47 protein-coding genes and 2 pseudogenes are annotated in these 54,072 nt (G+C 73.0%); 26 read left to right on the forward strand and 23 right to left on the reverse strand.

From position 1 onward, the window contains the following. Positions 1–479, forward strand: a pseudogene (locus FRCN3DRAFT_RS55635) (hypothetical protein); the annotation flags it as partial. A gap of 22 nt (positions 480–501) precedes the next feature. Here the strand turns inward: FRCN3DRAFT_RS55635 and FRCN3DRAFT_RS0238705 are convergent. Further along, positions 502–2,316 carry an AMP-dependent synthetase/ligase gene (locus FRCN3DRAFT_RS0238705; protein WP_007516311.1) on the reverse strand — a complete coding sequence of 605 codons (1,815 nt, stop codon included), beginning with the start codon at positions 2,314–2,316 and terminating at the stop codon, positions 502–504. 342 nt (positions 2,317–2,658) lie between these two features. Between FRCN3DRAFT_RS0238705 and FRCN3DRAFT_RS0238710 the strand changes: the two genes are divergently transcribed. From FRCN3DRAFT_RS0238710 to FRCN3DRAFT_RS0238730, 5 genes are all read left to right on the forward strand, one after another. Beyond that, positions 2,659–3,426, forward strand: a complete 768-nt coding sequence (locus FRCN3DRAFT_RS0238710) for a metallophosphoesterase family protein (RefSeq protein ID WP_007516310.1) — start codon at positions 2,659–2,661, stop codon at positions 3,424–3,426. 351 nt (positions 3,427–3,777) lie between these two features. Then, entirely contained in the window at positions 3,778–4,278 is a 501-nt protein-coding gene (locus FRCN3DRAFT_RS48405) for an SRPBCC family protein (RefSeq protein ID WP_007516309.1), read from the forward strand. A gap of 7 nt (positions 4,279–4,285) precedes the next feature. Beyond that, positions 4,286–5,500, forward strand: a complete 1,215-nt coding sequence (locus FRCN3DRAFT_RS0238720; RefSeq protein ID WP_007516308.1) for an ArsA family ATPase — start codon at positions 4,286–4,288, stop codon at positions 5,498–5,500. Next, complete coding sequence (locus FRCN3DRAFT_RS48410) at positions 5,497–6,093, forward strand: hypothetical protein (RefSeq protein WP_232794390.1); 597 nt, start codon at positions 5,497–5,499, stop codon at positions 6,091–6,093. Before FRCN3DRAFT_RS0238720 ends, FRCN3DRAFT_RS48410 begins: the two co-directional genes overlap by 4 nt. Next, the gene (locus FRCN3DRAFT_RS0238730; protein ID WP_007516306.1) at positions 6,086–7,198 is read left to right on the forward strand and encodes an ROK family glucokinase; all 1,113 of its coding nucleotides are present in this window, start codon (positions 6,086–6,088) and stop codon (positions 7,196–7,198) included. Before FRCN3DRAFT_RS48410 ends, FRCN3DRAFT_RS0238730 begins: the two co-directional genes overlap by 8 nt. A gap of 15 nt (positions 7,199–7,213) precedes the next feature. Here FRCN3DRAFT_RS0238730 and FRCN3DRAFT_RS0238735 read toward each other — a convergent pair whose 3' ends face one another. The 3 genes from FRCN3DRAFT_RS0238735 to FRCN3DRAFT_RS0238745 form a co-directional block, all read right to left on the reverse strand. After that, positions 7,214–8,359 (reverse strand): glycosyltransferase family 4 protein, encoded by a 1,146-nt coding sequence (locus tag FRCN3DRAFT_RS0238735; protein ID WP_007516305.1) that lies wholly within the window; start codon positions 8,357–8,359, stop codon positions 7,214–7,216. A gap of 55 nt (positions 8,360–8,414) precedes the next feature. Further along, positions 8,415–8,738, reverse strand: coding sequence for a hypothetical protein (locus FRCN3DRAFT_RS0238740; RefSeq protein ID WP_232794391.1), 324 nt, complete (start codon positions 8,736–8,738; stop codon positions 8,415–8,417). Between the two features lie 130 nt (positions 8,739–8,868). Next, positions 8,869–10,179, reverse strand: a complete 1,311-nt coding sequence (locus FRCN3DRAFT_RS0238745) for an NYN domain-containing protein (protein WP_007516303.1) — start codon at positions 10,177–10,179, stop codon at positions 8,869–8,871. A gap of 427 nt (positions 10,180–10,606) precedes the next feature. On the opposite strand from FRCN3DRAFT_RS0238745, the gene FRCN3DRAFT_RS57300 reads away from it, so the two are divergent. After that, on the forward strand, positions 10,607–11,932 hold the full coding sequence (locus FRCN3DRAFT_RS57300) for a DUF4352 domain-containing protein (RefSeq protein WP_007516302.1): 1,326 nt from the start codon (positions 10,607–10,609) through the stop codon (positions 11,930–11,932). 127 nt (positions 11,933–12,059) lie between these two features. On the opposite strand, the gene FRCN3DRAFT_RS0238755 is transcribed toward FRCN3DRAFT_RS57300, so the two are convergent. Beyond that, positions 12,060–12,455, reverse strand: a complete 396-nt coding sequence (locus FRCN3DRAFT_RS0238755; RefSeq protein ID WP_007516301.1) for an HIT family protein — start codon at positions 12,453–12,455, stop codon at positions 12,060–12,062. 131 nt (positions 12,456–12,586) lie between these two features. Between FRCN3DRAFT_RS0238755 and FRCN3DRAFT_RS0238760 the strand changes: the two genes are divergently transcribed. Continuing rightward, positions 12,587–13,000: a VOC family protein gene (locus FRCN3DRAFT_RS0238760; protein WP_007516299.1), complete on the forward strand. Its 414-nt coding sequence runs from the start codon at positions 12,587–12,589 to the stop codon at positions 12,998–13,000. Between the two features lie 41 nt (positions 13,001–13,041). Here the strand turns inward: FRCN3DRAFT_RS0238760 and FRCN3DRAFT_RS0238765 are convergent, their stop codons facing one another. After that, positions 13,042–14,085, reverse strand: coding sequence for a DUF3592 domain-containing protein (locus tag FRCN3DRAFT_RS0238765; RefSeq protein ID WP_007516298.1), 1,044 nt, complete (start codon positions 14,083–14,085; stop codon positions 13,042–13,044). 215 nt (positions 14,086–14,300) lie between these two features. Here FRCN3DRAFT_RS0238765 and FRCN3DRAFT_RS0238770 point away from each other — a divergent pair, with 215 nt between their 5' ends. Next, positions 14,301–16,088, forward strand: a complete 1,788-nt coding sequence (locus tag FRCN3DRAFT_RS0238770) for a DEDD exonuclease domain-containing protein (protein ID WP_007516297.1) — start codon at positions 14,301–14,303, stop codon at positions 16,086–16,088. A 284-nt stretch (positions 16,089–16,372) separates the two neighbouring features. Further along, positions 16,373–17,440 (forward strand): type IV toxin-antitoxin system AbiEi family antitoxin domain-containing protein, encoded by a 1,068-nt coding sequence (locus FRCN3DRAFT_RS48415; protein ID WP_157845329.1) that lies wholly within the window; start codon positions 16,373–16,375, stop codon positions 17,438–17,440. 327 nt (positions 17,441–17,767) lie between these two features. Here the strand turns inward: FRCN3DRAFT_RS48415 and qcrB are convergent, their stop codons facing one another. The 7 genes from qcrB to FRCN3DRAFT_RS0238810 all read right to left on the reverse strand — a co-directional run bounded on the left by qcrB (position 17,768) and on the right by FRCN3DRAFT_RS0238810 (position 25,160). Then, positions 17,768–19,399 carry a cytochrome bc1 complex cytochrome b subunit gene (gene qcrB / locus FRCN3DRAFT_RS0238780; protein ID WP_007516295.1) on the reverse strand — a complete coding sequence of 544 codons (1,632 nt, stop codon included), beginning with the start codon at positions 19,397–19,399 and terminating at the stop codon, positions 17,768–17,770. Beyond that, positions 19,396–20,559 (reverse strand): cytochrome bc1 complex Rieske iron-sulfur subunit, encoded by a 1,164-nt coding sequence (gene qcrA / locus FRCN3DRAFT_RS0238785; protein ID WP_007516294.1) that lies wholly within the window; start codon positions 20,557–20,559, stop codon positions 19,396–19,398. Before qcrA ends, qcrB begins: the two co-directional genes overlap by 4 nt. Further along, positions 20,556–21,698 (reverse strand): cytochrome bc1 complex diheme cytochrome c subunit, encoded by a 1,143-nt coding sequence (qcrC, locus tag FRCN3DRAFT_RS48420; RefSeq protein WP_335341696.1) that lies wholly within the window; start codon positions 21,696–21,698, stop codon positions 20,556–20,558. The genes qcrA and qcrC overlap by 4 nt, the downstream gene beginning before the upstream one ends. A gap of 5 nt (positions 21,699–21,703) precedes the next feature. Beyond that, positions 21,704–22,342 (reverse strand): aa3-type cytochrome oxidase subunit III, encoded by a 639-nt coding sequence (gene ctaE, locus FRCN3DRAFT_RS0238795; RefSeq protein ID WP_027141331.1) that lies wholly within the window; start codon positions 22,340–22,342, stop codon positions 21,704–21,706. A 957-nt stretch (positions 22,343–23,299) separates the two neighbouring features. After that, a complete protein-coding gene (locus tag FRCN3DRAFT_RS0238800; RefSeq protein ID WP_007516290.1) occupies positions 23,300–23,890 on the reverse strand; it encodes a DUF3501 family protein in 591 nt (196 codons plus the stop codon). 328 nt (positions 23,891–24,218) lie between these two features. Further along, the gene (locus tag FRCN3DRAFT_RS0238805) at positions 24,219–24,653 is read right to left on the reverse strand and encodes a rubrerythrin family protein (protein ID WP_007516289.1); all 435 of its coding nucleotides are present in this window, start codon (positions 24,651–24,653) and stop codon (positions 24,219–24,221) included. Positions 24,654–24,719: 66 nt separating this feature from the next. After that, entirely contained in the window at positions 24,720–25,160 is a 441-nt protein-coding gene (locus FRCN3DRAFT_RS0238810) for a Fur family transcriptional regulator (protein WP_007516288.1), read from the reverse strand. A 416-nt stretch (positions 25,161–25,576) separates the two neighbouring features. Between FRCN3DRAFT_RS0238810 and FRCN3DRAFT_RS0238815 the strand changes: the two genes are divergently transcribed. The 3 genes from FRCN3DRAFT_RS0238815 to FRCN3DRAFT_RS0238825 are packed head-to-tail and all read left to right on the forward strand — an operon-like array spanning position 25,577 to position 27,571. Next, positions 25,577–26,014 carry a response regulator gene (locus FRCN3DRAFT_RS0238815; protein ID WP_007516287.1) on the forward strand — a complete coding sequence of 146 codons (438 nt, stop codon included), beginning with the start codon at positions 25,577–25,579 and terminating at the stop codon, positions 26,012–26,014. Continuing rightward, positions 26,011–27,129, forward strand: a complete 1,119-nt coding sequence (trpD, locus tag FRCN3DRAFT_RS0238820; protein ID WP_007516286.1) for an anthranilate phosphoribosyltransferase — start codon at positions 26,011–26,013, stop codon at positions 27,127–27,129. Before FRCN3DRAFT_RS0238815 ends, trpD begins: the two co-directional genes overlap by 4 nt. 46 nt (positions 27,130–27,175) lie before the next feature. Beyond that, entirely contained in the window at positions 27,176–27,571 is a 396-nt protein-coding gene (locus FRCN3DRAFT_RS0238825) for a type II toxin-antitoxin system PemK/MazF family toxin (RefSeq protein ID WP_007516285.1), read from the forward strand. Between the two features lie 170 nt (positions 27,572–27,741). Here the strand turns inward: FRCN3DRAFT_RS0238825 and FRCN3DRAFT_RS0238830 are convergent, their stop codons facing one another. Genes FRCN3DRAFT_RS0238830 through ctaC form a run of 3 tightly spaced genes read right to left on the reverse strand, consistent with a single transcriptional unit; the run spans position 27,742 to position 30,905 of the window. Then, positions 27,742–28,143 (reverse strand): cytochrome c oxidase subunit 4, encoded by a 402-nt coding sequence (locus tag FRCN3DRAFT_RS0238830; RefSeq protein ID WP_007516284.1) that lies wholly within the window; start codon positions 28,141–28,143, stop codon positions 27,742–27,744. A 12-nt stretch (positions 28,144–28,155) separates the two neighbouring features. Then, positions 28,156–29,853 carry an aa3-type cytochrome oxidase subunit I gene (ctaD, locus tag FRCN3DRAFT_RS0238835; RefSeq protein WP_007516283.1) on the reverse strand — a complete coding sequence of 566 codons (1,698 nt, stop codon included), beginning with the start codon at positions 29,851–29,853 and terminating at the stop codon, positions 28,156–28,158. Then, on the reverse strand, positions 29,850–30,905 hold the full coding sequence (gene ctaC, locus FRCN3DRAFT_RS48425; RefSeq protein ID WP_007516282.1) for an aa3-type cytochrome oxidase subunit II: 1,056 nt from the start codon (positions 30,903–30,905) through the stop codon (positions 29,850–29,852). The genes ctaD and ctaC overlap by 4 nt, the downstream gene beginning before the upstream one ends. A gap of 485 nt (positions 30,906–31,390) precedes the next feature. Between ctaC and FRCN3DRAFT_RS0238845 the strand changes: the two genes are divergently transcribed. Both FRCN3DRAFT_RS0238845 and FRCN3DRAFT_RS0238850 read left to right on the forward strand, forming a co-directional pair. Next, positions 31,391–32,536, forward strand: coding sequence for a cysteine desulfurase family protein (locus FRCN3DRAFT_RS0238845; protein WP_007516281.1), 1,146 nt, complete (start codon positions 31,391–31,393; stop codon positions 32,534–32,536). Positions 32,537–32,609: 73 nt separating this feature from the next. Then, entirely contained in the window at positions 32,610–32,870 is a 261-nt protein-coding gene (locus FRCN3DRAFT_RS0238850; protein WP_007516280.1) for a sulfurtransferase TusA family protein, read from the forward strand. 114 nt (positions 32,871–32,984) lie between these two features. Here FRCN3DRAFT_RS0238850 and FRCN3DRAFT_RS0238855 read toward each other — a convergent pair whose 3' ends face one another. Further along, positions 32,985–33,968 carry a carbohydrate kinase family protein gene (locus FRCN3DRAFT_RS0238855; protein WP_007516279.1) on the reverse strand — a complete coding sequence of 328 codons (984 nt, stop codon included), beginning with the start codon at positions 33,966–33,968 and terminating at the stop codon, positions 32,985–32,987. Positions 33,969–34,494: 526 nt separating this feature from the next. After that, entirely contained in the window at positions 34,495–34,860 is a 366-nt protein-coding gene (erpA, locus tag FRCN3DRAFT_RS0238860) for an iron-sulfur cluster insertion protein ErpA (protein ID WP_007516278.1), read from the reverse strand. 727 nt (positions 34,861–35,587) lie between these two features. Here erpA and nadA point away from each other — a divergent pair. The 3 genes from nadA to FRCN3DRAFT_RS0238875 all read left to right on the forward strand — a co-directional run bounded on the left by nadA (position 35,588) and on the right by FRCN3DRAFT_RS0238875 (position 38,453). Continuing rightward, the gene (nadA, locus tag FRCN3DRAFT_RS0238865) at positions 35,588–36,778 is read left to right on the forward strand and encodes a quinolinate synthase NadA (protein WP_007516277.1); all 1,191 of its coding nucleotides are present in this window, start codon (positions 35,588–35,590) and stop codon (positions 36,776–36,778) included. Between the two features lie 5 nt (positions 36,779–36,783). Beyond that, complete coding sequence (locus FRCN3DRAFT_RS0238870; protein ID WP_051467646.1) at positions 36,784–37,401, forward strand: DUF3043 domain-containing protein; 618 nt, start codon at positions 36,784–36,786, stop codon at positions 37,399–37,401. An 89-nt stretch (positions 37,402–37,490) separates the two neighbouring features. Then, positions 37,491–38,453, forward strand: a complete 963-nt coding sequence (locus FRCN3DRAFT_RS0238875) for an aldo/keto reductase family protein (protein WP_007516275.1) — start codon at positions 37,491–37,493, stop codon at positions 38,451–38,453. A gap of 123 nt (positions 38,454–38,576) precedes the next feature. On the opposite strand, the gene FRCN3DRAFT_RS0238880 is transcribed toward FRCN3DRAFT_RS0238875, so the two are convergent. From FRCN3DRAFT_RS0238880 to FRCN3DRAFT_RS0238890, 3 genes are all read right to left on the reverse strand, one after another. Next, positions 38,577–39,200 carry a TetR/AcrR family transcriptional regulator gene (locus FRCN3DRAFT_RS0238880; protein WP_007516274.1) on the reverse strand — a complete coding sequence of 208 codons (624 nt, stop codon included), beginning with the start codon at positions 39,198–39,200 and terminating at the stop codon, positions 38,577–38,579. 32 nt (positions 39,201–39,232) lie between these two features. Next, complete coding sequence (locus FRCN3DRAFT_RS0238885) at positions 39,233–39,781, reverse strand: nitroreductase/quinone reductase family protein (RefSeq protein ID WP_007516273.1); 549 nt, start codon at positions 39,779–39,781, stop codon at positions 39,233–39,235. A 156-nt stretch (positions 39,782–39,937) separates the two neighbouring features. Continuing rightward, the gene (locus FRCN3DRAFT_RS0238890; protein WP_007516272.1) at positions 39,938–40,150 is read right to left on the reverse strand and encodes a hypothetical protein; all 213 of its coding nucleotides are present in this window, start codon (positions 40,148–40,150) and stop codon (positions 39,938–39,940) included. A gap of 335 nt (positions 40,151–40,485) precedes the next feature. On the opposite strand from FRCN3DRAFT_RS0238890, the gene FRCN3DRAFT_RS55640 reads away from it, so the two are divergent. From FRCN3DRAFT_RS55640 to FRCN3DRAFT_RS0238905, 3 genes are all read left to right on the forward strand, one after another. Further along, the gene (locus tag FRCN3DRAFT_RS55640) at positions 40,486–40,638 is read left to right on the forward strand and encodes a hypothetical protein (protein ID WP_007516271.1); all 153 of its coding nucleotides are present in this window, start codon (positions 40,486–40,488) and stop codon (positions 40,636–40,638) included. 48 nt (positions 40,639–40,686) lie between these two features. Then, complete coding sequence (locus tag FRCN3DRAFT_RS48430) at positions 40,687–41,583, forward strand: MBL fold metallo-hydrolase (RefSeq protein WP_007516270.1); 897 nt, start codon at positions 40,687–40,689, stop codon at positions 41,581–41,583. A 158-nt stretch (positions 41,584–41,741) separates the two neighbouring features. Then, positions 41,742–41,987, forward strand: a complete 246-nt coding sequence (locus FRCN3DRAFT_RS0238905; RefSeq protein WP_007516269.1) for a hypothetical protein — start codon at positions 41,742–41,744, stop codon at positions 41,985–41,987. Positions 41,988–42,005: 18 nt separating this feature from the next. On the opposite strand, the gene FRCN3DRAFT_RS0238910 is transcribed toward FRCN3DRAFT_RS0238905, so the two are convergent. Beyond that, complete coding sequence (locus FRCN3DRAFT_RS0238910) at positions 42,006–46,712, reverse strand: NB-ARC domain-containing protein (protein WP_007516268.1); 4,707 nt, start codon at positions 46,710–46,712, stop codon at positions 42,006–42,008. Between the two features lie 159 nt (positions 46,713–46,871). Here FRCN3DRAFT_RS0238910 and FRCN3DRAFT_RS0238915 point away from each other — a divergent pair, with 159 nt between their 5' ends. After that, positions 46,872–48,092, forward strand: a complete 1,221-nt coding sequence (locus FRCN3DRAFT_RS0238915) for a nicotinate-nucleotide--dimethylbenzimidazole phosphoribosyltransferase (RefSeq protein ID WP_007516266.1) — start codon at positions 46,872–46,874, stop codon at positions 48,090–48,092. Positions 48,093–48,102: 10 nt separating this feature from the next. Beyond that, positions 48,103–49,014 carry an adenosylcobinamide-GDP ribazoletransferase gene (locus FRCN3DRAFT_RS0238920; protein ID WP_007516265.1) on the forward strand — a complete coding sequence of 304 codons (912 nt, stop codon included), beginning with the start codon at positions 48,103–48,105 and terminating at the stop codon, positions 49,012–49,014. A 54-nt stretch (positions 49,015–49,068) separates the two neighbouring features. Here the strand turns inward: FRCN3DRAFT_RS0238920 and FRCN3DRAFT_RS0238925 are convergent, their stop codons facing one another. Continuing rightward, positions 49,069–50,613, reverse strand: a complete 1,545-nt coding sequence (locus FRCN3DRAFT_RS0238925) for a leucyl aminopeptidase (protein ID WP_007516264.1) — start codon at positions 50,611–50,613, stop codon at positions 49,069–49,071. 67 nt (positions 50,614–50,680) lie between these two features. On the opposite strand from FRCN3DRAFT_RS0238925, the gene gcvT reads away from it, so the two are divergent. The 3 genes and pseudogenes from gcvT to FRCN3DRAFT_RS50855 all read left to right on the forward strand — a co-directional run. After that, positions 50,681–51,823 carry a glycine cleavage system aminomethyltransferase GcvT gene (gcvT, locus tag FRCN3DRAFT_RS0238930; RefSeq protein ID WP_007516263.1) on the forward strand — a complete coding sequence of 381 codons (1,143 nt, stop codon included), beginning with the start codon at positions 50,681–50,683 and terminating at the stop codon, positions 51,821–51,823. A 296-nt stretch (positions 51,824–52,119) separates the two neighbouring features. After that, positions 52,120–53,508: a dihydrolipoyl dehydrogenase gene (lpdA, locus tag FRCN3DRAFT_RS0238935; protein WP_007516262.1), complete on the forward strand. Its 1,389-nt coding sequence runs from the start codon at positions 52,120–52,122 to the stop codon at positions 53,506–53,508. 286 nt (positions 53,509–53,794) lie between these two features. Then, a pseudogene (locus tag FRCN3DRAFT_RS50855) lies at positions 53,795–54,072 on the forward strand (biotin/lipoyl-containing protein); the annotation flags it as partial.

Genomic DNA, 54,072 nt, shown 5'->3' on the forward strand with positions numbered 1-54,072 from the left:
CGCCCGCCGCCTCGGGGACGCCGGTCACCGCCCCCACGGCCGGCGGCGAGGCCAAGTCGTCGCGCTACGACGGCCCGCTGCTGTGGGCGCTGCCGCTGCTGGGCGCCGCGGGCATGGCTGTGGTGCTCGCCCTTCCGTTCCTGAAACTTCGCCGGTTGCGTGCCGGTTCCCGCGCCAGCGCGGTGGCCGGCCACGCCGACACGGACGACGACGGTCACGGCGATGACGGCTACGGCTTGGCCGACGTTGGCGACCCGGGCGCGGCGGGTGGCGGCGCCCTGGACCAGCTGTACTCCGGCTCCAGGTATGACTCCGGCTCCGGGCATGACTCCAGCTCCGCGTACGACCCCGACACCGCTTATGCCGGGCAGGGCGACGATCCGACGCGCGCCGGGCTGGAGACCGACGGCACGGCGGATGACTCGCCGTCCAAGCGGCCCGGCGCGGCCGGAGGCAAACACCGAGCCACCCGCCGGTAGCGCCCCGCCGGCCGCGCCCGGGCTACTTCTCGGCCGCGCCGCCGTAGAGGTCGGTGACCGTGTCGGCGAACCTGTCCATGACGGCGGAGCGGCGGACCTTCAGGCTCGGGGTCAGCTCGCCGCTCTCGACGGTGAAGTCCGCCGGCAGCACCACGAACTTCTTGATCCCCTCGGCGTGCGAAACGGACCTGTTGGCCGCGTCGACCGCGCCCTGCAGGTCGGCGAGCAGCTCCTGGTCGTGGACGAGCTCGGCTGGCGGCGTGCTCGCCGGGCGGCCGTGCGCGGTGAGCCAGGGCTCGAGCGCCTCCTCGTCGAGGGTGAGCAGGGCGGCGACGAACGGGCGCCGGTCTCCGATCACCATCGCCTGGCTGATCAGCGGGTGCGTCTGCATCAGCTGCTCCAGCGGCGCCGGGGCGACGTTCTTGCCGCCGGCGGTGACCAGGATCTCCTTCTTCCGGCCGGTGATCCGCAGGAAGCCCTCGTCATCCAGGGTGCCCAGGTCGCCGGTGTGGAAGAAGCCGTCGGCGTCCAGTGCCTCCTTGGTGGCGGTCTCGTTGGCGTGGTAGCCGCTGAACAGCACCGGGCCGCGGACGAGGATTTCGCCGTCGTCGGCGATGCGCACCGTCACCCCGCCGAACGGCTGGCCGACCGTGCCCATCTTCACGTGGCCCGGCCGGTTGGCGGACAGCGCCGGCGCCGTCTCGGTCAGGCCGTAGCCCTCCAGGACGACCACGCCGATGCCGCGGAAGAAGTGGCCGAGCCGTTCGGACAGCGGCGCGCTGCCGCTGACGGCGTAGCGGACGCGCCCGCCGAGGACCGCCCGCAGCCGGGTGTAGACGAGCCGATCGAACAGCCTGTGCCGCAGGCGCAGCCCGAGGCCGGGGCCGCCCTGGGTCTCGAGCGCCTGGCTGTAGGCGATCGCGGCCTTCTCGGCGGCGTCGAAGATGGGTCCCCGGCCACTCTTGTGCGCGGTCTGGCGCGCCCGCGAGTGAACCTTCTCGAAGATCCGCGGGGCGGCGAGCAGGTAGCTCGGCCGGCACTTGGCGAGGTCCTCGACCAAGGTGGAGACATCCGACGAGTAGGCCAGCGGGAAGCCGACCTGGACCGCCACGTTCTGGACCAGCCGGGCGAAGGCGTGCGCCAGCGGGAGGAACAGCAGCGTCGACGGGTCGCTCTGCCTGTTGAACAGCTCCGGCAGGTGCGCCTCGGCCGCCTTGGCGTCGAACAGCAGCGCTCCGTGGCTGAGCTCGCAGCCCTTCGGCCGGCCGGTGGTGCCCGACGTGTAGATGATCGTCGCCACGCTGCCGGCGCGCACGCCGGCGCGCGCGGCCGCCAGCTCCTGCGAGGTCACCGCCGCGCCGTCGGCGCGCAGGGTCTCCAGCGCGCCGGCCTCGATGACGAGGACCTCGCGCAGCGCGGGCGTCCGTTCGCGGACCTCGGCGACCAGCGCGGCGAGCCGCGGCGTCTCGACGACCGCGAGCGTCACCTCGGCGTCGGTGAGGATCCACTCGATCTGGTCCGCGCTGGAGGTCTCGTAGACCGGTACCGTCACCGCGCCGGCCATCCAGATCGCGTAGTCGAGGACGGTCCACTCGTACCGGGTCCGGCTCATCAGCGCGACCCGGTCGCCCGGGCCCACCCCGTGGGCGACGAGACCGCCGGCGGTCGCCATGACCCGGTCGAAGAAGTCCCGGTAGGTCATGTCGACGAACTCGCCGTCGATCTTGTGCCGGATCACCACCTGGTCGGGGCGGTCGCGGGCGAGCTCGAAGACACCGTCGGTGAGGGTCGCGTCGTCGGGCAGGGTGACCAGGGCTGGTGAGGTGAACTCGGGCACCGGAAGGGCTCCTCGGTTTCGCGGGGCCGGTTGCCTCGGCCACGTCGGCACGCGCACGGGACAGGTCGCGCGGGTGGGGGTCGTGGATGGGCGGGATCGCGGGGCAGGGCATGGTCCTGGGGCAGGCGGTCCTGGTGGGCGGGTCAAGGTCAGACGTTAGTCCGCGAGTGAGGGTGACGGCGAACCTCGCGGCGGGTGCCGCCGGCTGTTTCAGCCGTCTGAAACCGGCTCGAAACGGTGGCGTTCCGGGAATGGAGGCACCTCGGTTACTCCCCAGTAGGATGGCGCGTACCTCGTCCGCGAGGCATCCGTTTGCGGCGGACGGGGCTCTAAGCTTCGGATATGCGGGTCCATGTGGTGAGCGACGTGCACGGACGGGCCGACGCGCTCCCGGCCGCCGCGGAGGGCGCCGACGCGTTCGTCTGCCTTGGCGACCTGGTCCTGTTCATCGACTACCACGACCACAGCCGCGGGATCATGGGCGACCTGTTCGGCGCCGCGGCCGTCGGCCGGATGATCAAGCTGCGCACCGAGATGCGGTTCGACGAGGCCAGGGAGTGGTCGCGCGGGCTGTGGGCCAGCCTCGAGGGCGACCGCGCCACCATCATGGAGGCGGCGATCCGCCGTCAGTACGCGCAGCTGTTCGCGGCGTTCCCGACGCCCACCTACCTCACCTACGGCAACGTCGACCTGCCGCACCTCTACCCGGAGTACCTGCGCGACGGAGTCACCCTGCTCGACGGCCAGACCGTCGACATCGGCGGGCTGCGGTTCGGTTTCATCGGCGGCGGGCTGCGGACCCCGATGAACACGCCCTACGAGATCGACGACGAGACGTTCGCCGCGAAGGTGGCGGCGGTCGGCGAGGTCGACGTGCTGTGCTGTCACATCCCACCGCACGTGCCCGAGCTCGTGTACGACGTCGAGGCCGGCCGGTTCGAGCGGGGCAGCGAGGCGGTGTTGGAGGCCATCCAGGCCACGCAGCCGAAGTACGCGCTGTTCGGCCACGTCCACCAACCACTTGTCGACTCTTTGTATATTGGCTCGACGCGCTGCGTGAACGTTGGGCATTTCAACGCCCGTGGCACGCCCTTCGTACTCGAGTGGTAGGCCAAAGGAGATGCGATCATGCACTTCTCGCATCTCCGGCGGCCTACCACGGGATCGTAGTGGCAGGCCAAAGGAGGTGCGATCATGGACCTCTCGCATCTCCGGCGGCTGGAGGGACGGGTCGGCTGGTGAGGTCCCGGCGTCGGTCGGGTAGCCTCAGGCCCTTCAAGGGCCCGGCTACCCAGCATGCGATCATGTATTTAGTCGCATGCTAGGCGACCTCCCCAGGGACATCGCGGAATAGATGCAATCATTCAACCGGTCGCGGCACGGTGACCCTGGCCGATGTGTTGGGGACGTCGTTGCCGGGGGCCGGGTCAGCCCCGGGCGGATCTGGAGGTACTGACAGCGATGGCCGATCACGCACGCGCCTCGATCGTCATCAACGCCAAGCCGGCGACCGTGATGGCCACCATCGCCGACATCGCGAACTACCCCACGTGGGTCGGTCAGATGGAGCAGACCGAGGTTCTCGAGGTCGGCCCGGAGGGCCGGCCGAGCCGGGCCCGCTTCCGGGTGAACGCCGGCATCGCCAAGGACGAGTTCGTCACCGACTACTCCTGGTTCGGCGACGAGAAGGTCACCTGGACGCTCGTCGAGGGCCAGGCGATGTCCGCCCAGGACGGCAGCTACACGCTGCGCGACCTCGGCGAGAGCCGGACCGAAGTGACCTACGACCTCACCGTCGAGCTGAAGATCAAGATTCCGGGCCTGCTGCGTCGCAAGGTCCAGGGCGGCATCGTCGACGCCGCTCTCAAGGACCTCAAGCGGCACGTCGAGGCCTCGCCCGCCCTCGGCGCCGGTGCCTACCCCGAGAAGTTCTCGAACCTCGAGAAGAACGTCGAGAGCTGAGGCTCGTGTGCGGTGTGTGCTGTTCACCGGTAAGGGCGGCGGCGGGACCACGACGGTAGCCGCGGCGAGCGCGACGCTCGCCGCCCAGCGCGGCCACCGGACGCTCCTGGTGTCGTTCAACCCGGTCGGGGGGCTCGGGGCCACGCTCGACCACCCGGTGTCCGGCGGGCCGGTCGAGCTCGAACCGGGGCTGTTCGGGCTGCAGGTCGACCTGCAGGACTCGTTCGGGCGGCGGCTGGACGCCGTCCGGCCGCTGCTGGACGCCGCGTGGACGCACGCCGACCTCGACCCGGTCGAGACCGAGGAGCTCGCCGGGCTCACCGGCGTCGGCGAGACGCTGGCCCTGCTCGAGCTGCGCGACCAGCTCACCAGCGACCGCTACGACCTGGTCGTCGTCGACGCGGGCCCGGCGGCCGACGCGCTGCGGCTGCTGTCGTTCCCGGAGACGCTGTCCTGGTACTGCCGCCGGCTGCTCCCCCCGGACGGGCGGTTCGTCCGCTGGGTACGCCCGTCGCTGGCCCGCTCTGCACGGCTGGCCGCCCGGATGGGCCACCTGGCCGAGCCGGTCTACGACGTGTTGATCCGGCTGCGCGCGACCGCGGCCGACCTGCGCGAGGTGCTCACCGACCCGGCACGGACCAGCGTGCGGCTCGTGCTCACCCCGGAGACGGCCTCTGTGGCGGTCACCCGGCGGGTGTTCACCGCGCTCTCGCTGCATGGCCTGCCGGTGGACGCGCTGGTGGCGAACCGGGTGATCGGCCCGTCCGGCGGCGACGTCTGGCGTGCCGGCTGGGCGGCGGCGCACCGTGAGCAGCTCGGCGAGATCGAGGCCGCGTTCGCGCCGCTTCCCGTGCTGCGCGCCGCGTACCGGGGCGGCGAGCCGGTGGGGCTGGAGGAGCTGGCCGCGTTCGGCGCGGCCGCCTACGGGTCGCTCGACCCGGCGGGCGTGCTCGGCGCCCGGGCGGGCGCGGACAGCGAGGCGCCGCTGGTGGAGCGGACCGAGGACGGCTACTCGCTGTCTTTCGGCGTGCCGTTCGCGGACCGGGGCGAGGTGGACCTGGCGCGGCTCGGCGACGATCTGGTGGTGACGGTCGGCCCGCACCGGCGGCTGCTCGCCCTGCCCGCCGCGCTGCGCCGCTGCGACGTCCGCGCCGCCTGGCTGCGGGACAACCGCCTGGTCGTCTCGTTCGTGCCGGACCCGGACCAGTGGGTGCGGGCGTGAGCGCAGGAGCAGGCGAGCGGAGTGGTCGTCCGAGGGACGAGGACGGCCGCGGAGGGAGTGCGGCGACGGAGGGAACTCGCGACAGAGCGCACGGCTCCTCACAGGTTCCGCCGGAGCCGGGCTCGCTCGCGCAGGAGGCCGCGCTGCTGGCCGTCGCGGTCCGCGAATGGCTGACGGCGCACGGCGGCGACGCGTACCCGCCGGCGGACGTCCGGGACCCGTTCGCCCCGAAGGACGCCCCCGGACCCGACCCCGACCCCGACCCGGGCCCGGGTCGGGGGGCGCACGCCGGCCCGCCCTGGACGGTGGGACCCGGCGAGACCCTGTGCACCGGCTGCCCGTTGTGCAGGCTGCTCTCCAGCGTCGCCGGCAGCCACGCCGAGGTTCTCGGGCACCTGCTGGCGGCGGCGAGCTCGCTCACCGCCGCGGCCCGCGCCGCGTGGCCACCCGCCGGCGCCCCCGGCCAGGGCACGGGTGACCAGCGCGACGAGCGCGGTGGCCCGGCGGCCTGGCAGGCTTTCCCACGACAGACCGCGACGCAGCAGACCCGGTCGGCCCGCGACCGGGTGCAGAGGATCGACATCGGTGAGTAGCACGCCCGCGCCCGGCACCGCCGGGACGTCCATCTCGTCCAACGGGCCCTATGCGCCATCGGGCCCGGGTAGGTCCGGCCTGCCCGAAGCCGAGCCGGGCGGACCGCCCACGCTGCCCGCGCCGGCCGGCCCCGTGTCAGGCCTGGCGATCGGCGTCGACGTCGGCGGGACGAAGGTGGCCGCGGGCGTCGTCGACGGCCGCGGGCGGATCGTCGGCTCGGTGCGCCGCCCGACGCCGGGACACGAGCCGGCGCTGGTCGCGGACACGATCGCCGAGGTCGTCGGCGAGCTGCGCGCCCGCCACGCCGTCGGCCTGGAGGCGCCGATCGGCATCGGCGCCGCCGGCTGGCTCGACCGTGACGGCGCGCGGGTGATGTTCGCGCCGAACCTCGCCTGGCGCGACGAGCCGCTGCGGGACATCATCTCCGACCGGCTCGGCCGCCCGGTCATCGTCGACAACGACGCGAACACGATGGCGTGGGCCGAGTACCGCTTCGGCGCCGGGCGCGGCTGCGCCGAGCTGGTCTGCGTCACGGTGGGTACCGGGATCGGCAGCGGGCTGGTGCTGGACGGCAAGGTGCGTCACGGCGCGTTCGGCGTCGGCGCGGAGTACGGCCACATGCAGGTGGTGCCGGCCGGGCTGCCGTGCGGCTGTGGCAGCCAGGGGTGCTGGGAGCAGTACGCGAGCGGTCGGGCACTGGTCCGCAACGCGCGGGAGATCATCGGCGGCTCGCCGGAGGCCGGCCGCCGGCTGCTCGAGCTGGCCGGGGGCGACCTGGACCGGCTGACCGGCCCGGACGTCACGACCGCGGCCCGCGAGGGCGACCCGGCGGCCGTCAAGTGCTTCGAGGAGGTCGGGTACTGGCTCGGCCAGGGAATGGCCAGCCTCACCGCCGTGCTCGACCCGGCGCGGTTCGTCATCGGCGGCGGCGTCTCCGACGCCGGTGAGCTCCTGCTCGGCCCGGCCAGGGCTCAGTTCCGCGCCGCCCTCCCCGGCCGCGGCCACCGCCCGGAGGCCGAGATCGTCCTCGCGCACCTCGGCCCCGACGCCGGCTTCGTGGGCGCGGCCGACCTGGCGCGCACGGTCAAGCTCGGCCGCGCCTGAACGATGCCCGCCCCGCTACCGCCCCTGGCGGGGGGCGGGGCTGGGGCTCAGGAACTCGACGAGATTCTTGGTGAGCAGGTCCCAGCGCCAGGTGAGCTCGACCCAGGCACGACCGGCGGCACCCATGGATCGGCCCCGGTCCGGGTCGTCCAGGAGCTCCGCGACGGCCGAGGCGACGTCGGTCAGGCTGCGGCCGTCGACCACGAGACCGGTCCGGCCGTCGAGTACGGCGTCGGGCGCTCCACCGCTGTCACCGGCGACGACCGGGAGCCCGGCGGCGGACGCCTCGAGGTAGACGATCCCCAGGCCCTCGACCTCCAGGCCGCCCAGCCGGGAACGGCACGGCATCGCGAAGATGTCCCCGGCGGCGTAGTGCGCGGGCAGTTCCTCCCACGGGACCGACCCGGTGAAGACGACATGGCGTTCGACGTCGTGCTCCCGGGCGAGCCGGCCAAGGTCGGCGCGGTAGGGGCCGCCGCCGACGATCAGCAGGGCGGTGTCGGGGTAACGGCGCCGCCAGCTCGGCAGGGCGCGGATCAGCATGTCCTGCCCCTTGCGCGGGACGAGGCGGCTCACGCAGACGACCACCCGCCGGCCGGTGAGCCCATGCCGGGCGCGGATCTCGTCGCGGCCGGCGCCGGGGCGGAACAGCTCGGCGTCGACGCCGCTGGGCAGCCGCTCCAGGCGCGGGCGAGGACCGAAGGCCGGGCCGATCCTGCGCCGGGTGTAGTCGCCGAGGTAGGTGATGACGTCGGTGGCCGCGCCGATCTGGCGCAGCGTCTGGCGGGCGCCGGGCAGCGCGGCCCAGCCGACCTCGTGGCCATGGGTGCTCGCGACCACCCGCTCGATCCCGGCCGTCGCGCGCAGCCGGGCGCCGAGCAGCCCGAGCGGCGCCGCCGCGCCGAACCAGAGCGCGTCGCACCGCTCGGCGCGGGCGATCTCGCGGGCGCGGCGCAGCACCGACCGGGTCGGCAGCATCAGCGACGTCGGGTGCCGCACGACGGGGAAGTCCTGGGCCGCGTCGAACTCGGTCGCGCCCTTCCACGCGGGCGCGTAGACGACGACGTCACCGGCGGGCAGCCTGCTCGCGAAGTTGTGCACGTAGGCCTGGATGCCGCCGGCACGCGGTGGGAAGTCGTTGGTCACCACGAGCACCCGCATGCGCCCATGGTCCCCCACCGGCTCTCCCAGTGCAGGCCCCTCCCCCCGCCGGCGGTCACCCGACGCGGCGGGAGCGGCGCCCGGGGCCGTCGGCGTCGGGGCGGCGCGCGGGCCGGGAGCGCTGCCGGGGGCCGACCGCGAACGGTTCGGCCAACGGGATCATCTGCTGCCCCGGGGGCGAAGCCGGAACCTCCTCCGGCGCCGCGGCGCCGTCGGCCGGCACGACGTCCAACGGCGTCACCAGCCGCAGCCGCGGCAACAGGCCCGCGTCGGCGAGCAGGGCGAGCGCTCGGCGCTCGTCCTCGTCCCATTCGACGACCGGCGGCGGCGTCACGAGCACCGACAGCACACAGTCCCCACACGCGTTCCCACGCGCCACGCACGAATCACAGTCGATCAGCATCGCGCTCACCTCTGTCGTTCACACTGTGTCATCGCGAGACGGTAGACGCGTGGTCCGACAGTTTTTCGGGACCGGGGTGTGACGACGGCGTGACGAGGGTGTTCGGTCAGCGCTCCAGCCGGGCGAGGAGCGCGGCGGACGGGACGGAACGGGCACCGGCGGCGGCGCAGGTCTCGGCGACCTCGCGGTCCGAGGTCACGACGACGACCGGGCGGCCGGGGGGCTCGGCGCGGACCAGCCGGACGATCTCCTCGTCGGCGAGCTCGCCCTGCCGGCTGAACAGCACCCGGACACCACGCGGCACCGTCACCCCGACGGGACGGCTGGCGACCGCCGTGGCGTCGAAGACCACGGTGACCTCGGCGTCCGGTGCCCGGCCGGCGAGCGGGCCGAGCCCGGACAGCAGCCGCACCCGCTGGGCCTGCAGCGGCAGCGCGCCATAGCCGCGCTTGGTGACGTTGTAGCCGTCGACGATCAGATGGATGCCCGGGATCGTGAGCACCTCGTCGATGGCCGTCGGGTCGTCCTCAGGACGCCCACGGGCGCCGACCGCGGAGAACGGGTCGCGGGCCTGCCCGTCCACGGTGGCGCACAGGTCGGCCGGGCGCGCCACCGTGGTGGGCAGCCCGAGCTCGCGGCGGACGCCGTTGGCCGCGCCCATCAGCGTGTCCAGCAGCACGCGCAGGCGGGCGTCGTCGAGGCTGCGCGCGTCGCGCCCTTCCCGGCGCGCGCCGGCGAGCGCCGCCTCCAGCTCGCCGACCCTGGCCCGCAGCCGGCGGGTCTCGCCCTCCGCGGCCCGAGCCAGGACGCGGGCCCCGTCCCGGTCCGCCACCGCGGCGGCGACCTCCTCCTGCGCGGCCTGCTCGGCGCGCCGGACCCGCTCGGCCGAGCCGCGCATCCGCCGGCGCAGGTCATCCACCTCCAGGCGGATGGTGGCCAGCTGGTCGTGCAGCTTCTCCCGCTCGGCGCGGCCGCTCTCCTGGACCGCGGCGAGCGCCTCGGTGAGCCGGTCGACCTCGCGGGCGGCCTCGTCGGCCTTCGCCGACATCGCGGCCTGCACGGACGACGTCGCGGCGACGGTGAGCAGGTCCTCCCAGCCTGGGGGGCGTAGCACGAAGGCGACCGCGGCGACCTCGGCCGGCGGCGCCGCGGCCGGTGGGCCCTCGGTCGCCGTCACGGCGTCGGCGAGGCCCGGATGGGTTCGCCGGACCCATTCCGCCACCCGGCCCCGGAAGATCGCGTCGTGCTCGACCGCCGCCGCGAGTGGCACCGCGCCCTGCTTGGTCCGCCGCGCGGGCGTGAACCGGCGCACGGCGACCAGGCTTGCCGGCACCTCGGCATCCTCGAGGCCGGCGAGTGTGTCAGCGGCGAAGGCGACGACCTGGGTCCGTACCTCCGCCGGCAGCGGCTTGCTCACCCGGCGTCCGGGAGAGGCAGGTCGACGGGCACGGTACGGACTCCCTGTCGCAGGAACGAGTGGCAGCACTCCAGCGTAGTCCCGCGCCATAGCCATCACCATCCGCCACGAACCGTCACCATCTGTCACGGATTCGCGGAGCGCCCCGGCCCGGGCGCAGGCGGGCTCGAGCCTCCGCCGGGACCGGGGACTCTTGGCCCGCGAGCGCTCCAACCCGGCCGACATCCACACCGAAAAGCCAACGCGACAGCAATCTCGTCGATGGACCGACAACGCCAGTCGACAGATGTCCCGATTCGGTTGACTCAACAAGCACAAAGAGGTTCGACAAGGGCATTTCTCTTGGGTATGACCGACTTCTGTAATGTCGCGCTATCCATCTGCATGCTCCGTTTTTGGCAGCGGGGTGTACGCCGAGAGGAACACTGTGAGCGACCAGAACCCTCCGACCCCGCCAGACGGCGGGGGCGGGCACGGGCAGGGCGGCGGCGGGTGGCCGCCGCACACCCCAGCGCCGGACTGGCATGCGGCCCCGACCGCCAAGGCGGACGGCTCGGCCTGGTCATCGGCCGCCGGCCAGACCCCGCAGCCCACGCCGCCAGGCACCCCGCCACCTGGCGGGCAGGGCTGGCCGGGCACGCCGGCGCCGGGCGGGCAGTGGCCAGGTCCCGGTGACTACCCACAGACGGGCTACCCGCAGGGCACCCCCGCGCCCGGCGGCTACCCCCCACCCGGAACCCCGCCGCCCGGCGGCTACCCCCAGCCCGGCACTCCAGCACCGGGTGGCTACCCCGCGCAGGGCACCCCGGCGCCCGGGTACGCCCCGCCCGGCACGCCCGCGCCAGGCGGCTATCCGCAGACGACGCCCTACCCGCAGGGCGACGCCTACCCGCCCGCCGGTGGCTACCCTTCCTCGCAGCCTGGGTACCAGCAGCCTGGCTACCAGCAGCCGGACTACGCCCAGCCCGGCGGCTACCAGCAGCCCGGCTACCAGGACACGGGTTACCAGCAGCAGGGCGGCTACCCCCCGCCCGGCACCCCCGCCGGTTGGTCCGGCCAACCAGGTCAGCCAGGGCAACCCGGTCAGCCAGGCAGGCCCTCCAGGCGCAACGGTGTCATCCTCGTCTCCGCGCTCGCGGCGGTCGTGGCGATCGTCCTCGGTGTCGTCATCGCGCTCGCGGTGAGTGGCGGCGACAAGGACGACACCCCTCCGGTCACCGCGCCGTCGGTGCCCACGCTGGGGACCGGCCCCGCGCCGACGGGCAGCGCCCCGGCGGTCGCGCCGACGACACGCCCCGCCGGACCGGCCGGCTGCACGCCGATCAACGCGCCGGGCACCGCGCCTGAGGCAGGTATCGCCGACATCGGCCAGACGGTGACGGTGATGGGCGACGGCGACAGCTCCGTCTCCACCTACACCGCGCGGATCACGCTGAACAGCCTCTGCCGCACCACTTCGCCGATAACGAGCTACGGCGACCCGCCGGAGAACGGGCTGTTCATCATCGCCAACTTCACCGTCCAGGTGGTGAGCGGCACGGTGAACGTGTACCCGCTGCACTTCTTCGGGGTCTCCCCCGACGGCTCCCGATACGACGCGACCTACGACGAGGTCGGAGCCCGTCTGGACGCCGACGACCTGGCGTCCGGCCAGAAGGTGACCGGCAACATCGTCTTCGACGTGCCGGACGGCGACCACCTGCTGTACTGGGAGCCGCTGTTCGCCACCTCCCGGGCGAACTTCCGCTACTGAGCCCGGTAGGCCCCGTCGGCTGGCCCGACCGACGGGGTCTCCCTGGCCGCGGCCGGTCCGTGCGGGGCCGGCCGAACCGGGGCCGCAGCACCATCCGGAAGCCCACGGACCCGCAGGGGCCGCAGGGTCAGGCGACGGCGGCCCTGATGCGCTCGGCGACCTCGTCGAGGTGCTCCGGCGCCGGGTGCGGGTCGGCGAGGCCGAAGTCGAGCTGCTTCTCGCTCTCGATCGGGATCAGGTGCACGTGCACGTGCGGCACCTCCAGCCCGGCGATGATCGCCGCGACCCGGCGCGGCTGGAACGCGGCCTGGATCGCCCGGCCGACCTTCGACGCCGCGCTCCACAGCTCGCGCTGCGACTCGTCCGGAAGATTGATCCAGTGGTCGATCTCCAGCCGCGGCACGACGAGCGTGTGGCCCGGCCGGATCGGAGAGATCGTCAGGAACGCGACCGTGTGCTCGTCCTCGTAGACGAACCGACCCGGCAGCTCTCCGTTGATGATCCGGGTGAAGATTGTCGGCATGGCCAGGACCCTACCGACCCAGGTGGCCCAGGGGATCTAGCGGGACGCGGCCCGCCGCGGAGCCCGCCGGTCGGTTCAGATCAGTGACCGTTTCACAACACGCCGACCACCGATGAGCCAAGGCACCCGCAATGCGGCATCATGCGCGAGTGGCCGGGTTTGAGACGCACGGGCTGAGGGTAGCGCGGGTCGGGGTCGACTGCGTGGATGTCGACCGAATGATCCGCTTTTGGTCTAGAGCGCTGGGATATGAGGTAACCCTCCGCGGCGGCGACATCGCGGAGCTGCGCCATCCTGCGAGCGCGGGGCCGAAACTGCTGCTGCGCCAGGTCCGCAAGCTCGGCCCGGCGCGCAACCGCCTCCAGCTCGACCTCTATGCCGTCGACGCCGAGCGCGTCGCCAGCTGGCTCGCCACCCTGGGCGCCCGGCGCGTCCGCCGCCTGGAGGCCGCCGGCGAGGCCGGCTACCTCCTGGCCGACCCCGAGGGCAACGAGTTCCGCGTCATCACCGCCGGCCCCGCCGCCTTCACCCGCCCCTTCGCGTAGGCACCGCGGCCGCGGCCGGCCGGTCGGCGCGTGCCGACGTCCTATGGCCAGGGCGGCGCACCACCGTGACCGGCCCAGACGTTGACGGGCAGAGCGGCCCCCGCGACTCCGAAGGCCAGCGCACCGGCCGCCACCGCTCCGATGGAATAGCCAGCCGCGACGGCAATCATCGTTGCGAATGTGGCGCACACGGCGGCACCGACGAAAGCGAAGAAGGCCGGTCGATTCCACCGGGCCGACCAGGTACGCGCCGTCGCCGGCTCAAGTACGAAGGACTCGGGCAATCGGGAACGTATCGACCCTATGGGCACGAGACGGGTGCCGTCGGCCAGTTGGACCACCACGGGCCCGATCAGCCAGCCAGACCTCGCCAGGTCACCGAATATGATCACAGAGGAGCCAGGCGGCAGGCTGGCGGCTGCCGGATGCCACATCACCCGCTGCCAGCTGACCGCCCATTCGGTCATTCCGTAGTGGTTGGCGGCCGGCCCGACCAGCTGGATCCAGAGCTCCGCCCCAGCGGGAATGAAGAACCGATGGAACTCGACGCGAGTGAAGGACGACCAGTCAAGGTTCTGCTGCCCTACGTACGCGGCCGCGGTCATGGGTCTCGCGGACTGACGAGACACGAAGCGGAACTGCGCGCCGATCACGGCCCACCATCCGAGAACCGGAACCAGGCCAGCGAGAGCAAGGAACCGGAGATGACCGTTCGCGGTGGTGATCTCCCCCGGTAACGCGGGATAGGCGCGCGTGTTCGGTCTCCGCGGGTCGTACAGGACAGGGAAGCGGTCACCCGAGCGGTGCTCGGCACGCGTCTCGAAGTTCTGTACGTGCGTGTCGCCGGCGGCATCGGACCAGCGGACCTGGACGGACGACCCGCTCTTGCCATGATGAGCACTGATGACGGTTCCCTCGGCGAGGGTTGCCGCGCGGGCACGCTGGTCCCGCTCCTCGTGGTACCACCAGGTCATCAGGCAGAAGACGATCGTGACGGCGTAGAGCGCGCTGGCGAGTCCCACGAGCGCGGCGATCGTCTCGGGGTGCTCACGGTCGGCCTGGGAGGGCGTGAAGGTGTCTCGCATCCGTGCCTCCCGGCGCTGGACGTCGCGATCCGACCGCCGACCAGGCTTCCCGGCACACCACGAATCAAGGTAGTCACTCTGACGATCCCGGACAACGGACAAAATGCCGGGCGACGCGGGATCACAACGGCGCGCGACCCGGCCGGTGCCGGCCTGGAGTGTCGGGCCTGGTCACCGGTTCGTGGAGTGTCGGACCTCGTCACTAGGTTCGTGGTGTGTCACCTGAGCCTTCGGCGCCGGCCCCGGCCGGCGGGCGGCAGGGCAGCTTCGACGAGCTGGGCCGGCCGCTGCGGGACGTCACGTTCGTCGTGTTCGACCTGGAGACGACCGGCACCGGGCCGGCCGAGTCCGAGATCACCGAGTTCGGCGCGGTGAAGGTCCGCGGCGGCGAGGTCGTGGCCGAGTTCGCCACCCTGGTACGCACGTCCGACGGGGTGCCGCCGCTGATCACCGTACTGACCGGGATCACCGACGCGATGCTCGCGACCGCGCCGGCGCTGGCGGAGGTGCTGCCGGCGTTCCTGGAGTTCAGCCGCGACGCCGTGCTCGTCGCGCACAACGCGCCCTTCGACCTGAGCTTCCTCAAGGCGGCCTGCGAACGCGTCGGCTATCCCGTCCCCGCCTGGGAGCACCTGGACACCGCCCGGCTGGCCCGGCGGATCGTGACCCGCGACGAGAGCCCCAACAACAAGCTGTCGTCGCTTGCCCAGCTGTTCGGGGCCCGCACCGAGCCGTGCCACCGCGCGCTCTCAGACGCCCGCGCCACCGTGGACGTCCTGCATGGCCTGTTCGAGCGGCTCGGCAACCTGGGCGTGACGACGCTGGAGGACGTCCACGAGTACAGCGCCCGGGTGTCCCCCGCACAGCGGCGCAAGCGCACCCTCGCCGACGATCTGCCCACCGGCCCCGGGGTCTACCTGTTCCGCGACGGCTCCGGTCGGGTGCTCTACGTCGGCAAGTCCGCGTCGGTGCGGGCCCGCGTGCGCAACTACTTCACCGCGAGCGAGACGCGCACCCGGATGGCCGAGATGGTCGCGGCCGCCGAGCGGGTGGACGCGATCGAGTGCGCGCACGCGCTCGAGGCGGAGGTGCGCGAGCTGCGCCTGATCGCCCAGCACAAGCCGCCCTACAACCGCCGGTCCCGGTTCCCGGAGCGGGTGGTGTTCCTCCGGCTCACCGACGAGCCGTTCCCCCGCCTCTCCCAGGTCCGCGCGGTCCGGGACGACGGCGGCACCTACCTCGGCCCGTTCGGCGCCGCGGCCGGCGCGGAGCTCGCCGCCGACGGGCTGCTGGAGGCGGTGGCGCTGCGCCGCTGCGGCGGGCGGCTCTCGCCGCGGCGAACGAGCCCGGCCTGCGCGCTGGCGGAGCTGGGCAAGTGCGGCGCGCCCTGCGACGGGCGGCAGTCCCTGGAGGAGTACGCCGCCGTGGTGGCCACGGCCAGGGAGGCGATGGCGGGCGACCCCGCGGTCGTCGTCGCCGCCGCGCACGCGCGGATCGGCCGGCTGGCCGCCCAGCAGCGGTTCGAGGAGGCCGCGGTCGTCCGGGACCGGATGGCTTCGTTCGTGCGGGCCGCCGCCCGCCACCAACGACTGGCGGTTCTGGGCGCGATCCCGGAGCTGGTGGGCGCCGTCCCCACCGCCGACCGCGGCTGGGACCTCGCCGTCGTCCGCCATGGCCGGCTCGCCGCCGCGGCGACCGTGGCCCGCGGCGTCGACCCGCGCCCCTGGGTGGACGCCGTCGTCGCCACCGCCGAGACGGTGCGACCTGGCCCCGGGCCCACCCCGGCCGCGTCCGCCGCCGAGATGGAGCGGATCGAGCGCTGGTTGTCCACCCCCGGAGCCCGCCTCGTGCAGCTCGCGGGTACCTGGGCCTGGCCCGCCGCCGGCGCGGCCCGCGCCGCGTCCGAACTCCCCGAGCGGGCCCCGGCCCCATCTGCCCCGTCGGGCCCCCGCACCGACCGCCGCATGGCCCACCAGCCCGGGCACCCGCGCCGCCCCTCCTAGCCCGGGTGCGGCGCGTCCTGTCAGACGTGAGGGGCACGGAAGGGTGCTCGTCGCGCCCCTGACGTAGGACAGGGTGCGGGTGCGGGTGCGGGTGGTGCTCTGTGCGCCCTTGGCGTGGGCGTGGCGTTGCCGTTGCTGTGGGTGAGGAGGGAGGCATCAGGTTCCGAGCTCGCCGCCCATCGCGGCTCGGGGGTCAACTGGGCTCTTCTGTGGATACACGTCGATTGTCCACAGGGCCACGGCTCTGCATGGACAAGAAGATCGAACGGAACGACCCTCAGGGTGTGTCCAGAAGATCAGCCCAGTCGGACTCGGCGGCGATGCGGCTCGTCGGGCGGGTGGCCGAGGGGCAGAGCGGGATGGTCACCTATGCGCAGGCGATGGAGACCGGGCTGACCCGACAGGAGATCCGGACGTTCGTTCGCCGGGGCTGGTGGGAGCGCCCGGTACGCGGCGCCTACATCATCAGGTCGATCGCCGACCGAGTCGATCCGCCCGGCCATCCCGGCCAGTGCGCCCGGCTGCGCCCGCGGGTGCTGGCCGCACTCGCCACCCATCCGGATGCCGTCGTCTGCGGCATCACGGCGGCTCGGATGCTCGGTTTCGGCTCGGTCGTGGACGCGGCCGACGACGAGCCGGTGCATCTGTTGGTCCCCGACCGCGGGAGCCGGCGTTCAGCACGCGGAGTGGTCCTCGTGCCGCGACGCGGCGCGCCGCCGCCCGAGGACGTCGTCGTCCTGTCGGGCATACCGATGACCTCACCGGCCCTGACCCTGGCGGATCTCGTCCTCATCGCTGACACCCGGGAGGACGCGGTGAGCCTCATGGACGCGGCCCTGCGGTCCGGGACGCTGGTCGACGTGACGCCGGCACGCGCCGCGAGCGCCGGGCGGCCCGGATGCCGGCGTGTCGCCCCCTGGTGGGCCCTGGCCGACGGACGGTCGGAGTCCGTGTTGGAGACACGCACCCGCCTCCTTCTGGTCGATCATGACCTCGCGCCCGAAGAGCTGCAGTACCCGGTCTGGGACGACCGCATCAGGTTTGTGGCTCGGGTGGACCTTGCCTACCCGCGCGACCGGGTCGCCGTAGAGGCGGATGGAGCCCGATTCCACGGCAGCGGCGGAGGCGGAGGCGCGAAAGTTGGTCCATCCAGTCCGAGTCCGCCCCGCCCTGGAACAACTCAAGACGGCGACGCCCACGGCTTGGAGCCTCTCTTCCGCGACCGCCGCCGGCAGAACGCGCTCACGAGGCTCGGCTGGAAGATCGTGCGCGTCACCTGGGCCGACGTGACGAACCACCCGCGCCAGGTGATCGGCGACATCCAGGGCACCCTCCGGACCCGGCGCTCCTAGCTCGTGTCCGACGCCGTGGCGCGTCCCGTCAGACGCCAGGGGCACTGAAGGGTGCTCCTTGCGCCCCTGATGTCTGACAGGACGCGGGACGCGAGACGCATGAGATGGAGAGAGAGGGTCGGGAGGGAGGCGCGGCTCTGGACGGGTGAGGCCGGGCCTCGGGTCCTGGGAGGCCAGAGCTCCCGAGGAAAGCCAGGAGCCCCGAGAAACCGGAGTTCCGGGGAAGCCAGAGGTTCGGGGAAAGCCCGAGGTTCCGGGAAGCCGAAAGGGGCGCGCTCAGGCGAGCGCGCCCCTTTCGGGTGGGTCAGGTCCGGCGACCGGTGGGTGTCAGTGGCGGGGGGCGCCGCCGACCGGTTCCTCGCCGCCTTCGGCCTTCTCCTCGGTGAAGAAGCCGGTGACGGCCTTGCGGGCCCGGGTGCCGATGCCGCCCTTGGCATGCCCGTTGCCGTTGGCGTGACCCGCGGCCGGCAGCTCGAAGCGATGCGTCGGCACGATCGGGTAGTCGGGCACCGGGTCCGGCTTGGGCCGGTGGTCCTCGACGAACTCGCCGGTCGGCAGCTGCCGGATGATCCCGGTCTCGATGCCGTGGTGGGCGATGTCGTGATCCCGCTTGTTGAGCGAGATGCAGATCATCTTGGTGACCTTGTACGCGATCGGCGGGACGATGATGATCCCGACGCGGCCGGCCCAGGTCATCGCGTTCAGCGAGATGCTGAACGTCTTCGCGAGGACGTCGTTGCCACCCGAGATCAGCAGCACCAGGTAGAAGCTGATCGACATGGCGCCGATCGCGGTGCGGGTCGGCGCCTCCCGCGGCCGCTGCAGCAGGTTGTGCGACTCGCGGTCCCCGGTGAACTTCGACTCGAGCCACGGCCACAACGCCAGCAGCGTGAACAGGATGCCGGGCAGGATCACCGTCGGCCAGAACACGGCGGCGACCGTGTGCCCGAACCCGCGGAACTCCCAGGGCGGCATGAGACGCGTCGAGCCGTCCAGGAAGCCGATGTAGAAGTCCGGCTGGGACGCCGAGCTGACCTTCGACGGGTCGTACGGGCCGAACACCCAGATCGGGTTGATCTGCGCGAGGCCGCCCAGCAGCGCCAGCATCGCGAAGACCATCATGAAGAACCCGCCGGACTTCACCGCGAACACCGGGAACACCCGGTGGCCGATGACGTTGTCCTCGGTCTTGCCCGGGCCGGGGAAGTCGGTGTGTTTCTGGTACCAGAGGATGCCCAGGTGCGCGCCGACGAGCGCCAACAGGAGGCCCGGTATCAGCAGGATGTGCGCGACGTAGAGCCGGGGCAGGAAGTCCGTACCGGGCCATTCGCCGTTGAACACCAGGAACGACGCCCAGGTGCCGATGATCGGGATCGACTGGGCGATCGACGAGGCGATCCGCAGGCCGGTGCCGGAGAGCAGGTCGTCCGGCAGCGAGTAGCCGGCGAAGCCCTCGAAGATGCCCATGACCAGCAGGCCGACGCCGATCAGCCAGTTGACCTCACGCGGCTTGCGGTACGCACCGGTGAAGAACACCCGGAACAGGTGGACCATCATCGCCGCGACGAACAGCAGCGCCGCCCAGTGGTGGATCTGGCGGAAGACCAGCCCGGCCCGGGTGTCGAAGCTGATGTCCAAGGTCGACGCGTACGCCCGGCTCATCTCCACGCCCTTGAGCGGGACGTACGAGCCGTTGTAGATGACCTCGGTGTTGCTCGGGTCGAAGAACAGCGTCAGGTAGATCCCGGTCAGCAGCAGGATGATGAAGCTGTAGAGCGCGATCTCACCGATCATGAACGACCAGTGGTCGGGGAAGACCTTGTTCAGGTTCTCCCGCAGCGCCCGCTGGGTGTGGAACCGCTCGTCCACCGCCCGGTTGGCCTTGCGGACCGGGCTCGGCCGCTTCGCGAGCTTCGGGGCGGCCGCGGGCTGGCCGGCAGGCCCGGTCGTCGTCGTCATGAGCGCTCCCAGAACGCGGGCCCGATCGGCTCAGTGTAGTCGCCGTTCTTGGCGATGAGGTAGCCCTCACCGTCGACGCCGAGCGCGAGCTGCGGCAGCGACCGGCTGGCCGGGCCGAAGATGGCGCGGCAACCGTCCGGCACGTCGAAGACCGACTGGTGGCACGGGCAGAGCAGGTGGTGGGTCTGCTGCTCGTAGAGGCTGACCGGGCAGCCGGCGTGCGAGCAGATCTTCGAGTAGGCGACCAGGCCGGCCAGGTCCCAGTTCTCCCGACCGGGCCGAGGCTTGTTGATGCCCGGCTCGAGACGGACCAGGATCGTGGCGCTGTCGGCCTTGGCGTGCAGGTCGAGCTGGGGCTCGAATTTCGTGGAGCCGCCCGCGTCCTTGATGGGCACCGCCGGGAAGACGGTCTCGATGCCGCCGATGGAGATGTCGCCGAGCTTGACGAACCGTCCCTCGCCGGTGACCATCCGCGCGCCCTTCACCCAGTGGGTGTGGTCGAGCTTCTTACCCGGCTTGGCGTTCGTGAGGTTCAGCAGCGGCACCACCGCGAGGCCGCCGAGCACGGCGCCGGCGCCGAGCAGGCTGCGGCGCACCAGCTTGAACCGGCCCAAGCCCATGGCGTCGAAACCGAGGGCCACCTCCTCCTCGAGGACCGCCGTCTCGACGTCGGTGCTCTTGAAGGAGTGCCGCTCCTGGACGGCCTGCTCGTGCGGCATCAGCCGCTTGGCCCACAGGATCATCCCGACGCCGAGGCCGCCGACCGCGAGCGCGATCCCGAGACCCAGGCACGGGGTGTAGTACGCCTTGTGCTTGTCGCCCACGAAGTTGGCGACGATGAAGCCAAGCGTTCCGATCACCGAGACGGTGAACCAGAGCGCGATCAGCCGCTCCGCGCGCCGCTCGGCACGCCGGTCGACGTCCTCGGCCCGAGGCGGGCGGGGCGTGACGCTCGCGTGCCGCCAGGAGGTGTGCTCCTCCAACTGCGTGGAGTCGGTCGGAGCCGGCGGGGTGCCCAGCACCTCGGGGCCCTCCGGGATCCCGGAGCCGCCGCTCCCGCTGGCCGGCCCGCTCCCGCCGGCCGGCTCGCCCCCGGCCGGGCGCTTCACCCGGTCGAAGACGCTCTCACCCCCGGTGGGGGTGTCGTCCTGCTCGCTCATACTTTCTGCCTCGCTCCGATCCACAGGCACACGCCGAGCAGGCCGCCGATACCGATCAGCCAGGCGAGCAGGCCCTCCGGGACGGGGCCGTAGCTGCCCAGCTTGTGACCACCGGGGCTGGGGGTGTCGCGGTTCATGATGATGTAGGCCGCGATCGCCTTGGCGCCCTCGTCATCGACCTGGCCGGAGCCGAACACCGGCATCGACTCGGGACCGACACGCATGGCCTCGACGATCTGCTCCGGCGTCGCGTCGGTCAGCGCCGGGGCGTACTTGCCGTAGGTCAGCGGAGCGCCCTGGCCCGCGGACTGGTGGCACTGCGCGCAGTTCGCCCGGTAGAGCTCGCCGCCGTAGGTCAGGTCCGCGTCGGCGAGGTCCTCCTTGCTGATCTCCGGCGTGGTGGTGCCGCCGCCGAGCGTCTGGATGTAGGCCGCGAGCTGGTCGATCTGCGTCTCCGAGTAGCTCGGGTCCTTGCGCTCGGCCTGGGCGCCCGGGTGCGCGAGCGGCATGCGCCCGGTGGACACCTGGAAGTCGACCGCAGCGGAGCCGACGCCGATCAGGCTAGGGCCGGAGACCGTGCCGGCCGCGTTGATCCCGTGGCAGGTCGAGCAGCCCTGCAGGTAGAGGGCGCGACCCTCGCGGACCGCCGCGTTGTCGGCCGAGTCCGCCGCGCTGCCGCTGGGCGCCAGCACCGACCACAGCACGCCCGTGGCCATGAGGGCGAGCGAGAGGACGAGCGTTGACGAGCGGCGCCGACGGCGCGCGCTGGCCGGGCGACGAGACGAGCGGGAGGTCCTGGTGACCAGCCGGCCGCGCACCCCCGCGAGCGGCGCGGGCGTGTCCGCCGCCTGCTCCGCGGCGTCGCGCCCCTCGGCATCCGTCACCTCGGCGTCCAGGTCCCCGGCGTCCAGGTCTTCGGCCACCTCGGCGTCCAGGTCCTCGATGTCCGGCTCGGTCACCGCGAGCGCTGACGCCGTGGCCGTGTCGCCGCCCACCCCGGTCGCCGCCACCTCAACCGCCTCGGCCACGTCACTCACCTCCGCCGCCTCGGGCACGCCGGTCGACACGGTCGCCGCGGCCGCCTCGGCGGCGGGACCGGTGGGCTCGGCCATGTTCTCGTTGCCGGTGGATGCAGTCATGTCGCTCACTGGAGGAGGTAGATGGTCGCGAACAGGCCGATCCAGACGACGTCGACGAAGTGCCAGTAGTACGACACGACGATCGCCGAGGTCGCCTTCTCCGGCGTGAAGCGCCCGAAGGTCGACCTGGCCAGGACCATGAGGAAGGCGATCAGACCGCCGATCACGTGCAGACCGTGGAAGCCGCTGGTCAGGTAGTACACCGAGCCGTAGGCGTGCGAGTTCAGCCCGAACTCGTTCTCCCGGAAGAACTCGTTCGCCTGGCCGAGGACGAAGACCAGGCCCATGACGAACGAGATCGTGTACCAGCGACGCAGCCCGAACACGTCGCCCCGCTCCGCGGCGAACACGCCGAGCTGGCAGGTGACGCTGGACAGCACCAGGATCACGGTGAAGACCAGCGCATAGGCGACGTGCAGGTGCACTGGGCCGATCTCGGAACCAGCCGGATCACCGGTCGTAGGCGGCCAGTTGCCGCTGTTGACCGAACGGATCGTGTAGTACATCGCGAAGAGCGCCGCGAAGAACATCAGCTCCGACGACAGCCACACCACGGTGCCAACCGAGACCATCGACGGACGGTTGGCCATGGGATGTGGGGGCGGAGCCTTCTCGAGGACGGGTGCCGTGGCCACGTCGGTCATTCTGGCACGCGCTGGCGCAAGCGCCACCGAAGGTTCGACGTTCGGTAGGACTACGGCCCGTCGAGGAGCCGCCGACCCACCTCCTACGGCTAGTAGAAGACTGTCCGATGGCCCTTCTGAGCTAGGTAGGACGCGCCCCGGCCAGCGCAGACACCTCCACCGCACACCGGAGACACTGCGGCAAAAATCTCCCAAAACCGAGGCCCTACCGGCGCCTCGCTCCCGCCGAGCCCGTCACGCGGGGCGGCCCGGTCGACGCCCACCCTCGATCCGCCGGACCAGGTTGCAGATGTGCCGCGACTCACGGCCCCTCCCGCCCATCGGGCGGGATGGTTGGTGCCAGTTCGCCCTGGAACACAGCCAGGGTCGAGGCAGAAGGTTGTCGCCGGTTCGCTCCGTGCGGACCAAACGATCTAGCAGGTCGAGGCAGAAGGTTGTCGCCGGTTCGCTCCGTGCGGGCGGCGCGCTACGGCCCCTTACTCGCTTCGCTCCCAAGGGACCTCCGCGCGCCGTCCTCCTCCGCTCACGGGCGCTACGGCGACCTCGCTGCGGCCCGACCCCGGTCGCTTCGCTCCGGGGCCGGGCCTCCGCGAGGCGCGCCTCCGCGCCCGCACGGTCACCTGCCGCTGCACGTCACGTACCCGCAGCAGGCCCGTCCGTGGGGCCACTTCGCTGCGCTCGTGGAGTGCCTAACAGGGGTGAAGACCGTCACGAGCGAAGCGAAGTGCTCAGACGGGCGTTGTGGTTGCGGGCTGGTGACTCACAGCGAAAAGCAACCGCGCTGGCGCGGAGGCGCGCCTCGCGGAGGCCCGGCCCACGAGCGAAGCGACGTGGGCCGGGCCGCAGCGAGGTCGCCGCAGCGCACGTTCGCGGAGGAGGACACCGCGCGGAGTGGTCGTCCGAGCCGCCAGGCGAGGACGGCCGCGGAGCGCGGTGCCCGCACGGAGCGAACCAATGTCACAGCCTGAGGTCCGCGATGAGGCTCTTGCGGGTCGGGCCCTCGATGGGGGTGGAGTCGCTGTAGGCCTCGTGGTCGACGGCGAGCTCGACCGGGACCTCGGGGTCGCGGAACTTGTCGCGCTGCTCGTCGGTCAGCGGGAACCGGAACATGTGCACCGAGACGGTCTCGCTTGGCGTGTCCGGGTCCTCGTCGACGCCGCGGATCTCCTCGGCCGGCGCGCGCTCCCCGTCGATCTCCAGGGCGATCGCGTTCTGCAGGCCGGCGAGGTGCGCCAGCTCCTCGCGCACCGACTCGGTGGCCCGCAGCTCGACGAACATGGTCGCCGTCAGCGCGTGGCTGGACGGCATCAGCCGCCCGTAGACCTCGACCTCGTGCGCGACGTCGGTCCGCTCGGTCAGCCGCTCTGTGTAGACCATCTCCTGCACCTGGTAACGCAGCGTGTCCAGGTTCTCGAACTCGAACGCGATGAGGTCGCCGACGCGGACCCGCCGCTCGGCACGCACCGGGATCATCCGTTTGCGCGCCTCGGCGCGGCTGGCCGCATAGGCCTGGTGGTCGGTGGTGATGTCGTCGACGGTCAGCGTCATCGGTAACCCCCTGGATGCGGGCGGCGTGGCCGCCCGGCTCGCGGTCCGATCCTGGCCCAGGTGACTGGCCCAGGTGATACGTGCCACGAGCGTGCCGCCCGCACGCATACGTGACCCCGGGCGGGTGCCGGCCCGGCCACGGGCAGGCACCGGTCGTGGGAAAGCGTGGGGCCGGGGCCCGGGCGGCGGCGACGGTATCCGTGTCGCCGCGCCCGGAGTCCCGGCCCGGATGGTGCTGGTGCGCACCGGTCGGCTTGGCCGCGGGCCGCGCGCTGGCGGTGAAGCCGCGCGCCGCCCACAGCCTTCAGCCGGTGTGGCGTGCCGAGGGCTAGGCGTTCTCCTCGGCCAGGACGGCGTCGAGGGCCTTCTGGAACCGGCCGGCGTGGGTCTTCTCGGCCCGGGCCAGCGTGGCGAACCAGTCGGCGATCTCCTCGAAGCCCTCCTCGCGGGCGTCCTTGGCGAAGCCCGGGTACATCGCGGTGAACTCGTAGGTCTCGCCGGCGACGGCCGAGGCCAGGTTCTTGGAGGTGTCGCCGACCGGCGCGTCGGTCGCAGGGTCGCCGACCTCGGCCAGGAAGTCCATGTGGCCGAAGGCGTGGCCGGTCTCACCCTCCGCGGTGTCGCGGAACAGCGAGGCCGCGTCGGTCAGGCCCTCGATGTCGGCACGACGCGCGAAGTACAGGTAGCGGCGGTTGGCCTGGCTCTCGCCGGCGAACGCCTCCTTGAGGTTCGCGTGCGTCTTGGTGCCCTCGAGCTTCGGCATACGTGCTCCTTCGATTCGTTTCGAGTTGAGGTGGGTCGGTCGGTGCCCTTGGTCCCTACTCGGGCCTCAGGCCCCCCTGTCCGCACTCGGATCGGGCACGGCGCCGGCTGACGCCACGCACTCCGGGCAGAGGCCGCGGAACTGCAGGTCGTAGCCGGTGATGGAGAAACCCGAGTTCCGAGCGATCTCCGCCACCATCCCGCGCGGGATGGGGTGGTCGATGTCGACCGCGCGTCCGCACCGGTCACAGACCGCGTGGTCATGGCGGTCGGTGTTGGCGTCATAGCGGGCGGCAACTCCAGCGCCCAGGTTGAGCTCCAGGGCGTGCCCGGTGTCGACCAGCAGCGCGAGCGAGCGGTAGACGGTCGCGCTCCCGATGCCCGGCGCGACCGCACGCACCCGCTCGTACACCTCGGACGCGGTCGGATGGTCGTGCGCCGCCCGCAGCACCGCCAGCACGGCGGCACGCTGGGGAGTCAGCCGTAGCTCCTGCTCCCGGTTCGGCACGCGTCACCTCCTTCGCGCCATGGCGGGCCGGTCGGCTGGTTCCTCCCGGCCGAACCAGGCCGGCTGAACCAGACGATTTCTGAGAACGAGTCTCAGTATCGATTCCTCGACTGACGGGTGACAAACGGCCGAGTGGTGAGCTGGGTCTCATGGCCTGGACCGCGGCGGGTCTCCGGGCTGGGCAGACCGTATCGCGCCTGGTCCGATACCCTCGCACCGGATTCCCTGTCGTCGTGGTGTTCGCCACGCCATGCCGGCGCCCCGGTTGTCACGGGCGCCGGCGGACGCGGCGAGTGGTCAGGCCAGGCTGGCATGCCGGCCTGGCCGGCGCCGGCGCCGTCGGCCAGCCGCGACGGACGGGGCGCCGCCCCGCCGCCCAACGCGGCGGTACCTCGGAGCGAAAGGCCGCGCAGGACATGAGCACCGTCCTGGTGTACGCCGACCGGGCTGACGTGCGCGAGCGCGTCAAGGCGGCCATCGGCACCCTCCCCGACCAGCAGCTCGGCGAGATCGAGTTCGTCGACGTGGCCGACGGCCGCGATCTGGTGACCGCCGTCGACCGCGGTGAGGCGGATCTCTGCGTCCTGGACGCGGAGGCCACCCCCGAAGGCGGGATGGGGCTGTCTCGCCAGCTGAAGAACGAGATCACCGACTGCCCACCCACGATCCTCCTGGTGGCGCGCCAGGACGACCGGTGGCTCGCGACGTGGTCGCTGGCGGACGCTGTGGTGACCCACCCGGTCGACCCGGAGGAGCTGACGGCCGCCGTCGTCGGCCTGCTGCGGGCCAGGGCCTCCGGGGCACCCGTCCGCCGGCCGGTCACCTACGCGGCGCACGGAACGTCCGAGCGGTGACGCCCTCGGCGCCGTCGCCGGCCGAGCAGACCTGGCCCGACCTGCTGCACGCGCTGCTGTCCGGCCAGGACCTCGCGGCGGAGCAGGCCAGCTGGGCGATGAACGAGATCATGTCCGGCGCGGCCAGCCCCGCGCGGGTCGCCGCGTTCGTCGTCGCGCTGCGCGCCAAGGGCGAGACCGCGGCCGAGATCGGCGGCATGGTCGCCTCGATGCTCGACTTCGCCCTCCCCGTGCACGCCGACGCGTCGTTGCTCGCCGCCGCCGTCGACACATGTGGCACCGGCGGCGACCGGTCGCACACGGTCAACCTGTCGACGATGGCGGCGATCGTCGCCGCCGCCGCCGGCGTCCCGGTCGTCAAGCACGGCAACCGGGCGTCGTCGTCGTCGTGCGGCTCGGCGGACCTGCTCGAGGAGCTCGGCGTCGTGATCGAGCTCTCGGCGGCGGGGGTGGCGTCGACGCTCGCCGAGGCGGGGATCGCGTTCTGCTTCGCGCGGGCGTTCCACCCGGCCATGCGCCACGTGGGGGCGGTGCGCGCCGAGCTCGGGGTGCCGACGGCGTTCAACATTCTCGGGCCGCTCACGAACCCCGCCAGGCCCGGCGCGCAGTCGCTCGGCGTCGCCGATGCCCGGCTCGCGCCGGTGATGGCGCAGGTGCTCGCGGACCGCGGCACCCGGGCGCTGGTGTTCCGTGGCGACGACGGGCTGGACGAGCTGTCCCCGTCCGCGCCGTCGACGATCTGGGTGACCAGCGGGGACGGCGAGCTGCGGACGGAGCGCTTCGACCCGCGCGACGTCGGCATCGACGTGGCGGATCGCCAGGCACTGCGCGGAGCTGACGCGCCGTTCAACGCAGGGGTGACCCGCGCGGTGCTCGCCGGCAAGCCAGGCCCGGTGCGCGACGCGGTACTGCTCGCCTCGGCCGCGGCGATCGTCGCGGCCGAGGGGCCGACCAGCCAGCCGGTGACGGAACAGATCCGCCCGCAGCTCGAACGCGCCGCCGCGGCCGTCGACTCCGGCGCCGCCACCGCCGTCCTCGAGCGTTGGGCAGCCGCCAGCCAGACCGCCGCTCGCGACCAGGCGGCGGCTGTCAGCCAGGCGGCCGCCGGTTCCTAGTGCCCGACCGCTGGCCGGGTCGGCCGCCTTCGCTAGGCTCGTCTTCATGATCGACGACGTGCGGGACCAGATCGTCTACGAGCCCAGGCGTGACGGGCGGCCCGACCCGGGCGAGGTGGTGTGGGCGTGGGTGCCCTTCGAGGACGACCCGAGCCAGGGCAAGGACCGGCCGGTGTTGCTGATCGGCACCCGCGGTGACCAGCTGCTCGGCCTGATGCTCACCAGCAAGGACCACGACCGGGACGCCCAGCAGGAAGCCCACTACGGCCGCCACTGGATGGACGTCGGCACCGGCGGCTGGGACCGCGAGGGTCGGCCGAGCGAGGTCCGCCTCGACCGGCTGCTCGTGCTCGACCCCGAGGTGGTTCGGCGCGAGGGCGCCGCCCTGCGCGAGGGCGTCTTCGACGAGGTGGTCGCCGCCGCCCGTCGGTTCCACTCCTGACCGTCCGGCGCGGCTCCGGCGGGCTCCGGCGCGGCCAGGCTCGCCGTCCCGGCCACGGCTCGGACGCCGGGCCCCTGACAGCGCGAAGCACGAAGGCCTGGCTGGTTGGCACGAAAACTTTCGTGCCAACCAGCCAGGCCTTCTAGTACCCGGCGTCGAGCTCGCTAGTCCTAGTCCTCGGGGACCGGCGGGTGCCAGTAGTTCTCGAAGACCAGGCAGGTCGCGAAGAACACGGTCATCAGGCCGCCGATCAGGGCGAGCCAGATGCCGAAGATGAAGCCCGACACGAGAAGGGTGGCGCTGGCGGCGATGAAGAACGGGTAGTAGCTGCCCGGGGTGAAGTGCCCGAGCTCGCCCGCGCCGTCCGCGACCTCCGCGTCGGGAAGATCCTGCGGGCGCATCCCGATCCGCCGGCCGGTGAACAGCAGGTAGCCACCGACCAGGAAGCCCATGCCCCCGGTCAGGGCCAGCGCCGCGGTACCCGTCGGGTCTTGCGAGTAGATCCAGTAAATGATGTCGACGATCACGGCGAACACGCCGATGATGCTGAAGACGTAGCCTTCTACCCTCATGCCGCGGCCGCCTTAGCTGCTCAGTTCCGGAGTGGCGCGCTGCTCTATCGCCCCGCCCGTGGCGTACGCCGGGTGGTGCAGGTCGAAGGCGGGACGCTCGGAGCGGATCCGCGGCAGCGACAGGAAGTTGTGCCGCGGCGGCGGGCAGGATGTGGCCCACTCCAGCGAGTTGCTGAAGCCCCACGGGTCGTCGACCTTGACGATCCGGCCCTTCTTGTACGAATGCCACAGGTTGTACATGAACGGCAGGGTCGACAGCGCCAGGAGGAACGCGCCCGCCGTCGAGAAGGTGTTCAGCGTGGTGAAGCCGTCGTCCGGGCCGTAGTCGGCGTACCGGCGAGGCATGCCCTTGATGCCCAGCCAGTGCTGCACCAGGAAGGTCATGTGGAAGCCGAAGAACAGCGTCCAGAAATGGATCTTCCCGATGCGCTCGTTCATCAGCCGGCCGGTGACCTTCGGGAACCAGAAGTAGACGCCGGAGTAGGCGGCGAACACGACCGACCCGAACACCACGTAGTGGAAGTGGGCGACGACGAAGTAGCTGTCGGAGACGTGGAAGTCGATCGGCGGGCTGGCGAGCAGCACACCGGTCAGGCCACCGAACAGGAACGTCACCAGGAAGCCGAGGGCGAACAGCATCGGCGTCTCGAAGGTGAGCGAGCCGCGCCACATCGTGCCGATCCAGTTGAAGAACTTGACCCCGGTGGGCACCGCGATCAGGAACGACAGGAAGGCGAAGAACGGCAGCAGCACCGCGCCGGTGACGAACATGTGGTGCGCCCAGACCGAGATCGACAGCGCGCCGATGCCGATGGTCGCGAAGACCAGGCCCTTGTAGCCGAACAACGGTTTACGGGAGAAGACCGGTAGTACCTCGGTGATGATCCCGAAGAACGGCAGGGCGATGATGTAGACCTCGGGATGCCCGAAGAACCAGAACAGGTGCTGCCAGAGGATCGCGCCGCCGTTGGCCGCGTCGAAGACGTGCGCGCCGAACCGGCGGTCGGCCTCCAGCGCGAACAGCGCCGCCGCCAGCGGCGGGAAGGCGACCAGCACCAGGATCGACGTCACCAGGAAGTTCCAGCAGAAGATCGGCATCCGGAACATCGTCATGCCGGGCGCGCGCAGGCACAGGATCGTGGTGATCATGTTGACGCCGCCGAGGATGGTGCCCATACCTGACGTCGCCAGGCCCAGCACCCACAGGTCGCCGCCGACGCCGGGCGAGTAGGTGGCGCTGTTCAGCGGCGCGTAGGCGAACCAGCCGAACGCCGCGGCGCCGTCCGGCGTCAGGAAGCCGGCGACCACCGTCAGGCTGCCGAACAGGAACAGCCAGTACGACAGCGCGTTCAGCCGCGGGAACGCGACGTCCGGCGAGCCGATCTGCAGGGGGATCAGGTAGTTCGCGAACGCGAAGGCCAGCGGCGTCGCGAACATCAGCAGCATCAGCGTGCCGTGGATCGTGAACAGCTGGTTGTACTGCTCGTTCGACAGGAACTGCAGGCCCGGCCGCGCGAGCTCGGCCCGCATGAACATCGCCAGGATGCCGGCGAAGGCGAAGAACGCGAACGAGGTCAGGAAGTACATGAGGGCGATGTCCTTGTGGGACGTCGTCCGCAGGTAGCCCAGGAGGCTGTTCACCGCCTTGGGCGGCGCCTCGTCGGCCGGCGGGCCCGCGTGCCCGACCGGCGGCTCGTGCACAAGCGTCACTGTCCGCTCCCGGAGGTCGTGCCGCTGCCGGCAGTGGTGAGCGCGGGAGTGCCGGCGGCCGCGGCGCTCGCCGCCGTACGCTCCGCGATGAACTTGTCGTACTGGTCGGCGGGGACGACGTTGACGTAGAAGTTCATCTTGTCGTGGTCCGCGCCACAGAGCTCGGCGCAGCGGCCGATGAACGTCCCCGTCTTGGTCGGCGTGACCTCGAACGTGTTGATCCGGCCCGGCACGACGTCCCGCTTGAACAGGAACTCCGGCACCCAGAACGAGTGGATGACGTCCGGCGAGGTCAGCACGAACTGCACGGAGCGTCCCTCGGGCAGCACCAGCACGGCCGGCTGGCCGGGCTGGCCGGTCACCTCGACGACGCTGCCGCCGCTCTTGCCGGTGTCGGTGTAGCGGAACTGCCAGTTCCAGCGGAAGCCGACCACGTTCACCGTGACGTCCGGGTTGGCGGAGACCTTGTCAATCTCGGTCTCGTCCCGGGCGGTGTAGTAGAACAGCCCGGCGACGATCACCAGCGGCACCACCGTGTACAGCACCTCGACGGGGAGGTTGTACCGGACCTGGCGAGGCAGGACCTCCGACCGCTTCCGGAACGCGATGATCGCGTAGAAGATCAGCCCCCAGACCAGCACACCGACCGCGAGCGCGGCGACGGCCGAGCCCTTCCACAGGTTCAGGATGCGGGGGGTCTGGTTGGTCACCCCGTCCGGGAAGCCGAAGTTCGGCACGCCGCAGGCGGTCGCGGTCAGTGCGAGCACGACGAGACCGGCACCGAGCCGGGTCACCCGGCCGGCGCGCCCGCGGCGATGACTACTACGACCCACGCCGACGGCACGCCCGCCGTCCGCGAGGGCTGGCTCGCCCGCGGTGCCGGTGGCCGCGCCGCCTGTCGGCGCGACGCCGTCCCGGCCACCTCCACTGCCCCCGGACGAGGCCATGACACCGTCATGGACCCCGGCCCGGGACAGCATGGGCGGGCGTTCGACGCCCGCCGCACCCGTGTCCGCGCGCGCCGGCCGGGTCCGACCGAAGGAACTCCTCACCAGGTCCTGCCTCCCACGACTACGTCGGCCCGGGACACGCAAAGATGGGTCACCTGGGCCGGCGCACGGTCTTCGACACGCTGTAGATGCTGCGACGGGAGCGTATCCCAGCCGACGTCACGGTTCTCGGCAGAGGCCCTCCCACGCCGGGCTTCATACGAATCGATCCCGAGGAAGAAGACGCAGCGTAACGATCATTTACGAACAGTCGCCGAACTCGGGCTTTCCACCCCTGCCCGCAGGTCCGGCAGGCCCATCAATGTGACCCACCCAACGCCACCGACCTGGCCCGATCGGCGTTTCCTCCCGGCCCGATTGGCATCTGCGGCCTGACCCGGCCGGCATCCCCTCCTGGCCTGGTCGGCATCCCGTCCTGGCCCGATCGGCGTCACCGGCGTCGCCCCGGCCATCGCCTCGCCCATTGGCAGTCAGGGCGGTAGCGCCGCGATCAGCGCAGGGGGCGGAAAAGGTCGTAGCGTCGGGGTGTGCCGGCCTATCTCGACCACGCGTCGACGACCCCGCTGCACCCCGCCGCCCGCGCGGCGCTGCTGGCGGCGCTCGACGACGGCTGGGCCGACCCGGCCCGGCTCTACCGGGAGGGCCGCCGCGCACGGATGCTGCTGGACGCGGCGCGCGAGACCGTCGCCGGGGTGCTCGGCGCGCGGGCGGATGAGGTCTCCTTCTGCTCCAGCGGCACGGCGGCCGCCCACCTGGCCGTGCTCGGCACCGCGACCGCGCGCCGGCGCGCCGGCGACCTGGTGCTGGTCAGCGCGGTCGAGCACTCGAGCGTGCTGCACGCGGCCGAGCGGCACGAACGGGCCGGTGGCCGCACCCACACGCTCGAGGTGGACCGTCACGGCCGGGTGGACCCGGCGAGCTGCGTACCCCCGCCGGGCACCGCGCTCGTCTCGGTGCAGCACGCCAACCACGAGGTCGGCACCATCCAGCCGGTGGCGGCGGTGGCCGAGGCGTTGCGCGCGGCCATCCCCCTGCACACCGACGCCGCGATGACCGTCGGGCGCATACCGGTGGACATCACCGCGCTGGGCGCGGACCTGCTGACGGCGAGCGCGCACAAGTTCGGCGGCCCGGCGGGTGTCGGGATCCTGGTGGTGCGCGCCGGTACCCGCTGGGTGAATCCGATGCCGGCCGATGAGCGCGAGGCGGGCCGGGCGGCCGGATTCCCCAACCTGCCAGCGATCGTGGCGGCCGCGGCGGCGCTGCACGCGCGAGCCGGCGAGCTCGACGCCGAACGGGACCGGCTGGGCGCGCTCACCGCCGCGCTGCGCGCCCGGCTGCCGGTGCTGGTCGACGACGTCGAACTGCTCGGCGACCCGGACCCAGCCGGCCGGCTGCCGAACCTGGTCGCCTTCTCCTGTCTCTACGTCGCGGGCGAGGCGCTGCTCGGCGAACTGGACCGGGCGGGAATCGCGGTCAGCAGCGGCTCGAGCTGTACGTCGGACTCACTCACCCCGAGCCACGTGCTGGTCGCGATGGGCGCCCTGTCCCACGGGAACGTGCGGGTCTCGTTCGGCCGCGACTCCACCGCCGCGGACCTCTCGGCCCTGCTGGACGTCCTGCCCGGCGCCGTCACCGCGATCCGTGAACGCGTCGGCGCGGTAGGCCTGTAGACGGCGCGGCCACGGACGCGGATGCGACGGAAGACAACAGAAGCGGGAAGACGAGGAAGGTGGGCGCATCGGCATGAGCGGCGCTGATCCGGGCCCGGCACCGGGCGCTCCGGACGTGGTGGTGGATGCGCTGGGCCGGCGGTGCCCGCTGCCGATCATCGACCTGGCCAAGCGGTTCGGCGACGTGCCTGTCGGCGGCACGGTCGAGCTGCTGGCCAACGACCCGGCAGCGACGGCCGACGTCGCCGCCTGGTGCCGCCTGCGCGGTCAGCAGCTACTAGGCGCCCGTGACCTGCCCACCGGGCAGGCATACCTCATCCGCCGGACACGCTGACGGGCCGACCGAGCGCGCTGGCGGACGACGTCGAGTGGCGCTCACCGTTGCTCCGCATGGGCGACGGCGGACCGGATCGGCCGCCGCCGCCACGCCACCCGGCGCGCCCGACCGTCAGGACTTCGGCAGGTAGTCCTTGATCTCGGCGGCGGCCTCGGCACCATAGGCCTCGGTGAACCGCTTGAGCAGCTCGGCCTCGTCGGCCTCGTAGTCCTGCGGCCCGATGGTCTCGAGCACCAGCGTCGCCAGCAGGCAGCCGAGCTGGGCGGACCGCTCCAGCGACAGGTCCCAGGAACGTCCGGCGAAGAAGCCGGCGCGGAACGCGTCGCCGACGCCGGTCGGGTCCGGGGTGTCACGCGCCGGGACCACCGGCACCTGGATCGAGGTGCCGTCCTCGGCGCGCTCGATACGCACGCCGTTTGCGCCAAGCGTGGTGATCCGGGTGTCGACCCGGGAGAGCAGGTCGGCATCCGACCAGCCGGTCTTCTGCTCCAGCAGGGCCTTCTCGTACTCGTTGCAGAGCAGGTAGGCGGCGCCGTCGACCAGCCGGCGGACGTCCTCGCCGTCCATCCGGGCGAGCTGCTGGGACGGGTCGGCGGCGAACGCGTAGCCGCGCTCGCGGCACTCGTCGGTGTGCCGGTGCATCGCCTCGGGGTCGTTCGGGCTGATGATCACGAGATCGAGGCCGCCGAACCGGCCGGCGACCGGGGCGAGCTCGATGTTGCGTGCCTCGGACATGGCGCCCGGGTAGAACGAGGCGATCTGGCACAGGGCGTCGTCGGTCGTGCAGACGAAGCGGGCCGTGTGCGCGAGATCGCTCACGCGCACCGACGCCGTGTCCACGCCGTGCCGGTCGAGCCAGGATCGATAGTCGGCGAAGTCCTCACCGACCGCCCCGACCAGGATCGGGTGCAGGCCGAGCCGGCCCAACCCGTAGCTGATGTTGGCCGCGACCCCGCCGCGCCGGATGACCAGCTCGTCGACGAGGAAGGACAGCGATACCCGCTCGAGCTGCTCGGCGATCAACTGATCGGCGAACCGCCCGGGGAAGCGCATGAGGTGATCGGTCGCGATGGACCCGGTGACGGCAATACGCACGATGCCCAAGCCTAGCGCTGTGACTCTGGTTCGCTCCGTCCGGGCGGCGCGCTCCGGCCCCTTACTCGCTTCGCTCCCAAGGGACCTCCGCGCGCCGTCCTCCTCCGCTCACGGGCGCTACGGCGACCTCCGCTGCGGCCCAACCACTTCGCTTCGCTCGTGGCCGGGCCTCCGCGGAGGCGCGCCTCCGCGCCGCACGGTCACCTATCGCTGGAACGTCACCAAACCAAGACCAGCCGATCCAGAACCATCCCCACGCGGGCCACCTCGCTTCGCTCGTGGCGCCTTTGTGTCGCGGCTAGGGACAGGTCCTGGCCTGGAAGACGCCGAGGGCCCGGCGTGACCGAATAGATCTCGGTCACGCCGGGCCCTCGAACGATCAGTACCTGCTAGTCCCGCCAGTAGCCACGTCCGGCCACCCCGTCGAGCGGAGCTCGACATCGGGCGTCCGGGGGTCGCCCCCCGGAGCAGACATCGACTGACACCCCTCCGGGAAGCTGCCCGAAGGGCAGCGAACAGGGTTCGCCTAGTGGAAGGAGTCACCGCAGGCGCAGGAGCCCTGGGCGTTGGGGTTGTCGATCGTGAAGCCCTGCTTCTCGATGGTGTCGACGAAGTCGATGGTGGCGCCGCCCAGGTACGGGGAGCTCATCCGGTCGACCGTGACCTTGACACCGGAGAAGTCGAGCACGGTGTCTCCGTCGAGCTGGCGCTCGTCGAAGAACAGCTGGTAGCGCATGCCAGAGCAGCCGCCGGGCTGTACGGCGATGCGCAGAGCCAGGTCGTCGCGGCCCTCCTGCTCGAGCAGGGACTTCACCTTGCTAGCGGCCAGGTCGGTGAGGAGGACCTGGCTGGGCCGGGTCTGGGTGTCCGTCGTCGTGTCCTGGACGGTCATAGGGGCTGCTCCTGCCCTTCGGAAAGTGCCTACGGGTGCGCCGCGGGATCCGTACGACCGGGCCGTGTCGGCGCCCTCCACACAGCTCGGCCGGTCCCATCCGGCAACGGTGCCGCCGGTTGGTTCGGCCGAGGTGTGACGTACGCCGCGTCGACGCACACCGTGTCACTGGTGTCATGTCCTCAGCGCTCAACAACCGCGGCCCGGTTCCGCTTCCCATCGTAGCTACCGGCCGGTGCGCCGGCCACGACGTCACCCTTCTCCGGGCATGCCTCCCAGGCTGTGGGCCCGCGGTGCCAGTGCCAACGGGGCAGGCGTTCCCAGCCAGTCCACCCGGAGCGGGTCACCCTAGTGACCCATCTCACTCGGGTCGAACGTCTCTTCCGCGACCGGGCCGCCGGACCCGCTGACGCCCGCGCACGGCACGAACAGGCGAGCCCGCGGCGGCCCGCGGCCCGGCAGAACTGTCGGGAAGGTGACCGCGGGGCGACTCCGCGACAAACCACGCATGGCCCGCAGACCGCAGTTAGTGTCTCGTCGACCATTAATGAGTTAGAGTCTCTTCGACCATATGTCGACCGACCTCCCCACAGAACGCGCCAGAGCCAGCCCGGTGTCCCGCCCCACGAGCCCCGAACGTCCAGGGCCGAGGGGCGTCCCAGGGGCCGGCGAGGGCCGGCCGGTGGGGGCGTCCTCGTACACGGCGCACCGCCCAAGGGGGCCTGCCATGACGACCAACCCGACTCTGGAACGCCTCGGTGTGACCCCGTCACCGCTGGCCCTGCTCCTGCTCGGCCACGGGACCGACGCCGACAGCGAACGCGGCGTCGACTGCCCCGGCGCGCTGCCCGCGGCGGCCGACCCGGCGCTGGCCGAGCGGGCCGCCGCGGCGAAGGCGGCACTGGGCGAGAAGGTCTTCGTCCTCGGCCACCACTACCAGCGCGACGACGTGATCGCGTTCGCGGACGTCACCGGCGACTCGTTCAAGCTCGCCCAGCAGGCCGCGGCCCGGCCCGAGGCCGAGCACATCGTGTTCTGTGGCGTGCACTTCATGGCCGAGAGTGCCGACATCCTGACCGCGCCGCACCAAGGGGTGATCCTCCCGGACCTGGCGGCGGGCTGCTCGATGGCCGACATGGCCACCGCCGAGCAGGTCGAACAGGCCTGGGACGACCTGCTCGACGCGGGCGCGGCCGAGGGCACCGTGCCGGTGACCTACATGAACTCCTCAGCCGCGATCAAAGCGTTCACGGGCCGCCACGGCGGCACGGTCTGCACGTCGTCGAATGCTCGACGCGCGCTCGACTGGGCGTTCGGCCCCGAGCGCGGCGGCCAGCGCGTGCTGTTCCTGCCCGACCAGCACCTGGGCCGCAACACCGCGGTCGGTGAGCTCGGGTTGACCGAGGCGGACTGCGTCGTCTACGACCCGCGCCGCCCGAACGGGGGCCTCACCCCCGCTCAGCTGCGGGACGCGAAGATGATCCTCTGGCGGGGCCACTGCTCGGTGCACGGCCGGTTCAGCCGCGACTGCGTCGACGAGGTACGGGCGCGGGTCCCTGGGGTAAGTGTTCTGGTACACCCCGAATGCAAGCGCGAGGTGGTGACCGCCGCCGACCTGGTCGGATCGACGGAGTACATCATCAAGGTGGTGGACGCGGCCCCGGCCGGTTCCTCGTTCGCGATCGGCACCGAGCTCAACCTGGTGCAGCGGCTCGCGAACCGCCACCCTGACAAGAACATCGTCTTCCTGGACCGCACCGTGTGCTTCTGCTCCACAATGAACCGCATCGACATGCCACACCTCGTGTGGGCGCTGGAGTCCCTCGTCCGCGGCGAGCCGGTCAACCGGATCACGGTCGCACCGGACGTGGCCACCTATGCCCGAAAGGCCCTCGACCAGATGTTGGCTCTCCCGTAATGGCCATGATCGGCCTCAGAAAGCGGTCGCGCGACACCGCGCCGGAGGACTCCGGCGCGGAGGTCGAGGTCGACGTCGACGAGTACGCCTCTCCGGACGCCCGGATGACGGCCAAGAAGGGCCGGCCGACGCCGAAACGCTCGGAGGCGCGCGCGGCCCGCTCGACGGTCGGCACCCTCGGCTCGGCGGCGAACACCAAGGAAGGTCGTCAGCGCGACAAGGGCGACCGCCGCCGCGCGATGGCCGAGCAACGGGCCGCGCTGCGTTCGGGCGACCTGTCGAAGATGCCCGCGCGGGAGCGCGTGCCGGAGCGGGTGCTGGCCCGCGACATCGTGGACAGCCGGATCAACGCCGGCTCGTTCTTCCTGGTCGCGATCGTCGTCTACTTCATCGGCGGGATCGTGCCGAACGGTTACATCCGGCTGGTCGCCGTCTACGTGATGATCGTCGGCATCGCCGCGGTGGCCATCGATGGCTTCTTCCTCGTCCGCAAGGTCAGCAGGGCGGTCCAGGAGCGCTACCCGGACTCACGGGTGAAGGTCAAGGTCTACGCCGTGCAGCGCTCGCTGGTCCCGCGCCGCTGGCGTATGCCACCGCCCCGGGTCGCGCGCGGCGAAAGGTAGGGCGGGGCGGGGCACGCGACGCCCCGCGCCCCGCCGTCGAGGTGGAACCGTGAGGTTCGATCGTCTGTACGGGTCCTAGAGTCGGCGGTGTGGAGTATCGACGCCTAGGGCGCAGCGGCCTGACCGTCAGCCAGATCTCATATGGAAACTGGATCACCCACGGTGACCAGATCGAGGCCGAGCAGGCGATCGCCTGCGTGCGCGCCGCCTTCGACGAGGGCATCACGACCTTCGACACCGCCGACGTCTACGCCGGCGGACGGGCCGAGACCGTGCTGGGCGAGGCGCTCGCCGGCGTCCGGCGCGAGTCCTACGAGCTCGCGACCAAGGTCTTCTGGCCGACCGGCCCCGGCCAGAACGACAAGGGCCTGGGCCGCAAGCACATCATCGAGTCGATGAACGCCTCGTTGAAGCGGCTGCGCACCGACTACGTCGACCTGTACCAGGCGCATCGCTACGACCCGACGGTGCCGCTCGAGGAGACGCTGCGGGCGTTCGACGACCTGGTGCGCGCCGGCAAGACGCTCTACATCGGCGTCTCCGAGTGGTCCGCCGGACAGATCACCGAGGCGGTGCGGCTGGCCGGCGAGATGGGCCTGGACCGGATCATCTCCAACCAGCCGCAGTACTCGGCGCTCGTACGCACGATCGAGGCCGAGATCGTGCCGGCGTCCGCCAAGGCAGGCGTCTCGCAGATCGTCTGGTCGCCCATCGCGCAGGGCGTGCTGACCGGCAAGTACCTCCCCGGGCAGCCGCCGCCGCCCGGCAGCCGGGCCACCGGCGGCACCGGCGCCGCCTTCATCGAGCGGCTGATGGGCGACGACGTGCTGACCGCCGTGCAGAACCTGCGCCCGGTCGCCGACGACGCCGGGCTCTCGCTCGCTCAGCTGGCCGTCGCGTGGGTGCTGCAGAACGAGAACGTCGCGTCCGCGATCATCGGAGCGTCCCGGCCCGAGCAGGTCCGCGAGAACGTCAAGGCCGCCGGCGTCACCCTCGCCCCGGAGATCCTCACCCGCATCGACGAGGCCCTCGGCGGCGTCGCCGTACGTTAGCCAGACCTCAACCGTGGTGGCTGGCACCCCAATAGGCCGACTACCAGGTAGAACCGTGTCGACGCAGACTGCCTATGGGGTCACTCAGCTGACGCGATCTGTGTTCGCCCGGCGGGTGGCGGGTCAGGTGGTGAAGGCCCTGGCGAGTGCCCGCCACGTCGCGTCCAGGTCGGACATGTTGTTGTAGGCGTTGTCCATCTCCAGGATCACCGCCCCGTGCGCCGCGGCGAACAGGGCCTGAGCGACCCAGGGGTCACCGGTCGCTCGGTAGAACGGCTCGCCCGACCAGTCGTCCAGACCGGGGGTGAGCAGACTCCGGTCGATGCGGCCGGAGGTGGCGAGCCGGTAGAGGTTGGCGCTCGCGAGCGCGAACCGCCGGTACTCGGCCAGCAGCGCGGCGACGACACCCGCGGGGCTCGCCGCGTCGACGACGGCGTGCAGCGCGTCGCCCATACCGAACAGGCCGGTCTCGACGAGCGCCACCTCCAGCGCGGGTTTGCCCGGCAGGTGCTTGTAGAGCGACGCCGCCCGAATGCCGATCTCGTCGCCGAGGCGGCGCATCGTCAACGCGTCCGCTCCCTCCGCCGCGAGCAGCCTGAGGCCGGCGGCGACGATCTCGCGCACCCGCTCCGACCGTTCCGACGGCTCCGGCCGCACCGCGATCCGGGGCAGCGGCAGCGGCAGCCTGGCCGGCTCCCCGCCGGAACCCACCGCCGTCGCCTCGGCCGAGACCGCGGCCTGGGACATCAACGGACGCACCTCCTGGGGCGGGCGGACGGTCAGGCGATCCGCTCCAGCACGAAGGCCGGGTGGCGGGGGGCGATCGCGGCGAGTTCCTCGTCGGACGAGTCGGGTCCCACGCCGCCGAAGAAGACGCCGACCTCAGCCTTCCACCGCTTGAGGTAGGCGCGCAGCACCTGGACCTTCTCCTCGTCGGCCAGCTCCGTGGCCCGGTAGTGGGCCCGGGACCGACCGAGCAGCAGGTGCAGCTCGCCATCGGCCGCCCGCACGTTGCGGACCCACTGCCCGTGTCCGCGCGGTGACACCAGGTACTCCCGACCATCGAGGACAAGCAGGTTGACGGGGGTGCGCCGCGGCTCACCACTGGTCCGGCCACGCACCTCGAGCACCCGGCTGCCGAGCACGCTCACCCCGCGCCGGGTGAGGGCCGCGACCAGACGGTTGAAGACCTTGCGGGTGAACGCACCGGGCGCCTGGTAATGCGCCGGGGCACCCGGCGCAGCGGTACCGGCGGGCTCGACGGAACCAGTGGAACCGGCGGGCTCGACGGAACCGGCGGACTCGGCGGCGGGCAGGGCCTCGTTCATGATGACTCCCAAATGGGTAGCTAACAGCGTTAGCCCCACTATGGCTAACGCCGTTAGCCTTGTCAACGGCCGAGGCTAACTTAGTTGGCCTCGGCGACCCGGACCTCGCCGACGAGCGGGCTGACCGCCTCGCGCCGGTAGCTCAGGTCGTCAGGCTCAGGTCGTCGGGCGCAGACTCATCGGGCCGTAGACCTTGCGGCCCGCCTCGGACAGCGTGACCTGGGTGACGCCGCCCTCGAGCAGCTCGGACCAGGCCTCCCCTATCCAGGTCTCCGCGTCGCCCTGGCTCGGGAACGACTCGGACCCAGACGCCCCGGCCACCGTCACCGACGCACCGTCATCACTCTCGTACCGCCAGGTCCAGCTCACCCGCGCACCTCCTCGTGAACACGCCACGATCGTCGGCGGCATCCCGCCGTCCATGTGCCATCCAATCGTCACTGGCCTCGGGCGGGGCGGTCGGGCCAGGATGTGCGCTAGGTCGGTAACGTCGCCGGTCCGCAACGTCGGCACGAATTACTTCCGATTGGCTACCGTAGGCGCGGCGCCCCGCCAAACGCCCCGCTCCACCAGCGGCCGTCCGCGGGAGGGCCGGTCGGCGGACCCGGACGGACGCGGCGGCGAACGGGCCGGCTGGCCGGCGGGCCTCCGGCGCATCGGCACCGTGACGCGCAGGTCAGCATCAGAAGCGGAGGAATGTCCACGTGGTCACACAGCTCGCCGAGGCGGCCCAGCACAGCGACAGCGGGTTCGCCCCCTGGGTCGTGGCGCTCCTCACATTTGGCTCGATCATCGTGCTTGGCATCGTGCTGACGCTCATGACGCTCGCGGAGCGCAAGCGCCACCCGCACGTCTGAGCGCGGCCCGGCAGGGTCGCCACCGTCGGGCGGCAGAGAGCGGGAGAAGTGCGCGTCACCCTGCTGGGCACCGGCTCGGCCGACGGCTGGCCGAACCCCTGGTGTGCCTGCCCGTCGTGCGCCTGGGCGCGCGACACCGGCAACGCCCGAGGGCAGACGGGCGTGCTGCTCGACGATGCCGTGCTGGTCGACATCGGCCCGGATGTGCCGCGCGCCGCGGCCCGGTTCGGAGTCGGGCTGGAGGGCCTGCGTCATCTCCTGGTCGGGCATGCCCATCCGGACCACGTCGGGCCGGAGGCACTGATGTGGCGATCCTGGAGCACCGCGGCGACCCGCCCGCTCGACGTCGTCGGGCCGCCGGCGGTGCTCGACGCCATCGCGGCCTTCCTGACCCGCTGGGAGGGAAGGGCGCCCGGCGAGGCCGGCTCGCCCCTGCGCCCCAGGCCCGCCCTGGCCGGCAGCCCCATCCGGCTCGACGGTCCGGACAAGGACGGGGATGGGGACGGCTACCGGGTGGTTCCGGTGGCGGCGACCCACGGGGACGCCTCGATCGGCCCGGCGGTGCTCTACGACATCACCGGCCCGGACGGCGCCCGGCTGCTCTATGCCTGCGACACCGGTCCGCTGACCACGGCGACCGTCGAGGCGCTGGCCGGCCGCGCGTTCGACGTGGCGCTCGTCGAGGAGAACAACGGCGACCGGCCCGGCTTCGGCGACCATCTCGACCTCGCGACGTTCACCACCGACCTCGAGCGGCTCCGGGCGCGCGACGCCCTGACCGACACCTCGACCGTCGTGGCCGTCCACCTGAGCCACCGCAACCCACCCGGGCCGGCGCTCGCCGAGCGCCTCGCCGCGATCGGCGTCGATCTGCTCCCGGACGGCGCGGTCCTCGAGGCCACTCCTGGCGGGCGCGCCACCGTGACGCTTCCCGCGTCGGGCTGAGAAGAACCCGGCGAACGGGAGAAGCCGGGCGGGTCCTTCCGCCCGCCCCGCTGGGCACCGGCGTCCGGATCTGTCGCTGTGGGTACTTCCCTGCCGTGACGTGCGGGACTCGCCACGGCGTCCGTGGCCGCGGCGTTCGCGCGGGACGCGCCCTGGCTGTGCTCATAGGTCTGTGGGCCGGGCTTGGCTGGGTCCCGGCGGACGGCGTCTCCGGTCGGCTGGCGGTGCTGGTCGGCGTGGTCGCGCTGGTCGTCGTCATCACCGGGCGTTCCGCGCGGTCCCGTCCACCGGCCGCGCGGGCCAGGGCTGCGCGAGCCAGGTTGGACGCCGTCTCGGCACTCGCGCTCATGCTCGTCGTCATGGCGTCGGCGGCCGCGGCCCTCACCCCACCCAACCTCGGCTGAGGCCGGGCCGGGCCGGGGCTAGTCGAGGCGCAGCTCGTAGAGGTAGAGGCCGCCGGAGGCGGCCACGGCGAGGCCGCGCGAGTCGGGCAGCCAGCCGCAGTCCCTGGCCGCGCCGTCGAACCGCATGAGCGTGACGCACCGCCAGCGCTCCGTCTCCCAGATTCGCACCGAGCCGTCGCCACCGGCGCTGGCGAGATACGCCCCGTCGGGGCTGACCGCCGCGCCCCGGACCGTGTGGGTGTGCCCGGCCAGCACCGGCCCCGCGAGCCAGCCGTCGGTCCACCAGACCCTCAGCGTGTGGTCGGCGCCGGCGGAGACCAGGAAACGCCCGTCCGGCGCGACGGTGAGGCCCAGCACCTCGTTGGTGTGCCCGGTGAGCAGGGCCACCGGCTCCAGCGTGATGACATCCCAGACCCGGATCTCCCGGTCCGTGCCGCCAGCGGCCACCCAGGTGCCGTCAGGGGCGACGACGCAGGTGTGCCCGGCGCCACCGCCACCGGTCTCCCCGTCCGCGGAGGAGGCCTCGGCATAGTAAGGATCTTCGGGGTACGGATCGGTCGGGTACCTGTCCGCGTCGTCCAGGTACCGGGCCCGCCGGCCCGTGGTCGACGGCTGGGTGGTCGAAGGCTGGCTGACGAACGCACGCGGCGGCGCGCCCGCCCGGCGACCACCGGCTCCGTCGGGCCCACCGGCACCCCCGCGGCCACCGCCACCGGCGAACGAGGCGAGCCACTCGCCGCTCTGGGTGTCCCACATTCGCACGACGCCGTCCGCGCACGCGCCGACCAGCCAGGAACCGTCGGGCGACGCGGCGAAGCCGCGGACCTCGCTCGGCGAGGTCAGCACCGCGCGGACGACGCCGGTCGTCGGCTCCCACAGCCGGACGCCGCCGTCCCGGCCGGGCAGCGCCACCCAGCTGTCGTCGGGGGCGACCGCGCCGCCGCGGACGGGGTTGAGCCGCTCCCCCACCAGCGCGGCCCCCTGCTCGGCCGTGGCGACGTCCCACTGGACGGCCGTGGCGTCCTCGGAGACGGAGACCACCCAGCGCCCGTCCGAGCTCGCGACGCAGGCGCGCATCCCCTCGTCCCGGCCACTCGCCGCGACGCCCGGGTCGGCGAGCCCGACGTCCCAGATCCGCAGCGCCCCGTGCCGGCCGGCGGAGACCAGCCAGCTCCCGTCCGGGGCGATCGCGCAGACCGCCGCCGTCCCGCTCGGACCGACCAGTTGCCGGCGCGCGCCGGTCGCCGTGTCCCACAGCCGCACGACACCGTCGGCCGCGGTCGCGGCCACGGCCGCGCCGTCCGCGGTGACCGCGCAGCCGCGCGCCGCGGCGCCCACCTCGTAGCGCGCGACGGCGGCACGGGCCGCCGGATCCCACCGCCGGACCGTGCCGTCCTCCCCGGCGGACACCAGCCAGGCCGGCCCGTCGCAGACGGCGAGCCGGCGCACGGGACCGCGGTGCCCGCGCAGCTCGCCGGCCGGGGCGCCGCCCTGGCGGATGTCGAACAGCCGGATCGTCCCGTCCTCGCACGCCACGGCGAGCAGCGAGCCATGGGGCGCGACCGCGCAGTCGCGCAACCGCCGGCCCGGGGTCACCACGATCATCGGGCCGGGCAGGCCGCTGCGGGCCCGCCAGCAGCGGACGACGCCGTCGTCGCCGCAGGTCGCGAACCAGGCGCCGGACGGGGCGACGGCGGCGCCGCGCACCTCCCCGTTGTGGCCGCGCAGCTCGAACCGGGCGGGTCCGCCGCGGGCGTCCCAGACCCGGACCACCCGGTCCGCGCCGCCCGACACGAGGAAGCGGCCGTCCGGCGAGATCACGCAGGTGTGCACGGCGCCGGTGTGGCCGGTCAGCACGGCGCGGGCCGCCGACGCGTCCGCGTCCCAGATCTGGACGGTGCCGTCGTCGCCGGCGCAGGCCAGCCAGCCGCCCGACGGCGCCACCGCGCAGGCGTTGACCGACGGGCGGTGGGCCTGGAGCACCCGGACGAGCCCGGGGTGGGGCTGGTCGGGCAGGCTCCAACGATTGACCAGCCGCGGCCCGCGCACCGTGGCGGCGAGCTGGGCGCGGGCGTCGGCGAGCGCGGGGATGCCGTCGAGCCGGCTCGTCAGCACCGCGCTCAGGGCGCCCGGCGGATCGGTGGGGCCGAACAGGTGCGCGGTCTGGCGCAGCACCCGGCGCAACGCCCGCAGCGCCGGGTCCGTCGGGTCCAGCTCGGTGGCGAGCGCCAGGTCCGCGTCGACGGCGACCAGGCCGAGGCTCGGCCGGGCGAGCTTGGCGATCGTCCAGCGCAGGTCCCGCAGCAGCGCGAGCGCCTCGCCGGCGCGGCCGGCGCCGACGAGGTGCGCGACCAGGTTCGTCCACACATAGCCGGCCCGGCTCGGCAGCTCCCACCAGGCCGCGGGCGTGGCGGCGTCCGCCGCTTCGTCACCGGGGCCCGGGCGTTCGGTGTCACCCGCGGCGTCGCCGTCGTAGTTGTCGTTGTCCGCGAGGTCGTAGCCGTAGGTCAGGACGTCGTCGGTGTCCGCGGCGCCGGCGGCCGGCGGCCGGCCCGGCGCGAGCAGCCGGGCTCGAAGCGCGTCGCACAGCAACCCGTGCAGCTCACGCAGCCGCCTCGGGCCGACGCGGACGCGCAGGTAGGAGCGCAGCACGTCCTGCATCAGCAGCGCGGGCGGGTGCCGGCGGTAGGCGAGCACCAGCGACAGGTCGACGAGCTCCTGGCACAGGTCGTCGACCTCGTCGGCGGTGAGCTCGCCGGTGGCGCCCCAGTACGCGTCGAGGACATAGCGGGGGATCTCGACGTCCTCGGGGAAGACGGCGAGCTCCAGGTACCGGTCGAGCTCGTCGCCGGTGAGCAGGCCGACGCTCGCCGACAGGGTGGCGCCGACCGCCTGGTTGCGATCCTCGAGCCGGGTGACGTCGAACGCCGTCGGGCCACGGCGTGCCAGCCGGGCGAGCACCCGGTCGGCCGCGCGCGGCGGTGGCACGCCCTCGCGCACCAGCCGGACGAGCGCCCGGTTGACCAGCCGCAGCAGCACCGGCCAGCGCCCGGTCGCGTCCAGCAGGCGGCGAGCCCGGTCGGCCGGCAGCACGAGGCCCAGCACGGCGGCCGCGTCCCGGTCCCCGTCCTCGTCCTCGGCGACGTGCGAGACGGTCTCCCCGGTGGACGTCTCCCCTGGCCGCGGGGCGAGGTCGAGGGTGAGCAGGCGGGCCGCCTCCGCGTCGGACATCGCCAGCACCTCGACGGTGTCGGCGGCGGCGAGGTCCGGCGGCAGGTCCCGCATCCGGGTGGTGACCAGCCGGACGCAGCCTGGGCCGCCCTGCAGGAACGGCGCGAGCTGCGCGCGGGTCCAGACGTCGTCGACGACGAGCAGTCGCCGCGGCGCGCCGAGCAGCTCGCCGAGGCGGAACCCGGCCTGCTCGGGGTCGGCGAGCGCCGGCCGGGCGCCGGACAGGGCCTCGCTCAGGTCGTTGACCTTGTCCGCGAGGTTCGCGCCGGTCACCGACTCACCGACGGTCACCCACAGCACCCCGCCGGGGAACGCGCCGACGATCTCCGGGCGCCGGCAGACCTCCGCCGCGAGCGTGGTCTTCCCGAAGCCGCCGACCCCGCGCAGCACCACGATCCGCGGCCGGGCCGCGCCCTGGGTCGCCTCTCCCGGCGCCGAGCCGGCGGCGACGGTCGGGAAGCCGCCCGTCCCCCCGGTGCCTCCCTCCGGCGGCACGGCCGGCAGCCGCGGCACGGCGGGCAGGTGCCCCCCGGCGGGGGAGACCGGCGGCCTGCCCAGCGCTGGTGGCGGGGCCAGCGCGGGTGGCGGGGCCAGCGCGGGTGGCGGGGGGGCCGGCAGGGTGATCTCGTCCGAGTAGGAGTCCTCGTCCGTGGCGGCGAGGGTGGCGCTGGCGGGCGGCGCGATGGCGCGTAGGGATGGCGCGATGGTGCCGTCGGCTGGCGCGATGGTGCCGGCGGCGTGGGCCAGCAGCCGGGCGAGAACGGCCTCGGTGAGCTCCGGCCGGGCGACGACCTTGCCGTGCGCCGATGGCACCATCCACGGTCGGCGCGGCCCGGTGCCCGCCTGCGCCGCGTCGGGGCCGATCGCGCCGACCCCGACGATGACCACGGCGGGTCCGGGGCCCAGGGCATTGCCGTTCGGCAGGGCGGCGGCGGCTTCCTCGCGCTCGCGGCGCTCGCGCTCACGCAGCTTGACCAGGGCGTCGAGGACCGCCGTCTCGAGGTCGGCCGGCGTCCGGAAGCTCGTGGTGATGAGGCCGACGCCGTTCAGCCGTTCCCGGAATCCGCGCTGGCGGTCGCCGTAAACGATGTCGGAGAACTCCTGGAACGGCACGAGGGCGTCCTCGGCGAGCAGGAACATCAGCCGTGGGATGCCGGCCTCGGTGGCCGCCTCGAACTCGACCTCGGTGTAGGACAGGTCCGGCCGCTCGCGCACCGGGGTGCCGTATCGGAAGCCGATCAGGCCGACGTAGACGTCGCTCGCCCGGACCTGCTCGGCGCAGAACTCGGCCGGTGGGTCGTCGCGGGCGCCGAAGTAGGCCATGTCGACGGCGAGGTCACCAGCCCGGGCCACGGCACGCTCCGCCGCGGCGACGAACGACAGGTCGCGCGGGTAGGCCCGGAGCTCGGATGTATGGCTGAGGAACACCCGCCGCCGGTCGCCCGCCCCCCACCACCGCGGGACGACTTCCCGCCGATCTGGAACCAGCGACACATCCGGAAACTACCGCCTTCGGCCCACCCTGATCGCCCTCCTTGCTCGCCGGTTGTGTCGCTCACCCGATCCGGTGTTACTCGCGCCGGTCGGCCCCGGCGTCTGGTCGGTCACGGGGGCGCGCGGTCCGAGGCGCGGGCAATCAGGTAGTAAGACCTCGTGGAGAATCCGCTGACCGACGCGACCGGGGCGTCCTCGGCCGGAGAGCCGACCGCCGAGGTGACGCCCGCTGCGGCGGCCAGCTGGGCGAGCGTCTCGGCCGGCATCGGCGACGTGCCCGAGCCGGACGCCGCCGCGGCCGCCGCCGAGCAGGCCGCCGCGCACCGCCGGGCACGCGCGCTCGGCCTGCCGCGGGGTTCGCTCGGCAAGCTCTCCGAGGTGGCCGTCTGGCTCGCCGCGGCCCAGGGCACCTCGCCGCCGCGGCCGATCACCCAGGCCCGCGCCATCCTGCTGGCCGCCGACCACGGCATCGCCGAGGCAGGCCTGTATCCCTGGCCGCCCGGCGCCACCGCCCGCAGGCTGGCCGCCGTCATCGCCGGCGCCTCGCCGCTCGCCGTCCTCGCCCGTCGCGCCGGCGTCGGCCTGCGCCTCGTCGACATCGCCGTCGGCGCGACGGTCGAAGGCGATGTCGACTGCGATGTCGACGGCGAAGGCGACGTGGGACCGGGTCGGCCGGACGACGGCGGCCACCGGGTGCGGGCTGGCAACGGGCGGATCGACCAGGACGACGCGCTGACCGTCGCCGAGGTGGACCAGGCGTTCGCCACCGGCCGGCTGCTCGCGGACGAGGAGGTCGACGCGGGCGCGGACCTGCTGATCCCGGGCGCGCTCGGCGTGGGGGCGGACACCGCCGCCGCGGTCGTCATCGCGGCGCTGCGCAGCCACGAGCCGATCGACGTGGTGGACCGCGGCGACGGCAGCGACGACGCGCGCTGGATGCTGCGTACCGCGGCGATCCGGGACGCGCTGCGCCGCACCCGCCCGTTCGCCGGCGACGCCCGTTCGGTGCTGCGGGTCGCCGGCGGCGCGGATCTCGCGGCCATCGCCGGCGTGCTCGTCCAGGCCGCCATCCGGCGCACCCCGGTCATCATCGACGGCCCGGCGGCCTGCGCGGCGGCGCTCGCGGCGGAGCGGATGGCCCCGGGCGCCCGCGCCTGGTGGCTGGTGGGCAGCGACTGTCCCGACCCGGCGGCACGGCACGCCGTCGAGGCGCTCGGCCTGTCCCCGCTGGTCGACCTGAGGATCCGCGCCGACGACGGGACCGGCGCGTTCGCCGCCGCCGCGCTGGTGGCGGCCGCGGTGGAGACCGCCGCCGACCTCGCCGCCGCCGTGGCGGCGGACGGCGGGGCCAGTGAGGCCGATGCGGCGGACATCACCTGATGGCCTGTTGATGAGCGCCCGCACGACGCTGGCCGTGCTCACCGCCGCGCCGGTGCGGCCGACCGAGTCGGTGAGCCGTACCGCGGCGAGCCGGTTGACGACGCTCGCTCCCCTGGGCGGCCTGGTGCTCGGCCTGGTCACGGCCGTGGTCGTCGTCTCCATCCGGTTGTGGGCGAGGCTGCCCGACGGGCAGCCCCAGTCGCTGCTGCCGGCCGCCGGCGGTCTGGCGCTGCTCGCCCTCGCCTCCGGGGCGCGTCACCTGGCCGGCCTCGCCGCGGTCGCGGACGCTCTCGCCACGGGCCAGGCCTGGCGTGGCGCGCCGGCTGGACCCACGGCGGCGGACAGCCGTGGCGGCGCCGTGGGCGCGGCCGGCCTGGCCGCGGTGCTGTTCGTCGTGCTGATCCAGGTCTGCGCGCTGAGCACCGCCATCCTTGCCCATCGCGGCACGGTCAGCATCCTCGTCGCCTGCCTGGCCAGCCGCCTGGCCGTCACCCTCGCCGGCGCCCGCCGGCCACATGGCCCACAGGCGTCGGCGGTGTCCGCCGCGGACGTCTCCGCCATGGATGTCTCCGCCTGGGCCGACGAGGCGCGGGCCGGCATGCCGGCGCCCTCCCGGCGGATCGTGGTGGGCCGGGTGTCGACGGCCGGCGCGGCGCTCGCGACGGCGCTGTCGTTCTCGCTGGCCGCCATCGCCGGCCGGCTCGACTACGACGGGGGCGACCCGAGCCGAGCGCTGCGCGCCGTCGTCGCCCTCGCGCTGGCCACCGCCGTCGGCCTGCTGCTGCGCCGGCTCCTGGGTCGCCGCCTCGGCGGTGCCCAGGAACCGGTCATCGGCGCCATCGTCGAGCTCACCGTCACCGTCGCCCTCGTCACGATGGCGCTCACCATCCCCGACCGCCTCCAGAACGCCCTCGGCGGCTGATCCCCCGTCCGTGCGTCCAGCCTTGGACGGGGTGCGCCGCGCGGCGCGCTCGCCCTAAGCGGAGGCGCGGTCCTCGGCCAGTTGGATGAGGGTGCGGGTGATGGCACCGGTGGCGGCCTTGGGAGTGTGGCCGTAGGGCTCGCCGCCGTTCCAGGACGGTCCGGCGATGTCCAGGTGAGCCCACGGGACGTCGGTGGGCACGAAGGTGGCCAGGAAGTGGCCGGCGACGAGCATGCCGCCGTCACGGCTGCCGTTCGCGGGCACGTTGGCGATGTCGGCGACCGTCGAGTCCAGGCCCTTGCGCAGCTCCGGCGGCAGCGGCATCGGCCAGACGGCCTCGCCGCTGGTCCGCGCCGCGGCGGCGACCGCCTCGACGGCGCCGTCCCTGCCGAGCAGGCCGGTGGTGCGCTGGCCGAGCGCGACGATCTGCGCGCCGGTGAGCGTCGCGACGTCGACGATCATCGCCGGCTTCTCCTCGGCCGCCCGCACCAGCGCGTCACCGAGAACCAGCCGGCCTTCGGCGTCGGTGTTGAGCACCTCGACCCGGGTGCCGCCGCGCAGCGTGAGCACGTCCGACGGCCGGATCGCCGTCCCGCTCGGCATGTTCTCCGCGCAGGCGAGCCAGCCGACCACCCGGGCGGGCAGCCGCAGCCTCGCGGCCGCGACGAGGGCCGCCAGCACGGACGCGGCGCCCGCCATGTCGGTCTTCATCCACTCCATCGACAGCGGCGGCTTGAGCGAGAGGCCGCCCGAGTCGAACGTGATGCCCTTGCCGACGAGCGCCAGCGCCACCGGGGCCGGCTCGGCACCGTCCGCGGCGCCCGCGCCCGGCCACTCCAGGCGCACCAGCCGGGGCGGGTTGGTGGAGCCCTGCCCGACGCCGAGCAGGCCGCCGTACCCGCCGTCCGCGAGCTCCCGCTCGTCCAGGACCTCGACGAGCAGGCCGGCCGTGGCCGCCTCCTGCTCGGCGATCTCGGCGAGCCGCGCCGGCGGCAGGTGCCCGGGCGGGGTGTTCACCAGGTCACGCACCAGCCGGACCGCGTCGGTCACCGTCACCGCGTGCTCGACCGCGGTGGAGATCGCCGGGTCCGCCTCGTCGACGAGCACGACGACCTCCTCGGCCGGAGCCGGGCGGCCCTTCGCCGACGTCGTCCGGAACACGTCGAAGCTGTACGCGCCGAGCAGCGCGCCCTCGGCGGCAGCCCGCACCGATTCGGGGGTGGCCGCGCCGCCCGCGAGCGCGAGCGTGGTCGCGATCCTGGCGGTGCCGGCGAGCGCCCGGGTCGCCGCCCCGCCCGCGCGCCGCAGCGCCTCGTGGTCGAGCTCCGCCGCCCCGCCGGCCGGCAGCGGACCGACCCCGACGGCGACGACGCTGCCCGCCTGGATCGCCCCGAGCGTCGCGAACCGGACGACATCGCCGGCCCGGCCGGTCGCGCCGACGTCGGCGAGCACCTTGGCCAGCCGGCCGCCGAGCGCCGCGTCAAGCTCGGCGGTGCCGCCAAGCGGTACCGGGCCGTCGTCGCCTGCGGCGGTACCGATCACCACCGCGTCCACGTCCAGGGTCTTGAGGGCTGCGGCGACGGCGGAGGCGGAGGTCATGCACAAAGCCTAGTGCGGACGGCCACCGACACGTCCTTCCCGACGACCGCCACTACGCTGCGGTGGCATGGCCGAGCATCCCGAGATCCCCGAGGTCCCCGAGACCCCCGACGGCGCCACGCTGCTGCGCACGCCGCTGTTCGAGCGGCACGTCGACGCTGGCGCCAAGCTCGCCTCGTTCGGCGGCTGGGAGATGCCGATCGAGTACAGCGGCGGCGGGGTGCTCGCCGAGCACAGGGCCGTCCGCGAGGCCGTCGGCGTGTTCGACGTGAGCCACCTCGGCAAGGCCAGGGTCACCGGCTCCGGCGCCGCCGCCTTCGTCAACGCCACCCTCACCAACGACCTCGGCCGTATCAGCCCGGGGCAGGCGCAGTACACGCTGTGCTGTGACGAGTCCGGTGGCGTCGTCGACGACCTGATCGCGTACCTCTACGGCGACGACGACGTCTTCCTGGTGCCGAACGCGGCGAACACCGCGGAGGTGGTGCGCCGGCTCGCCGCCGCCGCGCCGCCCGGGCTCGCCGTCACCGGCCTGCACGACGCCTACGGCGTGCTCGCCGTGCAGGGCCCCCGCGCGCCCGAGGTGCTCGCGGCCCTGGGCCTGCCGGCCGAGGGCGACTACATGTCGTTCCGCGACGCCGAGTGGAAGGGCCGGCCTGTCGTCGTGTGCCGCTCCGGCTACACCGGCGAACGCGGCTACGAGCTGCTGCCCCGCTGGGGCGACGCGGTCGAGCTGTGGGACGAGCTGCTCGCCGTCGCCGCTGGCCTCGGCGGGCGGGCCTGCGGCCTGGGCGCGCGGGACACGCTGCGCACCGAGATGGGCTATCCGCTGCACGGCCAGGACCTGTCGCTGTCGATCAGTCCGGTGCGGGCACGGTCCGGCTGGGCGGTCGGCTGGGGCAAGGAGGCGTTCTGGGGCCGGGAAGCGCTGCTCGCCGAGCGGGCCGCGGGGGCGACGCACCTGCTGTGGGGCCTGAAGGCCACCGACCGCGGGATTCCCCGGCCGCACATGCGCGTGCTCGACGCCGCCGGCGCCGATGTGGGCGAGGTCACCAGCGGCACGTTCTCGCCGACCCTGCGGGTCGGCATCGGCCTCGCGCTGCTCGACCGCTCCGTGCAGGAGGGTGACGAGGTCGGCGTGGACGTGCGCGGGCGGCGGTCGACGATGACGGTGGTGCGTCCGCCTTTCGTCCCGTCGTCGCCCAAGTAGGGGGCACGGCGGCCCGGCGTGCTGAGGCGCGCCGGGCGCCGGCGGCCGTGCCGTCCGACGGGGCATACGCGGCTCTCGCCGCTCGTTCCACAGCTGGTTGCCCGGACAACAGTTGCCGATCAGGGCGGCGTGACCCTTCGCACGGGCCGACATCATGCCCGACAGGCGGCCATGCCGTGAAAGACTGGGCAGCCGGGACCATCGGCGGTCCCGCACGGGTGGCAGGGCACGCGGATCACCATGATCGCGGCCCGCGCGGCCTTGCTGGCTACGAGTAACGAGAAGGGGCCCCTGGCGTGGCAGAATCTGCGGCCGGTCCCGTCGACCTTGTCATCCTCGGTGGCGGCAGCGGCGGATACGCCGCCGCGCTGCGCGCCGCCGAGCTCGGACTGAGCGTTGTCCTGGTCGAGAAGGACAAGCTCGGCGGCACGTGCCTCCACCGCGGGTGCATCCCGACGAAGGCACTGCTGCACTCGGCGGAGATCGTGGACAACATCCACGAGAGCGAGACCTTCGGCATCCTGTCGACCCTCAACGGTGTCGACATGGCCAAGGTCAACGCGTACAAGGAGTCGGTCGTCGGCGGCCTGTTCAAGGGCCTGACGGGACTCATCAAGGCACGAGGCATCGAGGTCGTCGCCGGCGAGGGCCGGCTGGTCTCCCCGACGGCGGTCGCCGTCGACGGCCGGGTCATCGAGGGCCGGCACGTGATCCTGGCCACGGGTTCCTACTCGCGGTCCCTTCCCGGCCTGGAGATCGACCACGAGAAGGTCATCGCCAGCGAGGACGCGCTGCGGCTGGACCGGGTGCCCAGCTCGGTCATCGTGCTCGGCGGCGGCGTGATCGGCTGCGAGTTCGCGTCGGTCTGGCGCTCCTACGGCGCCGACGTCACGATCGTCGAGGCCCTGCCGCATCTGGTGCCGCTGGAGGACGAGTCCAGCTCGAAGCTGCTGGAGCGGGGCTTCCGCCGCCGTGGCATCAAGTTCAAGCTCAAGACCCGGTTCGCCGGGGTGAAGACCACCGACCACGGCGTGACCGTGTCGCTGGAGGACGGCTCGACACTGGACGCCGAGCTGCTGCTCGTCGCGGTCGGCCGCGGCCCGGTCTCCGAGGGGCTCGGCTACGACGAGGTCGGCGTCGCGATCGAGCGGGGCTTCGTGCTCGTCGACCGCGACCTGCGGACCAACATCCCGACGATCTCGGCGATCGGCGACCTGCGTCCGGGCCTGCAGCTCGCGCACGTCGGCTTCGCCGAGGGCATCTTCGTCGCCGAGCAGCTCGCCGGGCTGAACCCGGTGCCGATCGACTACGACAACGTCCCCCGGGTCACGTACTCCTCCCCGGAGGTGGCCTCGGTCGGCGTGACGCTCGCGGTCGCGAAGGAGCGGTTCGGCGCGGACGCGGTCACCTCGGTGACCTACAACCTCGCGGGCAACGGGAAGTCCCAGATCCTGAAGACCGCCGGCGCGGTCACGGTCATCGCCGTCAAGGACGGGCCGGTGGTCGGCGTGCACATGGTCGGCGACCGGGTCGGCGAGCTGATCGCCGAGGCACAGCTGATCACGAACTGGGAGGCGTACCCGTCGGACGTCGCCCAGCTGATCCACCCACATCCGACCATGTCGGAGGCGCTCGGCGAGGCCCACCTCGCCCTGGCCGGCAAGCCGCTGCACCTGCACGACTGAACGGCCGGCGCCGGGCGCATCCCCGCTCACGCGGGACCCCGGCGCCCCGCCGCCGCACCGCAACCAGCCAGGCACGGCACCTGGCCTCGGCCAGTGCCGGCACGCGTCCCGCAGGCGTACCGCCGACCCGCGGACGCCCGCCCGGCGTCGCGGCACCATGCCGCCCGTCTGCCCGCCGACCACGGCCCTCCCCGGTCGGCGGCAGGCGAGCGGGGCGATGCCGAGACGCCGGCCGGGCGAAGGGGCGGCGGGCACCGTGCGGGCACCATGAAGGAGTCCCGCAGGCATGTCTGTATCCGTCACGATGCCCCGCCTGGGCGAGAGCGTGTCCGAGGGCACGGTCACCCGGTGGCTCAAGCAGGAGGGGGAGCGCGTCGAGGCCGACGAGCCCCTCCTCGAGGTCAGCACCGACAAGGTCGACACCGAGATCCCGGCGCCGGCCTCCGGCGTGCTCGCCTCGATCAAGGTCGCCGAGGACGAGACCGTCGAGGTCGGCGTCGAGCTCGCGGTGATCGAGGACGGCGCCGGCGGGGCCGCGGCTCCGGCCGCCCCCGCCGCCGCCGC

This window comes from Pseudofrankia saprophytica (assembly GCF_000235425.2).
GTDB classification, from domain to species: Bacteria; Actinomycetota; Actinomycetes; order Frankiales; family Frankiaceae; genus Pseudofrankia; species Pseudofrankia saprophytica.

Excerpts from the sequence above, each read along its gene's own strand:
- FRCN3DRAFT_RS0238755 (WP_007516301.1), bottom strand. The coding sequence starts at position 12,455 with ATGCCGACAATCTTCACCCGGATCATCAACGGAGAGCTGCCGGGTCGG.
- erpA (WP_007516278.1), bottom strand. The coding sequence starts at position 34,860 with ATGACCGTCCAGGACACGACGACGGACACCCAGACCCGGCCCAGCCAG.
- FRCN3DRAFT_RS48405 (WP_007516309.1), top strand. The coding sequence starts at position 3,778 with ATGGCCGATCACGCACGCGCCTCGATCGTCATCAACGCCAAGCCGGCG.
- ctaE (WP_027141331.1), bottom strand. The coding sequence starts at position 22,342 with ATGACCGACGTGGCCACGGCACCCGTCCTCGAGAAGGCTCCGCCCCCA.
- FRCN3DRAFT_RS0238825 (WP_007516285.1), top strand. The coding sequence starts at position 27,176 with ATGATCGACGACGTGCGGGACCAGATCGTCTACGAGCCCAGGCGTGAC.
- FRCN3DRAFT_RS0238850 (WP_007516280.1), top strand. The coding sequence starts at position 32,610 with ATGAGCGGCGCTGATCCGGGCCCGGCACCGGGCGCTCCGGACGTGGTG.
- FRCN3DRAFT_RS0238925 (WP_007516264.1), bottom strand. The coding sequence starts at position 50,613 with ATGACCTCCGCCTCCGCCGTCGCCGCAGCCCTCAAGACCCTGGACGTG.
- nadA (WP_007516277.1), top strand. The coding sequence starts at position 35,588 with ATGACGACCAACCCGACTCTGGAACGCCTCGGTGTGACCCCGTCACCG.
- FRCN3DRAFT_RS0238710 (WP_007516310.1), top strand. The coding sequence starts at position 2,659 with ATGCGGGTCCATGTGGTGAGCGACGTGCACGGACGGGCCGACGCGCTC.
- FRCN3DRAFT_RS0238735 (WP_007516305.1), bottom strand. The coding sequence starts at position 8,359 with ATGCGGGTGCTCGTGGTGACCAACGACTTCCCACCGCGTGCCGGCGGC.
- qcrB (WP_007516295.1), bottom strand. The coding sequence starts at position 19,399 with ATGACGACGACGACCGGGCCTGCCGGCCAGCCCGCGGCCGCCCCGAAG.
- FRCN3DRAFT_RS0238765 (WP_007516298.1), bottom strand. The coding sequence starts at position 14,085 with ATGCGAGACACCTTCACGCCCTCCCAGGCCGACCGTGAGCACCCCGAG.
- FRCN3DRAFT_RS0238815 (WP_007516287.1), top strand. The coding sequence starts at position 25,577 with ATGAGCACCGTCCTGGTGTACGCCGACCGGGCTGACGTGCGCGAGCGC.
- FRCN3DRAFT_RS0238800 (WP_007516290.1), bottom strand. The coding sequence starts at position 23,890 with ATGACGCTGACCGTCGACGACATCACCACCGACCACCAGGCCTATGCG.
- FRCN3DRAFT_RS0238880 (WP_007516274.1), bottom strand. The coding sequence starts at position 39,200 with ATGTCCCAGGCCGCGGTCTCGGCCGAGGCGACGGCGGTGGGTTCCGGC.
- gcvT (WP_007516263.1), top strand. The coding sequence starts at position 50,681 with ATGGCCGAGCATCCCGAGATCCCCGAGGTCCCCGAGACCCCCGACGGC.
- FRCN3DRAFT_RS0238805 (WP_007516289.1), bottom strand. The coding sequence starts at position 24,653 with ATGCCGAAGCTCGAGGGCACCAAGACGCACGCGAACCTCAAGGAGGCG.
- qcrC (WP_335341696.1), bottom strand. The coding sequence starts at position 21,698 with ATGACTGCATCCACCGGCAACGAGAACATGGCCGAGCCCACCGGTCCC.
- FRCN3DRAFT_RS0238920 (WP_007516265.1), top strand. The coding sequence starts at position 48,103 with ATGAGCGCCCGCACGACGCTGGCCGTGCTCACCGCCGCGCCGGTGCGG.
- qcrA (WP_007516294.1), bottom strand. The coding sequence starts at position 20,559 with ATGAGCGAGCAGGACGACACCCCCACCGGGGGTGAGAGCGTCTTCGAC.
- FRCN3DRAFT_RS0238870 (WP_051467646.1), top strand. The coding sequence starts at position 36,784 with ATGATCGGCCTCAGAAAGCGGTCGCGCGACACCGCGCCGGAGGACTCC.
- FRCN3DRAFT_RS0238885 (WP_007516273.1), bottom strand. The coding sequence starts at position 39,781 with ATGAACGAGGCCCTGCCCGCCGCCGAGTCCGCCGGTTCCGTCGAGCCC.
- FRCN3DRAFT_RS0238830 (WP_007516284.1), bottom strand. The coding sequence starts at position 28,143 with ATGAGGGTAGAAGGCTACGTCTTCAGCATCATCGGCGTGTTCGCCGTG.
- FRCN3DRAFT_RS0238760 (WP_007516299.1), top strand. The coding sequence starts at position 12,587 with ATGCGGCATCATGCGCGAGTGGCCGGGTTTGAGACGCACGGGCTGAGG.